Raw genomic sequence first — 57,259 nt, 5'->3', positions numbered from 1 at the left:
GGGGGTCGCCGTCGTGCGCTGCCCGCCCGGGGCGATGCCCGGAGCAGCGGCCGGCCCGGTGGCCCGGATCAGTCCGCCAGGTCGATCTCGCGCACGATCGTAGCGCCGATCTCGCCCTTGACCGTCTCGAGGACGGTGGTCGGGATCGCGGAGTCCACGGTGAGCAGCGCCATGGCGGTGCCGTTCGTGTCCGCCCGGGCCACCTGCATGCCGGCGATGTTGATCTCGTTCATGCCCAGGATGTGGCCGATAGTGCCGATGACGCCGGGGCGGTCCGAGTAGAACATGACCACGAGGTGCTCGGTGATGGGCATCTCGATGTCGTAGCCGTTGATCCCGACGATCTTCTGGATCTGCTTCGGGCCCGTGAGGGTACCGGCCACGGAGAGCTGCGACCCGTCGGAGAGCAGGCCGCGGATGGTCAGGACGTTGCGGTAGTCCTCGGCCTCCGTGGTCGTGAGGAGGCGCACCGCGACGCCGCGCTGCTCGGCGAGCACCGGGGCGTTGACGTAGGAGACGTTCTCGGACACGACGTCGGTGAAGACGCCCTTGAGCGCGGCGAGCTCGAGTGCCTTGACGTCCAGGGCGGCGATCTCGCCGGCCACCTCGATGTCCACCTGGGTCACGGAGTCGTGGGCGAGGGCCGTGAAGATCCGGCCCAGCTTCTCGATGAGCGGGATGCCGGGGCGCACGTCGGGGGCGATCACGCCGCCGGCCACGTTGACGGCGTCCGGGACGAGCTCGCCGGCAAGCGCGAGGCGCACCGACTTGGCGACCGAGATGCCGGCCTTCTCCTGCGCCTCGTCCGTGGACGCGCCCAGGTGGGGCGTCACGACGACGTTCTCATTGCCGAAGAACGCCAGGTCCGTGCTCGGCTCCTTCGAGAAGACGTCGATGCCCGCGCCCGCGATCTCACCGGCCTCGAGGGCCGCGTGGAGGGCATCCTCGTCGACGAGGCCGCCACGCGCGACGTTCACGACGTAGGCCGTGCTCTTCATCTTCGCGAACGCGTCCTTGCCGAGCATCCCGAGGGTCTCGGGGGTCTTCGGCATGTGGATCGTGATGAAGTCGCTTTCGGCGAGCAGCTCGTCGAGCGTGACGAGGCGGACCCCGAGCTGGGCGGCGCGCGCTGCCGTGACGTACGGGTCGTAGGCCAGGACCTCCATCTCGAAGGCCTGCATGCGGGCAGCGACGAGCGCGCCGATGCGGCCCAGGCCGATCACGCCGAGCTTCTTGTCCAGGAGCTCGGTGCCGGAGTACTTGGAGCGCTTCCACTCGCCGCCCTTGAGCGCAGCGTTGGCCGCGGGGATGTTGCGGGCGAGGGAGAGGATGTGGCCGCACGTGAGCTCTGCCGCGGAGACGACGTTCGACGTCGGCGCGTTGACCACCATCACGCCCGCCTGGGTGGCGGCCTTGATGTCGACGTTGTCGAGGCCGACGCCGGCGCGGGCGATGACCTTGAGCCGGCCGGCCGCGGCGATCGCCTCGGCGTCGACCTGGGTGGCGGAGCGGACGAGGATCGCGTCGACGTCGGCGATCGCCGACAGGAGCTGCGCGCGGTCCGCACCGTCGGCGTGGCGGATCTCGAAGTCGGGACCGAGCGCTTCGACGGTGGCGGGGGAGAGTTCTTCGGCGAGGAGGACGACAGGCTTGGTCACGGGCAGGGGCCTCTCGGGTCTGGGGCGGGGCGTAGGGGCGGGGTGGTGCGGGGCGCGCGGTGCTGGCGGGGTGCGGGCGCCGGACGCGCCAGCAGCGGTGGGCGCGCGTGGCGCCCACCGCTGCGGGGGTGGCTAGCGGGCTGCGGAGCCCTCGGTGTAGTCAGCGTCCTGCTGCTTCCACGAGAAGTGGGAGCGCAGCGCGCGGCCGGTGGCCTCGATCGGGTGCTGGGCCTCCTTCTCGCGCAGCTCGAGGAACTCCTTGGCGCCGTTGTCCTGGTCGTCGATGAAGCGCTTGGCGAACGCACCGGACTGGATGTCCGCGAGGATCTCCTTCATCGATTCCTTGACGGCCGGGGTCACGACGCGCGGGCCGGAGACGTAGTCGCCGTACTCGGCGGTGTCGGAGACGCTCCAGCGCTGCTTGGCGATGCCGCCCTCCCACATGAGGTCGACGATGAGCTTGAGCTCGTGGAGGACCTCGAAGTAGGCGATCTCCGGCTGGTAGCCGGCCTCGGTCAGGGTCTCGAAGCCCGCCTGGACGAGGTGCGAGACCCCGCCGCAGAGCACGGCCTGCTCGCCGAAGAGGTCCGTCTCGGTCTCCTCGGTGAACGTGGTCTTGATGACGCCGGCGCGCGTGCCGCCGATGGCCTTGGCGTAGGACTTGGCGATGTCCCACGCGGCGCCCGAGGCATCCTGCTCGACCGCGATGATGTCCGGGATGCCGCGGCCCGCGACGTACTCGCGGCGAACCGTGTGGCCCGGCGCCTTCGGGGCCACGAGGATGACGTCGACACCGGCCGGCGGCTGGATGTAGCCGAAGCGGATGTTGAAGCCGTGGCCGAAGACGAGGACCTTGCCCTCGCTGAGCGCGGGCTCGATGTCGTCCTTGTACAGGTGGCGCTGCACCTGGTCCGGGGCGAGGATGACGATGACGTCGGCCTCCCCCGCCGCCTCGCGGGCGGTCAGGACGCGCAGGCCCTCCTCCTCGGCCTTCGGGCGGCTCTTGCTGCCCTCCTTGAGGCCCACGCGGACGTCGACGCCCGAGTCGCGGAGGTTGAGGGCGTGGGCGTGGCCCTGGCTGCCGTAGCCGATGACGGCCACCTTCTTGCCCTGGATGATCGAGAGGTCGGCGTCGTCGTCGTAGTACAGCTCAGTCACTTGGATGTCTCCTTGGCTTGCGTTGGAAGGATGGGAAGTTTCAGCCCGCGCGGAGGGCGCGGTCGCTCATGGACCGCGAGCCGCGGCCGATGGCGAGGGTTCCGGACTGCACGATCTCGCGGACGCCGAACGGCTCGAGCACGCCCAGGAGCGCGCTGAGCTTCTCGGTCGTGCCGGTCGCCTCGACGACAACCGAGTCGGTCGAGACGTCCACGATCGACGCGCGGAACAGGTCCACGGCCTGCGTGACCTGCAGGCGCGTGACGGCGTCGGCGCGGACCTTGATCAGCAGGTGGTCGCGCTGCACCGAGCTCTCCGGGAGGAGTTCGACGATCTTGATGACGTTGATGAGCTTGTTCAGCTGCTTGGTGACCTGCTCGAGCAGGTCGCCCTCGGCGTCCACGACGACGGTGATCCGCGAGACGCCGTCCACCTCGGTGGGGCCCACCGCGAGCGAGTGGATGTTGAAGGCCCGGCGGGCGAAGAGGCCGGCGACGCGCGTCAGGACGCCCGGCTTGTCCTCTACCAGAACGGACAGGGTATGGCGGGACACGCTCAGTCCTCCTCTTCCCAGTCGGGGGTCGAATTGCGGGCGACCTGGATGAGGTCGTTGCTCACTCCGGCGGGCACCATGGGCCACACCATCGCGTTGGGGCTCACGACGAAGTCGATCACGACCGGCCGGTCGTTGATCTCGAGCGCCGCCTGGATGACGTCATCGATCTGGTCCTCCCGCTCGACCCGGAACGACGCGCAGCCGTAGGCCTCGCCGAGCTTGACGAAGTCGGGGATGCGCACGGTCTCGTGCCCTGTGTGCAGGTCCGTGTTCGAGTAGCGGCCGTCGTAGAAGAGGGTCTGCCACTGGCGCACCATGCCGAGGGAGGAGTTGTTGATGACCGCGACCTTGATCGGGATGTTGTTGAGCGCGCACGTCGCGAGCTCCTGGTTGGTCATCTGGAAGCAGCCGTCGCCGTCGATCGCCCAGACCACGCGGTCCGGATTGCCGACCTTGGCGCCCATCGCCGCCGGCACCGAGTAGCCCATGGTGCCGAGGCCGGCCGAGTTGAGCCACGCGTGGGCGCGCTCGTACTTGATGAACTGGGCGGCCCACATCTGGTGCTGCCCCACCCCGGCCACATAGACGCCCTCGGGGCCCGTGAGCTGGCCGATCCGCTGGATGATCCGCTGCGGCGCGAGGAGCCCGTCCTCGGGCTCGGTCCAGCCGAGCGGGTAGTCGTCGCGGAGCCTGTCCAGGAACGTCCACCACGCACTCAGGTCCGGCGCACCGTCCTTCGCCGCGCCGGCGCGCACGGCCTCCGTGAGCTCGGGGATGATCTCCTTGACCGAGCCGACGATCGGGACGTCCGCCACGCGGTTCTTCGAGATCTCGGCGGGGTCGATGTCAGCGTGGATGACCTTGGCGTTCGGGGCGAACGAGCTCAGCACCCCCGTGACGCGGTCGTCGAAGCGCGCACCGAGGGTGATCAGGAGGTCCGCCTGCTGGAGGGCGGTGACCGCGGCCACGCCGCCGTGCATGCCGGGCATCCCGACGTGCTGGCGGTGCGAGTCCGGGAACGCCCCGCGCGCGGTGAGGGTCGTGACCACCGGGGCGCCGGTGGCCTCGGCGAGCTCGAGGAGCTCGGCGGACGCGTGGGCCTTGACGACGCCGCCGCCCACGTAGAGCACGGGCTTCGAGGAGGCCGCGATCAGCCGGGCGGCCTCCCGCACCTGCTTGCTGTGGCCGCGGGTCACGGGGCGGTAGCCGGGCAGGTCGATCCTGGGGGGCCAGCTGAACGTCGTCCTGGCCTGCTGGGCGTCCTTCGTGATGTCCACGAGGACGGGGCCCGGCCGCCCGGTCGAGGCGAGGTGGAAGGCCTCTGCCAGGACGCGGGGGATGTCCTCGGCGCGGGTCACGAGGAAGGAGTGCTTCGTGATCGGCATGGTGATGCCCACGATGTCCGCTTCCTGGAACGCGTCCGAGCCGATGACGGCGCTCGAGACCTGGCCGGTGATTGCAACGAGGGGAACGGAGTCCATGTGCGCGTCGGCGATCGCGGTCACCAGGTTGGTGGCGCCGGGGCCCGACGTCGCAATGCAGACTCCCACACGTCCCGTGACCATCGCATAGCCTTGGGCTGCGTGGCCGGCGCCCTGCTCGTGGCGCACCAGGACGTGGTTGATCTTCGAAGCCATCAGAGGGTCGTAGGTCGGCAGGATCGCGCCGCCCGGAAGACCAAAGACATCGTCCACGCCCAGTTCCTCGAGCGAGCGGACAATTGCTTCAGATCCAGTCATCTCTGTGGGCCCGACCGTACGGTTGGGCCCCAGGACGGCAGAGGCAGAGTCGACGGTGTCGACAGGATCCGCGGCCTTGGCCGCGGACGGCTTCGAAGCCATCAGCGATGGGCTGATCGGCGTCCCTTTGCTCATCAGTCTCTTCCTTAGGATCTTCGTGGCGAAGTGGCGTGCTCAAACGAAAACAACCCCTCAGCCTGACGGCGTTGCGAGGGGTTGCGCGTGACAGATCGTGCCAGGACGGGCTCAGTGAGCCACGCGCTTGGCAAGGACGACGACATCGAGCACCATGCCGGTCGGAACGGTCTGCATGCCCACAGTCTTCAGTGCGGCCGCTCAGGGTGTCAATTTGGATGACGGCCGTCTCATCATGCGGACCCTCTTCCAGAAAGTGAGACGGGCCACGTGTCCGGCCCCACGCTGGGCGGCCACGACGTCCGCGGCAGCCGTGCGGCTCAGCCCACCACGGCCCCCTCGCTCGCGGAGTGCACGAGCTTGGCGTACTTGGCCAGGACGCCCTTCGTGTACCGGGCCGGGAGCGGGGCCCACCCCTGCCGGCGCCGGTCGAGCTCGTCGGGGTCCACCAGGAGGTCGAGGCTGCGCGCCGCGATGTCGACGCGGATGCGGTCGCCGTCGTGCACGAGGGCGATGGGCCCGCCGTCGACCGCCTCGGGCGCCACGTGGCCGATGCAGAGGCCCGTGGTGCCGCCCGAGAAGCGCCCGTCGGTGAGGAGCAGGACGTCCCGGCCCAGCCCTGCACCCTTGATGGCGCCGGTGATGGCGAGCATCTCGCGCATCCCCGGCCCGCCCTTGGGGCCCTCGTAGCGGATCACGACGACGTCCCCCGCCACGATCTGCCCGGCGTCGAGCGCGTCGAGGGCGCCCTGCTCTCGCTCGAAGACCCGCGCAGTGCCCTCGAACACCTCGGCATCGAAGCCAGCGGTCTTGACGACCGCCCCCTCGGGGGCCAGCGTTCCGTGCAGGATCGAGATGCCGCCGGTGCGGTGGATGGGGTCGTCCAGGGCGCGGAGGATCTTGCCGTCGAGGTCGGGCGGGTCGATCGCCGAGAGGTTCTCGGCCACCGTCCTGCCGGTGACGGTGAGGGCATCGCCGTGGAGCAGCCCGGCGTCGAGCAGGGCCCGCATGACCACCGGCACCCCGCCCACGCGGTCGACGTCGGTCATCACGTACCGCCCGAAGGGCTTGAGGTCGCCGAGGTGCGGGATGCGGTCGCCGATCGTGTTGAAGTCGCGCAGCGTCAGCTCGACCTCGGCCTCGCGGGCGATCGCGAGCAGGTGCAGGACCGCGTTGGTCGAGCCGCCGAACGCCATGACCACTGCGATCGCGTTCTCGAACGCGGCCCGCGTGAGGATGTCCCTGGCCGTGATGCCCTGGCGCAGGAGCTCGACCACCGCCTCTCCGGAGCGCCGGGCGAACGCGTCCCGGCGCCGGTCTGCCGAGGGCGGCGCGGCCGAGCCCGGCAGTGACATCCCGAGCGCCTCGGCAGCGCTCGCCATCGTGTTCGCGGTGTACATCCCCCCGCACGCGCCCTCGCCGGGGCAGATCGCCCGCTCGATCCGGTCGAGGTCAGCGCGCGACATCCGCCCCGCAGCGCACGCACCGACCGCCTCGAACGCGTCGATGAGCGTGACGTCCTTCTCCGTGCCGTCCTCGAGCTTGACCCAGCCGGGCATGATCGATCCCGCGTAGAGGAAGACGCTCGAGACGTCGAGGCGCGCGGCGGCCATGAGCATCCCCGGGAGGGACTTGTCGCAGCCGGCGAGGAGCACCTGCCCGTCCATCCGCTCTGCCTGCATGACGGTCTCGACCGAGTCCGCGATGATCTCGCGCGAGACGAGGGAGAAGTGCATGCCCTCGTGGCCCATCGAGATCCCGTCGGATACGGAGATCGTGCCGAACTGCATGGGGAAGCCGCCTGCGGCGTGCACGCCCTCCTTGGCCGACTTCGCGAGGCGGTCGAGCGAGAGGTTGCAGGGGGTGATCTCGTTCCACGAGCTCGCGATGCCGACCTGCGGCTTCTCGAAGTCGTCGTCCCCGAACCCGACCGCGCGGAGCATGCCGCGCGAAGGGGCGGCATGGATGCCGTCCGTGACGGCCCTGCTGCGCGGCTTGACGTCTGCGCCCTGGGCCGCCCGGGCCCCGGGAGCCGCCCGCCCGTCCGGATCCTGGGCTCCGGGCCTGCTCGCGCCGGGCCGGCTCGCCTCGGGACTGCCGGCATTGGGCCTGCTCGCATCGCTCATGGGTGCAGTCTAGGACCGCCAACCGGGTCCTCGTCGAGGATCCGCGCAGCCTCGGCGTGCACCATGTCCATGACTTCACGGACCGTCGGCCGGGCCGCAAGGTCGGCGCGCGCGATCAGGACGATGCTCCGCCGGGCGTGGACGCCGACGAGGGGCCTCAGCACGAGACCGTCGCGCATGGCCCGGTGCGCGGTGAAGCGCGGGAGGAGGCTCAGTCCGTGGCCGCCCCGCACGAGTGCCTCCATGACGCGCAGGTCCGGCAGGAGCTGCGTGCGCTCGATCCCCCGGCCCGCCTGCAGCTCTATCTGCCTCAGGACGGTCTCGAAGGGGAAGCCGGCGGGCACGCCGACCCACGGATAGGCGGCGACGTCCGCCGCGGCGAGCTCGGCCCGGGATGCTAGCGGATGGCCCTCGGGAAGGGCGACGTCCAGCGGCTCGTCGAGGAGGTGCTCGACCACGATCCCGGGACGGGCGAACTCGGCCGGCCCGTTGACGGAGTGCCCGAGGACCATGTCCACGTCCGCGGCGAGGTCCACGAAGCCGGGCACTGCGGGGTCCGCGAGCCTCGCGACGAGGCGGAGGCGCGGCACTGCGGCGACGCGGTCGAGGAGGCCCGGCAGGAGCATCTCCCCCGCGCTCGGGAAGAAGACGGCGGTGACCGTGGCCTGGTTGCCCTTGCGGTAGCCGTCCGCGGTGGCCTCGGCGCGCGCCATCGCGACCGCCACGTCCGCCCCTGCCGCCGCGAGCGCCTCCCCCGCCTCGGTGAGCCTGACGCCACGGCCCTCGCGGGCGAGGAGGACGACGCCGAGCTCCTCCTGGAGCGCCTTGAGCTGCTGTGAGACGGCCGACGGCGTGATCCCCAGCGCCTCCGCCGTCGCGCCGATGGTCCGGCGGTCGGCGAGTTCGCGCAGGAGGAGGAGTCGGCGGAAATCCATGCGCTCAGCGTAGTGGCCCCCGCCGTGGCGCGTCTTTCGTAGACTGGGGGGCGGCGAAAGGAGCCCGACGGCGTGAGCAGCGACGTGAGCACGACACCGACCGGCGGCACGGCCGCGGACCCCGACAGCAGGCTCAAGGCGGCCCTGCACCGGGTGTTCGACAGCCAGATCCCGAACTACGGCGACTACAACCTCGTGTGCTCCACCGAGTGCGGGGGCACGGTCGCGGGCCCGGTGCCCGGCCCGCCGCCGGCACTGGGCTTCGTGATCGGCTACCGTCGCCGTCCGGTCGAGCTCGTGATCGCCCCCTTCGAACGCGCGACCCTTGCCCCCGCTGGCCAGCCGACGACCGTGGACCTGACGAACCTGGCCTATGCGGCCGAGCCGCTCGAGGGGTCGTTCGACGTTGCCACGAGCACGGGCAGGGTGCTCACCTTCACCGTGCACGGCGAGTGCATGCTCCCCCTCGAGGGCGAGGACCAGCACCTCGCGCAGGAGGACGACGCTGCAGACCTGCGCGCTTTCCTCGACGAACTCGGCGCACTCGGTTCGTCTGTCTGACTCCAGACCGTCTGGCTCGCGCTGCTCCGCCCGACTCCCGGCCGCACGCCTGGCCCCGGCCGCACGCCTGATTCCCGCCCCGTCCGGCTCTCCCCGTCTGTGGGGCGGGCGTCGCCAACCCTCGACACGATTAAAAAACGGGCGTTCAATAAACCCATCGCCCCGGAGCGCCGGGGCACGCCTGGGAGGTGATGGCCATGGAATGGCTCGTGATCGCAGTCTCCGTCTGCATTGCGGTCGGACTCGGCACCTGGATGGCACTCCACGAGGACGTCTCCACGGCCGGACACGGCCGCCACCGCGTGAGCCCCGCCTATGTCCGCGTCCGCCGGTGAAGGCGGAGGCAGCCGATACTTCGGCGCCGTGCGAGTGCGGCGCTTCGGCGGCCGCGCACAGCCGAGCCCGCGAGCAGGGCAGACAGGAGACGCACGAAGGGCTCCGGCATCAGCCGGAGCCCTTCGTCTCTCCCTCGGTGCGCCCCCCGGGACTCGAACCCGGAACCCATTGATTAAGAGTCAATTGCTCTGCCAATTGAGCTAGAGGCGCATTCCGTGCGTGATCCGTCGGCGTCCCTTCCGGTCCGTCTCCGTGCCCCGCAACGACATGTAACTCTACACGAGAACCTGCGAGGAGTGAAATCGGCATCGGCCCCGCTCTGGGTGACCTCAGTCACGGACCAGCGGACGCCATCGGGCCCCTCTGCGAGCGGCGCTAGTGTGGCCGGATGACCTCCTCTACTGCCCCCCTCCGCCTCGCGAACGGCGATCCCGCACCGGACTTCACCCTCCCCGATTCGGCCGGGGGCACGACCTCCCTGGCAGACTTCGCGGGCCAGCGCGTGGTCCTCTACTTCTTCCCCCAGGTGGACACCCCCGCATGCACGCAGCAGGCGTGCGACTTCCGGGACAGCCTCGACGCGCTCACCGGGGCCGGCTACACGGTCGTGGGCGTCTCCCCCGACCCCGCCGAGGCCGTGCGGAAGTTCGCCGCAGAGCAGGCCCTCGGCTTCACGCTCCTCGCGGACGAGGACCACGCTGTCGCCGAGCGGTACGGCGCGTGGGGCGAGAAGGTCAACTACGGGCGCACGTACCAAGGGCTCATCCGGAGCACCTTCACGGTCGAGCCCGACGGAAGGATCGGGCTGGCCCAGTACAACGTGAGGGCGAAGGGCCACGTGGCCAGACTGCACCGCGACCTCAGGGTCGCGGCGTCCTGAGCCGCCGGCCTCGTCCGGCCGGGCGCAGTCCCTTCCAGCTAGACTGGTCGGGCTGCCCGCCGCGGCGGGCCACGCGCGAGTGGTGGAATTGGCAGACACGCAGGATTTAGGTTCCTGTGTCTTCGGACGTGAGGGTTCAAGTCCCTCCTCGCGCACTCCATCGAACCCGCCCCGGCCCGGCAGTGCCGCCCGGGGCCCGCACGGAAGGCCCGCAGTGCCCCAGCACGCAGATCCGGAGTCGGCGGCACCGACGTGTGGAGCCCTCGCACGCAGGAACCTGCTCCAGGCGGCAGCGGCGGCACTCGTCCTCTCCGGGTGCACCCCGGAACCGCAGCCCGCCCCCACGCCCAGCGCGACGGCGTCGTCCGGGAAGCCCACGGCCGCCTTCACGTTCGCGACAGCGGCAGCGCCCTCCACCCTCGACCCCGCCGCGACGAGCGACCTCGAGTCGTGGCGTGTCACGCGCCAGGTCCTCGAGGGCCTCGTGGAGGCCGACCCCACGACGTCGGAGCCGGCTCCCGCGCTCGCGGTGTCCTGGAAAGCGGACGACGAGCGCCGGGTCTTCACGTTCACGCTGCGCAAGGGCGTGGCCTTCCACGACGGCACACCCTTCAACGCAGCGGCCGTCAAGGCGAACTTCGACCGCTGGTTCGCCTTCACTCCGGCCTTCCGCTCCGCCAACCCGACCACGGCGTTCACCTCGGTGTTCCGCGCGCATGCCGACCAGGACGAGCTGTCCCTGTTCAAGTCGTGCACGGTCCTGGCGGAGGACGAGGTCCGGATCGAGCTCACCCAGCCCTTCACCGCATTCCTCAAGGCCCTCACGATGCCGGCCTTCGCGATCTCGTCCCCGCGCGCCCTCGCGCGGGGCCGGGCCGACGTGCTCGACCAGCGGCTGCGCAGCGGCAGGGTCTCGAGGTACGGGCTCCATCCCGTGGGCACCGGGCCGTTCTCGTTCGTCTCCCGCTCCGAGGAGAAGGTGGAGCTCACGGCGAACCCGCGGTACTGGGGCGAACGCGGGCAGATCGCGAAGCTCTCCTTCGTGGTCTACGACACTGCGCGGAGCCGGCTCCAGGCCCTCGCCGACGGGCGGATCGACGGATTCGACTCGGTCACCGTGGACATCATCGACGGCCTCGTGCGGCGCGGGCTCCCCATTGCCCGCCGCGACCCGTTCTCCGTCTTCTACCTCGGCATGAACCAGGCCGCCGCTCCCCTGCAGAACGAGCGGATCCGCCGCGCCATCGCGGCCGCCATCAACAAGGACGCCATCATCCGGCGCTTCTACCTCGACGACACGTCCTCGGCCGGGCAGTTCGTGCCCCCGCGCCTGAGCGGCTTCAACTCCTCGGCCGACTTCCCGGGCTTCGACCCCGAGCGCTCCAAACGGCTCCTCGCAGAGGCGGGGTACAAGGGCGAGGAGCTCCCCTTCTGCTACCCCCTCAACGTGAGCAGGTCCTACCTCCCCACCCCGGAGAAGGTGTACGCCGAGATCAGCGCGCAGCTCACCCGCGTGGGGCTGAACATCAAGCCCGTCCCGATCGAGTGGTCGGACGGCTACCTCCAGCGCGTCACGTCCCCCGGCGACCATGCGCTCCACCTGCTGGGCATCAACGGCTCCGCCCCGGACCCGGACAACTTCCTCACCACCATGTTCGGGGCGAAGAACGGCGAGTTCGGCTACTTCGACGCACAGGTGTTCAGCAAGATCGACCGCGCGCGGCAGCTGCCGGACGGCCCCGAGCGGCAGGAGGCGTACCTGGACATCAACCGCCAGCTCGCCACGACCGTGCCCGCCGTGCCGATCGCCTACCCCATCTCCGCGGTGGCGACCTCCGCCCGGGTGGCGAGCTACCCGACGTCGCCCGTCCTGCACGAGACGTTCAACCGGGTGCGCCTTAATACATAGCGTCAAGGTCTTGACTCAGGCATGGTCTGGGATTTAGCGAACGGCCCACGCAGCGATATTCTGCCTCTGGTCCATTTGCGCAGGGAGACTTCAGTGACCTTCATTTCCACCACCCGGTCCGCCGACGTCGTCTTGATCGGAGGCGGCGTCATGAGCGCCACGCTGGGGGCGTTCCTCAAGAAGCTGGAACCGAGCTGGAGCATCGTGCTCTTCGAGCGCCTCGACGACGTGGGGCTCGAGAGCTCGGGCCCCTGGAACAACGCCGGAACGGGCCACGCGGCCTACTGCGAGCTCAACTACACACCCCAGGCCAAGGACGGCTCGGTGAACCCCGCGAAGGCGCTGGGCATCAACGAGGGGTACCAGCTCTCACGCCAGTTCTGGTCCCACCTCGTCACGGACGGGAGCATCGGGGATCCCTCCGGCTTCATCCACACTGTCCCGCACATGAGCTTCGTCATCGGCGACGCCCATGCCGACTACCTCAAGGCACGCTACGAGGCGCTCAAGCCGCACACGCTGTTCGCCTCGATGGAGCACAGCGAGGACCCCGCGACGATCGCCGAGTGGGCGCCGCTCGTCATGCGCGGGCGCGGCGAGGGCCGCGTGGCCGCGACCCGCGTCGGCGAGGGCACCGACGTCGACTTCGGCCGGCTCACCCGCGAGCTCGTGGCCTTCCTCGACCGCAGCGGCGTCGAGATCAACTACGGGACCGACGTCACGGGCCTCGACCGGGCCCGCGGCGGGTGGGACGTCTCGACCAAGCACCTCGGCTCGGGCGAGCGCGGCAGCATCCACGCGAAGTTCGTGTTCGTGGGCGCGGGCGGCGGGGCGCTCCACCTCCTCCAGGACTCGGGCATCCCCGAGAGCAAGGGCTACGGCGGCTTCCCCGTCTCGGGCCAGTTCCTGCGCGCGACCGACGACTCGGTGGCCGAGCAGCACAACGCCAAGGTGTACGGGCAGGCCTCGGTGGGAGCGCCGCCCATGTCCGTCCCGCACCTTGACACGCGCTACGTCGACGGGAAGCGGTCGCTCCTCTTCGGCCCCTACGCGGGCTTCTCGACCAACTTCCTCAAGAACGGGTCCCTCCTGGACCTGCCGCTGTCCATCCGGCTCGGCAACATCGTTCCCATGCTCGCCGTCGCCAAGGACAACATGGACCTCACGGCGTACCTCGTCAAGGAGGTGCTCCAGAGCCGGGACAAGAAGATCGGCACACTGCGCGAGTACTTCCCGCAGGCCGAGAGCGACGGCTGGGAGCTCATCACCGCCGGGCAGCGCGTGCAGATCATCAAGAAGGACCAGTCCAAGGGCGGCATCCTCCAGTTCGGCACCGAGGTCATCACCTCCCGTGACGGCTCGGTCGGCGCCCTTCTGGGCGCGTCCCCGGGCGCCTCGACGGCCGTGCCCATCATGCTCGAGCTCATGCGCCGCTGCTTCCCGAAGAACTTCAAGGGCTGGGCGCCGAAGCTGACCGAGATGATGCCCGGCTACGGCGTCAAGCTGGACGAGCATCCCTCCCTCGCAGCAGAGATCGCCGCGAGCACGGCGGCGGCGCTCCAGCTCACGGCCCCGGCCCAGTAGCACCGCCCAGCAGCACCAGCCCACCACCAGCAGCTCGAAACACCCGGGGGCCCGATGTTCCGCCTCGCCCACCTGTCCATGGCGAACAGGGCGCTCATCGCGCTCATCACGGTGTGCGCCGCGGCCTTCGGCATCATCACGGCGGGGAGCCTGCGGCAGGAGCTCATCCCGTCGGTCGAGTTCCCGCAGCTCACGGTCGTCTCCACGATGCAGGGAGCCTCCCCCGAGGTGGTCGACCGGCAGGTGGGCGAGCCCGTTGAGAAAGCGCTCCAGGGCGTCGAGGGCCTCGAGAGCACCTCCTCGACCTCCCGCACGGGCGTCTCGACCGTCCGGCTCTCCTTCGCCTACGGCACGAATCTCGACCGCGCGCGCAACCAGGTGGACCGTGCGATCTCGACCGTCGCGCCCCGGCTCCCGGACGGCGTCGAGCCCCAGACCGTCGCGGGCAGCATCAGCGACTTCCCCATCGTCTTCCTCGCCGTCTCCTCGGACCGGCCGCTGAGCGAGCTCAACACGCACCTGGCCGAGCTGGCCGTCCCCCGTATCCAGCGCATCGAGGGCGTCCGCGGCGCCGACGTGACCGGCGGCGCGACCCGGCACCTGCAGATCACGCCCAACCCGGCCGCGCTCGCCGCCCGGGGCGTCGACGTCGCTGACATCCGCCGCGCGCTCGAGGACAACGGCGCGCTCATCCCGGTGGGAACGGTGGCCGAGGAGGGCCGGACCCTCTCGCTGCAGGCGGGCAGCCCGCTCGAGTCCCCCGACGCCGTCGCCGCCCTCCCGCTCACCGGCGGCCGCCAGCCGACCGCCATCCGGGACGTCGCCGCCGTCGCGCTCGAGGACGACGCGCCGACCTCGATCACACGGACGGACGGCGTCCCGACGCTCGCCATCTCGGTCACGAAGAAGCCCGAGGGCGATGCCGTGGCGATCTCGCATGCGGTGCGGGACCTCGTCCCGCAGCTCGAGGAGGAGCTCGGCAGCGGCGCCCGCCTCACGACAGTCTTCGACCAGGCTCCGTTCATCGAGACCTCCATCAAGGACCTCACGACCGAGGGGCTCCTGGGGCTCGGGTTCGCAGTCCTGACGATCCTCGTCTTCCTGCTCTCCGTGCGGGCGACCCTCGTCACTGCGGTGTCGATCCCGCTCTCGCTGCTCGCGACCTTCATCGGCCTCTACGCCGCGGGGTACTCGCTGAACCTCCTGACCCTCGGCGCCCTCACCATCGCGATCGGGCGGGTCGTGGACGACTCGATCGTGGTCATCGAGAACATCAAGCGGCACCTCGGCTACGGCGAGGAGAAGACGACGGCGATCCTCGCCGGGGTGCGCGAGGTGGCCGGGGCCGTGACGGCCTCGACGCTCACGACCGTCGCGGTGTTCCTGCCCATCGCGTTCGTCGGGAGCCTCGCCGGGGAGCTCTTCCGGCCGTTCGCGCTCACGGTGACGCTCGCGCTCCTCGCGTCCCTGCTCGTCTCGCTCACGATCGTGCCCGTGCTCGCCTACTGGTTCCTCGGGCACTATGCGGCCCGCGCCGGCGCGGACGCCGCGACAGATGCCGGCGCCGAGGGCGCCCCGGACCGGGAGAGCATCCAGGAGAGGGAGAAGGCGGGCCGCCTCCAGCGCGGCTACCTCCCCATCCTGCGCGCGACGCAGCGGCATCCGGTGTGGACGGTCGTTGCCGGGGTGCTCGTGCTCGCGGCGACGCTCGGCGCGACGCCGCTGCTCGCGACCAACCTCCTAGGCAGCTCCGGCGAGAACAGCTTCACCGTGCGGCAGTCGCTCGCCCCGGGGACGAGCCTCGAGGCGGCGTCCCGCGCAGCGGAGAAGATCGAGGGCGTCCTGACGGCGACCGAGGGCGTGAGGACGGTGCAGGCGACCGTGGGCACTTCGTCGTCGGGCTTCAGCGCGTTCCTCAATCCCGGCGCGTCGAGCGCGACGTTCACCGTCATCACCGACGAGCGCAGCGACCAGGAGGCGCTCCAGGCCCAGGTGCGCGACGCCGTCGGCCGCCTCGAAGGGGTGGGCACCGTGACAGTAGGCCGCCCGCAGGGGAGCTTCGGGAGCTCCTCGACCGTGGACGTCACCGTCACTGCGCCCGACGCCGAGTCCCTCGCCGCCGCGGACGCGGCCGTTCTCGCCGCGCTGCGCGACGTGCCCGGCGCGAGCGGGGCGGAGAGCAACCTCGCGGGCGGCCAGCCGGTCGTCGAGGTGAAGGTGGACCGGGCCAAGGCCGCAGCCGCGGGGCTCAACGAGCAGCAGATCGGCGCCGCGCTCGCCGCCACCGCGAGCCCCGTTCCCGCGGGAACGGTGCGCTTCGGCACCACGGACTACCCCGTGAGGATCGGGCGCGGCACGGCGTTCGAGGGGATCGAGGAGCTGCGGTCCCTGCGGATCCCCGGCGCCCCCGGCGGCCTGCGGCTCGGAGCGATCGCCTCGGTAGAGGCCGTGGACGTTCCCGTGAGCGTCACGAGCACCTCCGGCCAGCGGACCGCGACCGTCTCCGTCACGCCAGGCCCAACGAACCTCGGCGCGGTGAGCGCGGAGGTCCAGCGGCGTGTGGACGGCCTCGACCTGGCCCGGGGCGCGACCGCGAGCGTCGGCGGCGCGAGCCAGCAGCAGGCCGAGTCCTTCGAGCAGCTGGGGCTGGCGCTCCTGGCGGCGATCGTGATCGTCTACGTCATCATGGTGGCGGCGTTCAAGAGCCTCGTGCAGCCGCTCATCCTCCTCGTCTCGATCCCCTTCGCCGCGACGGGCGCACTCATCGCGCTGCTGGTGACGGGGATCCCGCTCGGGCTGCCGGGGCTCATCGGCCTGCTCATGCTCGTGGGCATCGTCGTGACGAACGCCATCGTGCTCATCGACCTCATCAACCAGTACCGCCTCCCCGGCCCGGGCCGGCCCGCCTTCCCGCTGGACGAGGCGATCGAGCGGGGCGCCCGCCAGCGCCTGCGGCCCATCCTCATGACGGCGCTCGCCACCGTGTTCGCCCTCGTCCCCATGGCGCTGGGGCTCACGGGCGGAGGCGGGTTCATCGCCCAGCCGCTCGCCGTCGTCGTGATCGGAGGCCTCGTCTCCTCGACGGCACTCACCCTCGTCCTCGTCCCGGTCCTGTACCGGCTCGTCGAGGGCAGGATCGAGCGGCGCCGGCTCCTGCGGGACCTCAAGCGCACTCCCGCGGGCCCCGAGGACAGGGCACGCCCGGAGGATGGGGCACGCGCGGAGGATGGGGAGAAGGACGGCGACTGGACGACCGGCGCCGTTCCGAAGGTCACTGGGCGCCGCGCAGCGAAGGCCTGACCGGCTCGGGCGGACGGGCCGGGCCGGAAGAACGGGCCGGACCGGAGGAACGGGCCCGGCCGGAAGAACGGGCCCGGCCGGAAGAACGGGCCCGGCCGGAGGCACCGCCAGTCGTTGCGGGAATGATCCGGCCGCACCGCCCGTTGGGATAGATGCAAACGCATTTATCTCGAGGCCGGCGCGAGGCCGGCTGCACCTGCAAGGAAGGCCCCACGATGCAGTTCGGAATCTTCAGCGTCGGCGATGTCACGCTCGACCCCACCACCGGCCGCATGCCCACCGAGGGCGAGCGCATCCAGGCCATCGTGAAGATCGCCAAGCACGCCGAGGAAGTGGGCCTGGACGTCTTCGCCACCGGCGAGCACCACAACCCGCCCTTCTACCCCAGCTCCCCCACCACCCTCCTCGCGTACATCGGCGCCCAGACGGAGAAGCTCATCCTCTCCACCGCGACCACGCTCATCACCACGAACGACCCGGTCAAGATCGCCGAGGACTTCGGCATGCTCCAGCATCTCGTGGGCGGCCGCACCGACCTGGTCCTCGGCCGCGGCAACACGGCGCCCGTCTACCCGTGGTTCGGCAAGAACCCGCAGGACTCGCTCGAGCTCACGGTGGAGAACTACGCGCTCCTGCGCCGACTGTGGGACGAGGAGACTGTGACGTGGAACGGCAAGTTCCGCACCCCGCTGCACAACTTCACCGTGACGCCGCGCCCGCTCGACGACGTGGCCCCGTTCGTGTGGCACGGTTCGATCCGCACGCCGCAGATCGCCGAGCTCGCCGCGTACTACGGCGACGGCTTCTTCGCCAACAACATCTTCTGGCCCAAGGAGCACTACATCCGGCTCATCAACCTCTACCGCGAGCGGTTCGAGCACTACGGGCACGGCAGGGCGCACCAGGCGATCGTCGGACTCGGCGGCCAGTTCTTCATGCGCAAGAACTCGCAGGATGCCGTCAACGAATTCAGGCCGTACTTCGACAACGCCCCGGTCTATGGGCATGGCCCGTCCATGGAGGACTTCACGGCGCAGACGCCCCTGACCGTGGGCAGCCCCGCGGAGTTCCTCGAGAAGACCCTCGCCTTCCGCGACTACTTCGGCGACTACCAGCGCCAGCTGTTCCTCGTCGACCATGCCGGACTGCCGCTCAAGACCGTCCTCGAACAGCTGGACCTGCTCGGCGAGGTGCTCCCGCAGCTCAAGGCAGGCTTCGCCGAGGGCCGTCCGGCAGACGTCCCCGAGGCGCCCACCCACGCCGCCCGGGTCGCGGAGAAGGCGGGCGAGCAGGCAGGCGAGCGCGCGCAGGAGCAGACCGAGGTGGCCCCGTGACCTCCCCGGGGCCCGCACCCACGGAAGCCGGTCGGACGCCCTCGGTGCGCGAGACCGCAGAGGCCTGGGAGTCCCTCTTCCGGGCCCAGGTCGCGGTGATGCGCCGCATCTCCCGAGACCCCGCGTTCCGCACCCTCGGAATCACCGAGTACGACGTGCTCTTCACCCTCAGCACGTGCCCGGACGGCCTGCGGCTGAACGAGCTCAACGACCACGTCCTGCTCGCCCAGTCGAGCCTCTCGCGGCTCGTCGAGCGGCTCGTCCGCCAGGGCCTCGTCAGCCGGACCAGCGCGCCGGGCGACGGGCGCGGCGTCGTCGTCCGCCTCACCGAGGCGGGCCGCGGGCTCCAGCGCGAGGTCGGGCGCGCGCACGTGCGCGAGATCGCGAGGGTGATGGGGGACGCGCTCGACGCCGACGAGCTCGCCGAGCTCACCGCTCTCACCGGGCGGCTGCGCGAGCACGTCGTCACCCACCACCCCCTCTGACCCCGCTTCGGGTACAGCTAAAAGCGCCCTGACCCGTTTCGGGTACGGATAAAAGCGCCCTGACCCGTCCCGGGTACACCAGATGGGCGCGCGGGGCCCTCCGGGCAGCGCGGCCTTCCGGGCGCGACAGCTCCGCGTGAAGCACGACGGCGCGCGGCGAGAGACAGCCGCGGACGCACCGTACGCCGTCGTGCTTCTGGGAAGGCCCCCACGAGGGACGTTCCCGCTGGGTGCGTGGGCGTACCCGAAACTGCCGAAACGGCGTCCTATGTGTACCCGAAACGACGTGGGGTGACGTCACGTGCACCCGGAACGGGCCTGGTCACCCGAGGCGGACGAGGGCGTGGGGGTCCTCGGCGGGGAGGCCGCCCTCGGCCTCCGCGGTGACGGTGAGCCGGCGCAGCGTGAGGCGGCCGCCCACCGTCGAGAGGAACGCTGTGTCCGAGGAGTCCCGCCCGGCGGTGATGCGGAGCATCGCTGCCCGGGGGGCGAGGCCTGTGGGGTCGATGACATGCCAGGCCCCGTCCACGTAGGCCTCGGCCACCGCGTGGAAGTCCATGGGCTTGAGGCCGGGCGCGTACACGGCGGCGAGGCGCGCGGGGACATCCTTGGCGCGAAGCAGCGCGATGGCCAGATGGGCGAAGTCCCGGCACACTCCCCGACGGTGCAGGAGGGTCTCGACCGCGCCGTCGGTCCCGCGGGAGGAGCCGCTCACGTAGGCGAGCTGCCCGTGCACCCAGTCGCGGACGGCCTGGACCAGCTCGGGCCCGCCGAGCGAGCCGAACTGGGCGTAGGAGGTTGGGAGGATCCGGTCGCTCTCCGCGTAACGGCTGGGCCGGACGTACCGGATGAGCTCCATCTCGTCCATGGGCGCGGGCTCGGCCGTCCCGTCCACAGTGGCGCGGTAGGTCACCTCCACCTCGGCAGGCTCGGGGAACTCGAGGACGTGGAACCGCCCGCCGTGGCCGTCGAGGAGCTCGCGCGGCTCGAGGCGCTCCCCCTGCGCCGTGACCACGAGTTCCTCCTCGAACGAGGTGTATCCGGGCAGCCGTGCCGCCGCGACGGCCATGGCGAGCTTGGTCCGCGCCGTGGTCGTGAAGGCGAGGTGGGCGCCGACAGAACGCTGCAAGGGGTCTCCAGACTAGGGTCGGGCGGTGAACTCCAGCGACATGATCATGCGCTGGACGTCGGCGAACTCCGTGGACTCCTCCACGTAGGTCGACGCCTGAGCAAGGGTATCGAACATCGTCCGGGTGCTGCCGTACTGCTCGCTGCCGGGGATGACCTTGGGCTGGTCGCCGAACCAGAAGCCCCCGGTGGCCTCGGGCCCCGAGACCTCGTTCTGCAGCTCGCAGACCTTCCCGTCCACCGCCGTGGGCATGGTGGTGATCCCGTATGAGCCGACGAACTGCCGGCCCTGGACCACGCGGAACACGAAGCGCGGCTCGATCGCGCCGGGGATGTCCGCGAACGGCACGTCGACCGGTTCGCTCACGAGCACGGTGTAGGGCTTGCGGTCCTTCGCGGCGCACGGCTTCGAGAACGCAACCGGGACGCCTGTGTGCAGGGTGGCGACGTGCTCGCCGTCCGCCGTCTTGACGTCGAAGCGCTGCGCGTCCTGCTTCGAGCCCTCGTCCGGTGCGGCGGTCTGCACGATCCATGCCTCGGGGAGCTCGAAGCTCAGGGTCTTCCGAGCGTCCGTGAAGGTCTTCCAGCTCGCCGAGGTGGGCCGCGGCGATGCCGTGCCGCCGGCGGTCCCGGAGGGCGACGCCGATGCCGGCCCCGCGCTCTTCCCTCCAGACGGCGTGGCCCCGGCAGTGCCCGACGCGACCCCTGTCCAGACAGGGCTGGCGGGCGCGCCGCCGCATCCCGAGAGGAGGACGACGCCGACGAGGGCCGCCGCCGTCAGCGGCCACCGGCGAGGCCTCGCGGAGCGTCTGGGCCTCGAGGGGCGCGCGGGGCTCGTGGAGCGGCAGGCGGATCCGGATGCGCGCGAGCGGAGAGCGTCCATGCGGCCCACCCTAGCGAATCGCCCCGGCACCAGGGCGGCCTGGTGCGAGCACGCGCAGGGCCGAGGGTGGCCGACTGCGATCCGGCCTTCCGCTCTGTCCGGAGAGCCGCCGTGCCGGCCGAGGTCCCGGGGGGCGGACCGGCTTGACACCCTGCTGTGACCGGTGCCATAGTCGGTGGCGTGAACCTGTCAGACAGCTTGACACCTCGACAGCCTGAAGGGCTCCTTGGAACCTCCGGACGGCGCCCCCTCGCCCGGCTGAGCGCTGCGGAGGCGGTCCTCGCGGACATCCGCGCCGACATCGAGTCCGGGGCCTCCCCGGTTGGGTCACGGCTCCCCTCCGAGGCGGCCCTCGCCGCGCGCTACGGCGTCAGCCGCTCAGTGGTCCGCGAGGCTCTCCGTTCCTGCGCCGCCCTCGGCCTCACGGAAACGCACACCGGCAAGGGCACCTTCGTCGTCTCGGGCCGGGTCTCCGGCGACCTCGTCCTCGGCCGGTACTCGGCGCGGGACCTCACGGAGGCCCGCCCCCACATCGAGGTCCCCGCTGCAGGGCTCGCGGCCATGCGCCGTACCGAGGAGGACCTCGCAACCCTCAAGGGGATCATCGCGGACATGGCCCTCGAAGACGATCCGGCCGCGTGGGTCGCACTCGACGCGACCTTCCACGGCCACATCGCCCGCACGAGCGGGAACAGGGTGTTCGAGTCCGTCGTCGCCGACCTCCGCGATGCCCTCGCCCACCAGTCGGAGACGCTCAACCTCGTCGCCGACCGGCAGCGCGCCTCCGACCTCGAGCACCAGAAGATCGTGACCGCCATCGAGGCCGGCTCGCCCGAGCTCGCGAGCGCGGCGATGGCAGAGCACCTCGAGGCCGTGGGCCACGCCCTCGGGTCGCTCGCGCCGAAGGCCTGAACAGGCCGGCAGGCGGCCGGCACCCGACGCCCCACCGACCCTCGACGCCCAACGCGCGACGCCCAACGTCCCCACCAGCCACCATCGACACGCCAGGAACCATGACGCCCTCCCCCGTTCCCGCCCACGCCACCCGTTCCGACGGCGCCGTGCCCGCCGCACCCTCCAACGGCGTCGTGCCCGCCGCACCCTCTGCCGCTCGCGGCCACGACGCCGCAGCGCCCGCGGCCCTCCCCGCGCACGTCCCCCTCGCCGTCCAGTCGCGCGGGGGCCTCGTGGAGAGCGTGCACTACGGAAGCATCGCGGCCACCGGCTCGCCGGATGCAGGCGGCAGCATCCTGTGGCAGGCCGGCGACCCCGGGCCGTTCTACCCCCGCTCAGCACTCAAGCCCCTCCAGGCCGTCGCGCTCGTCCGCGCAGGCCTCCGCCTCGAGGACCGCCTGCTCGCCCTCGCAGCGGCGAGCCACAGCGGCGGTCCCGAGCACCGCGACGGCGCCCTCGAGATCCTCCGGCTCCACGGGCTCGGCCCCTCCGCCCTCGCCAACACGACGGACCTGCCCTACGGCGCGGCAGAGCGCGAGGCATGGCTCCGCGCCTCGGGCGGTCCCGACCAGCTCTGCCAGAACTGCTCCGGCAAGCACGCCGCCATGGCCGCGGTCTGCACGCTCAACGACTGGCCGATCGCCGGCTACCTCGATCCGGCCCACCCGCTCCAGCGGCTCGTCGCCGCGACCGTCGCGGAGCTGACCGGGGAGACGCCCGAGGCCTGGAGCACGGACGGGTGCGGCACGCCGGTGCCCGCCGTGACGCTCGCCGGCATGGCCCGCGCCTACGGCCTCATCGCCCGCGCCGCAGCGGGCACTGGTGCACGTGCCCACGACGGCGACGCCGTGCACCCGGGCGCGGAGGCCGCCGTCGGCCGCCTGAGCCCTGAGGCCGCCGTGGGCCGCGCAATGCGCACGCACCCCGAGATGGTCGCCGGCGAGGACCGCGACGTCACGGCCCTCATGCGCGTCCTCCCCGGCGCAGTGGCGAAGGACGGCTTCGAGGGCGTCCAGCTCGTCGGCCTCCCCGACGGCCGGGCCCTCGCCCTCAAGGTCGCCGACGGCGGCGACCGCGCCCGCATGCCGATCACCGTGCGCGCGCTCGCCGCGCTCGGCGTCCCCGAGGCACTCGACGGCGGGGCCCTGGTCCCGCTCGCCCGTCCCGTGGTGCTCGGCGGCGGCCGGCCGACGGGGAGCCTCGTGGCGCTCGACGACGCGTTCCCGGCCCAGTGACAGGCAGCCCGCGCCCGCTCTCCGCACCCGGCGATCCCGCTCCCCCAGCCCCAGGCCCGAGGGCCGCCCCAGACCCGAAAGGCGACGCCGCCATGACCCAGTCCACCATCCCGCTCGAGCACAGCCGGGCGGACCGCGCGTGCCGGACCGACCACGACCTCCTCGGCGACCGGGACGTCCCCGCCGAGGCCTACTGGGGCGTCCACACCCTGCGGGCCGTCGAGAACTTCCCGATCACGGGGCAGCCGCTCTCGACCAACGGCCACCTCGTGCGCGGCCTCGCGGCCGTCAAGCTCGCCGCGGCGCGGACCAACCGCGAGCTCGGCCTGCTCGACGACGCACGGGGCGAGGCGATCGAGGCCGCGTGCCGCGAGATCCTCGCCGGGCACCTCGTGGACCAGTTCGTCGTCGACGTCATCCAGGGCGGTGCGGGGACGTCGTCGAACATGAACGCCAACGAGGTCATCGCCAACCGCGCGCTCGAGCTGCTCGGGCACGCGAAGGGCGAGTACACGCACCTGCACCCGAACGACCACGTGAACCTGAGCCAGTCCACGAACGACGTCTACCCCACGGCAGTCCGGGTCGCGACGGTCGCGGGCATCGAGGACCTGCTGGGCGCGCTCGCCCGGCTCGAGGACGCGTTCGCCGAGAAGGCGGCCGAGTTCCGCACGGTCGTGAAGATGGGGCGCACGCAGCTCCAGGACGCGGTGCCCATGACCCTGGGCCAGGAGTTCGGCACCTACGCCATCACGATCGGCGAGGACCGCGAGCGCCTGCGCGAGGCCTCGCAGCTGATCCACGAGATCAACCTCGGCGCGACCGCGATCGGCACGGGGCTCAACGCCCCTCCCGGCTACGCCGAGGCCGCCTGCCGGCACCTCGGCGAGACCACGGGCCTGCCCCTCGTGACCGCCGTCGACCTCATCGAGGCGACCCAGGACATGGGTGCGTTCGTGCACCTCTCGGGCGTGCTCAAGCGCGTGGCGGTCAAGCTCTCGAAGATCTGCAACGACCTGCGGCTGCTGGCCTCGGGGCCGCGCGCGGGGCTCGCGGAGATCAGCCTGCCCGCAGTGCAGTCCGGATCCTCGATCATGCCAGGGAAGATCAACCCCGTCATCCCCGAGGTGGTCAACCAGGTCGCCTTCGAGGTCATCGGCAACGACGTGACGATCACGCTCGCGGCCGAGGGCGGCCAGCTCCAGCTCAACGCCTTCGAGCCGGTGATCGTGCACAGCCTCCACAAGAGCATCACGCACCTCACCGCGGCCTGCGAGACCCTCACGGAGCGCTGCGTCCGCGGCATCACCGCGAACGAGGAACGACTGCGCGAATCGGTCGAGCAGTCGATCGGCCTCGTCACGGCCCTCAACCCCTACCTCGGCTACGCGGCCGCGACGTCCATCGCGCAGGAAGCGCTCGCGAGCGGCCGCGGCGTCGCCGAGCTCGTGCTCGAACGCGGCCTCCTGACCGCCGAGCGGCTCGAGGATCTCCTGCGCCCCGAGCGCCTCGCGAACCTGAGCCGGTAGCGCAAGCCGCGCGAGGCGTCGTCGTGCGCCTCATCCTGCCGCCCTTCCACCTGCCGCCACGTCCCCTGCCAGCCCGCACCACCCCCTGCGGGCCGGCGCCCACCCCCCAGTCCGCGGGCGACCACCCCTGCCCGCCGACGCCCGAACCTGCCCCCTCACCCTGAGCCTCCACCCACCTCGAAAGGGACACCGATGTCCGCATCCCAGCCTGCCCGGCCCCAGGGCGACGCCATCCCGGACCACCTCGAAGACCACGGCCACGCGCATGCGGCCGACCACGTCCTCCACGCCGAGGACGCCGGCTACCACAAGGGCCTCAAGGGCCGTCAGATCCAGATGATCGCGATCGGCGGGGCGATCGGCACCGGGCTGTTCCTCGGCGCCGGCGGCCGCCTCGCGGTGGCGGGCCCCTCGCTCGTGTTCGCGTACGCGATCTGCGGCGTGTTCGTCTTCTTCATCCTCCGTGCCCTGGGCGAGCTTGTGCTGCACCGGCCGTCGTCGGGCTCGTTCGTCTCCTACGCGCGGGAGTTCTTCGGCGAGAAGGCCGCGTTCGCCTCCGGCTGGTTCTACTGGGTGAACTGGGCCATGACCACGATCGTGGACATCACCGCCGCAGCCCTCTACATGGACTTCTTCGGACGCTATGTGCCGTGGATCGGGGCCGTGCCGCAGTGGGCCTGGGCGCTCATCGCCCTCGTGGTCGTCCTGGCGCTGAACCTGGTCTCGGTCAAGGTCTTCGGCGAGATGGAGTTCTGGTTCGCGCTGGTCAAGGTGGCCGCCCTCGTGACGTTCCTCATCGTGGGGATCTACTTCGTCGCGTTCGGCACCCCGACGGGCGACCCGACCGGATTCTCCCTCATCGCCGACAACGGGGGCATCTTCCCGAACGGCCTGCTGCCCATGATCCTGCTCATGCAGGGCGTCGTGTTCGCCTACGCCTCGGTCGAGCTCGTCGGCACCGCCGCCGGCGAGACCGAGAACCCGGCCAAGGTCATGCCCAAGGCCATCAACTCGGTCGTGTTCCGCATCGCCGTCTTCTACGTCGGCTCGGTCGTCCTGCTCTCCCTCCTGCTGCCCTTCACCGCGTACGAGAAGGGCGTGTCCCCCTTCGTGACCTTCTTCGGGTCGATCGGGGTCCAGGGCGTGGACGTCATCATGAACCTCGTCGTCCTCACCGCGGCCCTGTCCTCCCTCAACGCCGGCCTCTACTCCACGGGCCGCATCCTGCGTTCCATGGCCGCCGCCGGCTCCGCTCCCCAGTACGCCCTCCGCATGAACAAGGCCGGCGTCCCGTACGGCGGCATCGCCATCACCGCGGCCGTGTCCCTCCTCGGAGTGCCGCTGAACTACCTCGTGCCCGGCGAGGCCTTCGAGATCGTGCTCAATGTGGCCTCGGTCGGCATCATCACGACATGGGCCACCATCGTGCTGTGCCAGATGCAGCTCGCACGCTGGGCCAAGCGCGGCTGGACCGAGCGCCCTGCCTTCCGCATGCCCGGCGCCCCCTACACCGGCTGGGCCACCCTCGTGTTCCTCGCCGTCGTCCTGACCATGGTCTTCGTCGACTCGCCCTGGACCCTCGCGGCGACCGCGGTGGCGTGCGTCCTCATGGTTGCCGGCTGGTACGCCTGCCGCGACCGCATCCGCGCCATCGCCGAGGAACGCGACGGGTACACCGGACAGGCTCCCGTCGTGGCGGAGCGCACCACCTCGGTCAGCTGAGGCGGGGCGCCGACTCGGCCCGCCTGCCCGCCTGCCGGCCTGCCCGCCGCCTGCCCGCCTGCCCGCCTGCCCGCCTGCCCGCCTGCCGGCCACGAGCGGGCCGGCGGAGCATGAAAGGCTGGACCCATGGACCAGCACAGCACGTCCCGAGAGGCCCCGACGAGGCCGGAGCTCCAGGCTCCGGAACGTCGGGGCCTCCGGCCGCGCAGGGGGTGGCCGAGGGCCCTTGCGGCCCCGGGGGTCCTGTGGCGTTTCCCGCTCATCCGGCAGCTGACCAGGTTCACGGGCGTCGGCGTGGTCTGCACGCTCAGCTCTCTTGCCCTCTACGCCCTGTGCAGGCCCTGGATCGGGGCACAGGCTGCCAACGCGGTGGCGCTCATCGTCACCTCCGTCATGAACACCGCGCTCAACCGGCGGTTCACCTTCAAGGTGCGGGGATCGACACGGCTCCTGGAAGACCATCTCAACGGCCTCGTGGCGCTTGGGGTGGCCCTCGCCCTCACGGCGGGAAGCCTCGGCGTGCTGCACTGGATCTCGCCGGACGCCACGGTGGTGCAGGAGCTGTGGACGACGACGATCGCCGGTTGGGCCGCCACCGCCGTGCGCTTCACCCTCTTGCGCCATTGGATCTTCCGCCGCGCACGCAACGCCTGAGGCGTTCGTGAGGCGCGACGAGAAATGTCGGAGGTGCGTTCTAGTCTTGGTACATGTCATGGGAACGCGGATTCGAGGACTGGCCTGAGGCTGATCCCGCGTGGTCCGCCGCCCTGACGGGCTCCCGTGACGCCTGTCCCCCAGAGCCTCCGGGCTGGCTCGTCGCCGAGTGGGCCGCAGCCGACGCCTGTGAGCCAGAACCGCTTCCTCCCGGCCCTGCCCCTCCCGACAACCGCGGCGCACATGAGCCTCACGCGTCAGCGCCGCCCCGTCCGCAGCAGGACGCAGGTCTGCCCTCCCCCGAAGCGCTCGCGGCGGACCTGCAGACCGAGACCGCGGACCGGCTGGTGGAAGAGCTCACGCTGCTCGAGTCGGAGGAGGCAGCGCTCGCTGCACGGCGCGCGCTCACGCTGCAGGCTCTGGCCGGCGCGCTGGGCGGGTGGAGTGAGGATCGGTTCGAGCGGGCGGAAGCACCTGCCGTAGCGGCGTCGGAGGTAGCGGCCGCGCTGCGCATCCCCCAGCGCCGCGCGACGGCGATGGTCGCCGAGGCGCTCACCCTCACGGACCCCGTGTGGTTCGGCGTGCTGGGGGCGCTCGCTGCGGGTCGCCTCACGCGCCAGCGTGCCCTCTCGATCGTCGACGCCGGCATCCCGGTCCCGGGTCCCGGCACCGGGAGTTCGCAGAGGCCGCCCTGGCGATGGCCGTGCCGGACGACCCCGACTGCGTGCCGAGCCAGGGCGCCCTGACCCGGCGTCTGCGGCGGCTCGCCGAGAAGTATGCGGCGGAACCTCTCGAGGCCAGGCACGCCAAGGCGGTCACGGAACGCCGAGTGGACCTCGAGCCTGCCGGGGATGGGATGTGCTGGCTCACGGCCTACCTCCCCCTCGAGGTGGGCGCCCGCGTGGACACCCAGCTCGAGTCCCTCGCACGTTCGCTCCAAGCCCCTGACGAGGACCGCACCATCAATCAGCTCCGCGCAGACGTCCTCGCCGACCTGCTGGCGGGCCCAGAAGGCCCTGAGGCGTGGGGCCGCCGCCCGTCCGGCGGGGTACGGACAGAGCTGGTCGTCACGGTCCCGGTCGCGACACTCGCGGATGACGGCCACGCACCCGGCGAAGTGATCGGCTACGGGCCGATCGGACCGGACGTGGCCCGGCGTCTGGCGGGCGAGGCCACGAGCTGGTCGAACCTCTGGGTCGACTCCGGATCCGGCGCGCCGCTCGCGGTCGGCCGTCGCCGCTACGCGCCGACGCTCGCCCAGCGCAGGTTCCTCGGCGCCCGGGACGCCACCTGCCGCTTCCCAGGCTGCGACAAGGCCGCCGCCGCCGCGGAGGCCGACCACACCCGGGAGTGGTCCCAGGGCGGCAGCACCGACGTCGGCAACCTTGCGCTCCTCTGCCGCCAGCACCACCGGCTCAAGACCCTCGGCCATTGGAAGGTGCGGCAGGCATCAGCGGCACACGCGCCAGCAAGCCAGACGCCGACCAGCCAGATTCCGGCGGCACCGGACCCTGACCCGCCTCCGGGGACGCTCGAATGGACGTCACCCGCAGGACGTCGCTACGTGACGTATCCGGAAGGAGAATCACCGCCGCCCTTCTAGGGAGGACAGCTCGCGGGCCCAGCGAGCGAGAGCACGGCGCCATACGAGTCGGCGAGGGCGGCAGCGGCTGCGTCGAGCTCCTCGGATGTGACGGTCGCGGGCAGGGTGAAGCGCACGGCAGTCTGGGCCACCTCGGGAGCCAGGCCGAGCGCGGTGAGGACGTGGGAGGGCTCGCTCGAGCCGGCCGCGCAGGCCGAGCCGGACGAGCAGACGACCCCCCTGCGTTCGAGCTCGAGGAGCACTGATTCGCCGCTCACCCGCGGGAAGCAGAAGGAAGCGCTGCCGGGGAGCCGTTGCGTTGGGTGCCCCGTGAGGAGCGCGTCAGGGACGAGGGCGAGCACCCGGAAGACGAACCTGTCGCGGAGCTCCCCGACGCGTGCGGCGGCGGCGGCACGCTCGGCCTCGGCAAGCCGCAAGGCGGTCGCGAAGGCCACAGCCCCGGCCACGTTCTCGGTGCCGGAACGGAGGCCGCGCTCCTGGCCGCCGCCGTCGACGACGGGCTCCACCGTGACGCGTCCGGCCACGTAGAGCGCGCCGACGCCCTTCGGCGCGCCGAGCTTGTGGCCGGACAGCGAGAGCGCGTCGGCCCCGAGGGCGCGGACGTCGAGGGGCAGCCACCCGGCCGCCTGGACGGCGTCGGTGTGGAAGAGGACTCCGGCCGCCCGGGCCGCCCCGGCGAGCTCCGCGACCGGCTGCACGGTCCCGACCTCGTTGTTCGCGTACATGACGGAGGCCACCGCGGTGTCCGGACCGAGTACCCCGGCGAGCGCAGCCGGTTCCACGGCGCCGTGGCCGTCCACGGGCACGACGTCGACGGCGAACCCGTGCAGGCGCGCAAGGCTCCGCGCGGACTCCAGGACCGCAGGATGCTCGACGGCGCTCACCGCCACGCGCGTGCGGCCCGGGTCCGCCGCACGACGGGCGAGGGCGATGCCCTTCACCGCAAGGTTGTCGGCCTCGGTCCCGCCGGAGGTGAACACCACCTCGGAGGGCCGGCACCCGAGGATCCCGGCCACCTCGGCCCGAGCGCCCTCGAGGCCGTCCCGGGCCCGCGCGCCCAGCTCGTGGTGGCTCGAGGCGTTCCCGAACTCGCCCGTGAGCCAGGGCCACATCGCCTCGAGGACTTCGCGGCGCACGGGGGTCGTGGCGGCGGCGTCGAGGTAGATCACGGTGTCACCTGGGTGGGACGAGGACGAGGCTGCGCGCCCGCCCCGGCGTCCAGCGTCACGTCCAGCCCGAGGTCGAGGTTGACCACGGAATGGGTCAGCGCGCCGACCGAGATGACGTCCACGCCGGTCGCGGCGATCTCCGCCACGGTCGCGAGGATCACACCGCCACTGGCCTCGACCGTCGCGCGGCCCGCCACGAGCGCGACCCCCTCGCGCAGCTGGGCGGGGGTGAAGTTGTCGAGCATGATTGTGTCCACGCCGGCGGCGAGCACGGGCTCGATCTGCGCGATCCGGTCCACCTCCACTTCGAAGCAGGTCGTGTGCCCGAGTCGCTCCTTCGCCGCACGCAGGACGCCAGTGAGCTTCGAATCGTCCCCGCCCGTGAGGACAGCGAGGTGGTTGTCCTTGGCCATGACGGCGTCGGACAGGCTGAAGCGGTGGTTGCGGCCCCCGCCGCAGCGAACGGCGTAGCGCTCGAGCTCGCGCAGGCCGGGGGTGGTCTTCCGCGTGTCCACGATGCGGGCGCGCGTCCCGGCCGTGAGCGCCACGTACTGCGCCGTGAGGGCGGCGATGGCGCTCATCCGCTGGACGAGGTTGAGCACCACGCGCTCGGCCGTGAGGAGGGCGCGCGCGCCGCACGTGATCCGCGCGAGGACGGCGCCGGCGTCGAACGCCTCCCCCTCGGCGACGAGCAGGTCCACGGAGGCATCGGCGTCGTGCATCAGGAATCCGGCCTCCACGACGGGGCCGCCCGCGAACACGCCGGGGACGCGGGCGCGCAGCTCGGCCGTGGCGCGCGCCCCCGCGGGGATGAGGAGTAGCGAGGTCAGGTCGCCGCTCGGCGCGTCCTCCGCGTAGGCCGTCTCGAGCACCCGGCGCACCGCGGCCGGCGGGAGCGGGATGGGCGCAGTCGCAAGCGGGATGGGCGCAGGCTGAACTGGGGCGGGTGCGGGTGCAGGGGTGGGTGCCGAGGCGGGCCCGGTGTGGGCGGGCCCGGTCTGGGCGGGCCCGGTGTGGGCGGGCCCGGTGTGGGCTGGCCCGGTCTGGGCGGGCCCGGTGTGGGCGGGCCCGGTGTGGGCGGGCCCGGTGTGGGCGGGGGTCGCTGTGGTCATGTCAGGCGGTCCTTGCTGCCAGGGCGGGTTGGCGGACGACGTCGATCCGGGCTTCCCCGCCCGGCCCGCCGAAGCGGCGCTCGGGGAAGTCGAGGCGGCAGTGGGCCCCGAGGGACTCCTCGCGGGCGGCGGCCGCAGCGGCGACGAGGCGTCCGACGGTCAGGAGGCTGCGGGTCTCGGGGTCGTCGGAGTGCCAGCCGCGCAGGGTCCCTGCGAGCCTGGCGAGGCCGGCCGCGTCCCGGAGCACGCCGGCGTCCGATTCCATGGCCGCGGCCAGGAGCGCGTGCCCTTCGCGCCCCGACAGGGACGCGGGCGCGGGGCCGGGCTCGGCCGCGACGGCGAGGACGTCGGCCGCGAGGGCGTCGGCCGCGGGGGCGTCGGCCGCGGCGAGCCCGACGCTGAAGGCCTCAGGGGCGTGGACTCCCGGGGCCGGCCGGAGGGGACCGCGACCCCCAGCGGTGCCCCACTCGCCAGCACCCCACGCCTCATCGCGGCGGCTATGGCCGAGGAAGCGGTCCACCGCGCGGGCGGCGAAGACGGCAGCCTCGAGGAGGGAATTGGACGCGAGCCGGTTGGCGCCGTGGACGCCCGTGCAGGCGGCCTCTCCCGCGGCGTACAGGCCGGGGATGCTTGTCGCGCCGTCGAGGTCGGTCGCCACGCCGCCCATCCAGTAGTGGGCCGCGGGGGCGATCGGCAGGAGGTCCCGGCGCCAGTCGAAGCCCGCGGCGCGGGTCATCGCGTCAAGGCCCGGGAAGCGGCGGGACAGGTAGCCGGCCCCGTGCTCGAGCTCGAGGGCCGTCGCGTCGAGGAAGGCCGGCCCGTGCCCGGAGCGCGCGTGCAGGGCGAGGGCGCGGGAGACCGCATCCCGGGGGGCGAGCTCCCCGAGCGGGTGGTAGTCGGAGACGAACCTGCGCCCGCTTCCGTCCCGGATCACCGCACCGGCGCCCCGCACCGCCTCGGAGACGAGCAGGGAACGGGGCCGTCCGTCGGCGTCCGTGGTCTCGAGGGCTGTGGGGTGGAACTGGTAGAACTCGAGGTCGCGCAGCAAGGCCCCTGCCCGGAAGGCGAGCGCGACGCCGTCGCCCGTCGCGACCGCCGGGTTCGTGGTGCGGGCGTAGAGCCGGCCGGCGCCGCCCGTGGCGAGGAGGACGGCGTCGGCGTCGAGGCGGGCTGGCGCCGGCCGCGCAGGGACGGCGTGCGGGGAGGCCGGGGCGCCCCCGGCGCCGTGGTCGGCCTGCACGTACTCGAGCCCGGCCACGCGGCCGGCGTCCAGGATGAGCTCCGTGGCGAGTGCGCCCTCGACGACGCGCACGCGCCCGGCGGCCTCGAGCGCACGCACGGCGGCGACGAGGGCGCGGGTGATCCCCGCCCCGGAGGCGTCCCCGCCCACGTGGAGGATGCGCGGGAAGCTGTGCGCGGCCTCGAGGCCGAGGGCGAGGCGGCCGTCCACGCCCCGGTCGAACACCACGCCATGGCCGGTGAGGGCGTCCACGGTGCGCGCTGCCTGCCCGCACATGGCCTCGGCGGCCGCGCGCGATCCGTGCCCCGCGCCCGCGGCGAGCGTGTCCGCGATGTGGTGTGCCACGGCGTCGCCCGGCGCCCGGCGGCCCTCCGGCAGCACCGCCGCGATGCCGCCCTGGGCGAGCATGCTGTTGCTCTCCTCGAGGCGGCCCTTGGTGAGGAGGACGACGTCTGCCGGCGCGCCCCCGGATGCCGCGGCCGGTGACGCAGCCCGGATCGCCGCGACGAGGCCGGCGACGCCGCTGCCGACGACGACAAGGCGCCGGGCGGAGGCTCGGCCCAGGGCGCCCGTCACGGCCGCGCCGCCAGCATCCGCTCGAGGGCCACGCGGGCCGTGCCGGCAACCTCGGCGGGAACCTCGATGCGGTTGCGCACCTCGCCCTCGACGAGGCCCTCGAGGACCCACGCGAGGTAGCCGGGGTGGATCCGGTACATGGTCGAGCACGGGCAGATCACCGGATCGAGGCAGAAGATCGTGTGCTGCGGGTACTCGGCCGCGAGGCGGTTGACGAGGTTGATCTCGGTGCCGATCGCGAAGGCCGTGGGCTCGGCCGCTGCGGCGATGGCCTTGCGGATGTAGTCGGTCGAGCCGTACTCGTCCGCAGCGTCCACGACCTCCATGGGGCACTCGGGGTGCACGATGACGCGCACGCCCGGGTACTCGGCGCGGGCCTTCTCGACCTGGGCGACGGTGAAGCGCTTGTGCACCGAGCAGAAGCCGTGCCAGAGGATGACGCGCGCGTCCGTCAGGGTCTGCGGGTCCGTCCCTCCCCACGGCTTGCGGGGGCTCCACATCGGCATCTGCGTCAGCGGCACGCCCATGGCCTTGGCCGTGTTGCGGCCGAGGTGCTGGTCGGGGAAGAACAGGACGCGCTGCGCGCGCTCGAAGGCCCACTCGAGAACGGTCGCGGCGTTCGAGGACGTGCACACGATCCCGCCACGCTCGCCGCAGAAGCCCTTGAGCGCGGCCGAGGAGTTCATGTACGTCACGGGGATGACCGGGACGCGGCCATCCTCGTCCGGCTCGGTGCCGAAGAGCTCCTCGAGCTGGGCCCAGCAGGCCTCGACGGAATCGATGTCCGCCATGTCCGCCATCGAGCAGCCGGCCGCGAGGTTGGGCAGGATCACGGCCTGGTCGTCGCGGGAGAGGATGTCCGCGGTCTCGGCCATGAAGTGCACGCCGCAGAACACGATGGCTTCGGCATCCGGGCGGGTGAGGGCCGCGTTGGCGAGCTGGAAGGAGTCGCCCACGAAGTCGGCGTGCTCGACGACCTCGTCGCGCTGGTAGAAGTGCCCGAGGACGACGACGCGGTCCCCCAGCGTGGACTTGGCCGCGCGGATCCGCTCGTGCAGCTCCGCCTCGGGCGCATCGCGGTACTCCTTCGGGAGCTGGCCCTGGCGCGGAGTCGAGGCCGGGGCGATGTCGGCGACTGAGGCCCCGGGGCCGTAGGCGGGCATTCCGCGGAGCGCCTCGGCGGCGTCGAACTCCCAAGGGCCCTTCGCGAGGTCCGTGCCGCAGGTGCTGCCGGTGGACGCGCCGGAGGTCCCTGCGGGGCGGCGCTCCGCCTCGGCCCGGGTGATGAGGCTGATGCTGGTGGCGACCGAGGTCATGCTGTGCTCCTGGGGTGGGTGCTGACGGGGGGAAGGCGGGAACGGAGAGGAACGGCTGGGAACGGAGAGGGACGGGGAGGAACGACTGGGAATCAGAGGCTGCGGGGGCCCGTGTACCGGTAGAGGCGCGGGGGCCGGTGGCGGCCGCCCTCGAGGTAGTGGTCCGTGGCCTCGAGGTGGGGGGTGCCCTTGAGCTGGCGGCGGAAGTTGGCCGGGTCCAGGCTGCGGCCCAGGACGGCCTCGTGGACCTCGCGCAGCTGGGCCAGTGTGAACATCTCCCCGAGGAGGTGGTAGGCGACCTGGGCGTACTCGATCTTGCTGCGCAGGCGCCAGAGCGCGTAGTCCACGATCTCGCGGTGGTCGAAGGCGAGCGTTCCGGGACCGCCGTGGGCAGGGTCGGCCGGGTGCCACGCCACGTTCTCCTGCTCGCCGGCGAGCCCGGTCTGGCCAGCGAGCGCGGTCTCATCGGCACGGACGAGTGCCCAGTACACGATGGACACGACCCGCTGCGCGCCCACCTCGTCCCGGTGGGCGCGGCGCAGGCCGCCGAACGCGTAGAGCTGCTCGATGTAGGCGGGGGCGAGGCCGGTGGTCTCGGCGAGGTTGCGGCGGGCCGCGTCCTCGAGCGACTCGGCCGCGGTGAGTGGTCCGCCGGGGAGCGCCCATTGGCCCCGGAAAGGCTCGCGGACACGGCGCACAAGCGGCATCCAGAGCGTGGGGCAGCCCTCATGGCCGGGCCTGAGCGCGAAGATGACGGTGGAGATGGCGAGCGAGGGCGGCAGCTGGGCCCGCTCGGCCACGTTCGCCACGCCGCGGGAGAGTGCGGACGGCACGCCGCGCGCCCCGGGGACAGCGCGTGCCCCGGGCACAGCGGGAAGACCGGGGAGCACCACGGGGCCTCACCTCCTCGCCGACGGCATTGGGCCAGTTGATGTCAGGTCGGGACAGTTAATGTCACATTGACAAGAACTCATGATACGCGCTGTCGCGAATCTGCGGCAATGTGACCTCAGCGCCGGCTTCGGGGGTCAGTCCCCGGCGGCGGCCTCGAGCAGAGGAAGCGTGCGGCCCTCGAAGTGGGTGTTGAGGACGATCACCGAAGACGAGCGGACCACGGCCTTGGTGGCCGTGACGGCGTCGAGCACCCTCTGCAGGTCCGCATTGGACCGAGCCGCGACACGGGCCATGAGGTCGCTGTCCCCCGAGACGGTGTGGACCTCGAGCACCTCGGGGATGCGCGCAAGGGCCTCTGCGACAACGTCGTGGCCGAAGTCCTGGTGGATGGTGAGCGAGCAGTAGGCGACGACGGGAAAGCCGAAGGCCCGCGGCTCCGGCTGCGGCGCCCAGCGCCCGATGACGCCGCTCGAGAGCATGCGGTCGAGTCGCGCCTGCACGGTGGCGCGTGCCACCTTGAGCAGGCGCGAGGCCTCGAGGACGGACATGCGCTGCTCCTCCGTGAACAGCCTGACAATCCTCGCGTCCAGCCGATCGACCTTCATCCGCGCACCCCTTTCCCCGGCGACCCCGAGAGCCGCCCGCAGCCGTGGCGCACGTCACCTGCACCCGTGATGGAGATGCTACAGATTGGCGAGCGCCTCCGCCTAAACTGCGCACAATGCCCAGCCACTCCAGCTGGACACCGCCCTGACTGCTCACAATGCCTAGCCTCGTGATGCCCACCACACATGACTTGACGAAAGGCTGTATCGTCGGGGAGTCCTCGGGCTCGAGGCGCACACACCGCGCCCGGCCCCACGCATATCCGAAAGACGGAAATGACAGCTATGCACACTGACGGGCCCACGACAGCGACGTCGCCGGCACGGACGTCCGCCACGCAGCCGAAGGCGACCGCGGGGCTCGGGCACTCGATGTCACCACGCCAGCTCACCATGATGGGCCTCGGCAGCGCGATCGGCGCAGGGCTCTTCCTCGGCTCCGGAGCGGGGATCCAGGCCGCTGGCCCCGCCATCCTCGCCTCCTACCTCGTCGCGGGCACGCTCATCATCATCGTGATGTGGGCCCTCGGCGAGATGGCCGCTGCGAACCCGAACAGCGGCGCGTTCTCCGTGTACACCGGCAAGGCCCTCGGCGGCGTGGCAGGCGCCACCGTCGGGTGGCTCTGGTGGCTCCAGCTCGTCGTGGTGATCGCAGCCGAGGCCCTCGGAGCCGCCGGACTCCTCGCCACCCTCGTCCCTGACCTGCCGGTCTGGCTCGCAGCGCTCGTCTTCATGGGCGTCTTCACCGCCATCAACCTGACCGGCGTGAAGAACTTCGGAGAGTTCGAGTTCTGGTTCGCGCTCCTCAAGGTCGCCGCGATCATCGCGTTCCTCATCATCGGCGCCGCGCTGCTGTTCGGCTGGCTCCCGGGCGTGGCATCGCCCGGCCTCGCAACGTTCGGCGACTTCGCCCCTCAGGGCATGGCTGGCGTGGCCACGGGCCTCTTCGTGGTCGTCTTCGCCTTCGGCGGCACCGAGATCGTCTCCGTCGCGGCCGCCGAGACCCGCGACCCGGAGCGCAGCGTCGCGCGGGCCGTGCGCACCGTGGTGTGGCGCATCCTCGTGTTCTACATCGGTTCGATCTTCGTCATCGCAGCAGTCCTCCCGCACACGTCCGAGGGCCTCAAGAGCCCGTTCGCCGCGGTCCTCGAAGCCGCCGGGATGCCCGGGGCCGGCGCCGCGATCACGCTTGTCGCCGTCATCGCCCTGCTCTCAGCGCTCAACGCGAACCTGTACGGCGCCTCGCGCATGATCTTCTCGCTCGCCGAGCGCAACGAGGCGCCCCGCGCCCTCAAGACGCTCACGGGGTCCAAGGTCCCCTCGATCGCCGTCATCGCCTCGGTGGCCTTCGGGTTCGCAGCCACGGTGCTGGAGCTCCTCTTCCCGGAGAAGATCCTCCCGATGCTCCTGAACTTCGTGGGCTCGACCTGCCTGGTGGTGTGGGGATCCGCGCTCGTGTCCCAGCTCGTGCTGCGCCGCCGCGCCGACGCCGAGGGGACCGAGCTCCCGCTTCGGATGGCCGGCTTCCCGTGGATCACCTCCTTCGGGATCGTGCTCCTCGGCGCGATCTTCGCCGTCGGGCTCTCCGGCGCGGAGAGCCGCGCCCAGATCCTGAGCACCTTCGGGCTCGTCGCCGCCATCGCGGCCGGCGCGTGGATGCGACGCCGGGCGGTTGCCGCAAAGGCCTGACCGGCGCCCCAGGACACGACAGGCAGCGCCCCGGCCCCGCTCCCCCCGCCTGGGGGGACCGGCGCCGGGGCGCTCTGCATCCCCGCGCCATGCCTCGCGCGGGGAGGTCCCGGCTGGGGCTGCTCGGAACGCGGGTCTCGGGCGCACTGGACAGGATGTACCGTGACTCAGCCCACAATCTGCCTCGGTGTGACAAATTGTCCACTCGAAACTGAGTACCTTGAACAGCCTGTCACCCGGTCCTACGGTCGAGGGATGCAGACTCTGACATCACTCGGGCGTGCGGGCACCGCTGGGTCCCCTGCTCGGCCCGTTCCCGAACTGCCGGCAGCGCAGCCGGTCGCGGACGCCGAACTGCGCGAGATGTACCGGCTCATGGTTGCCGTCCGCACGCTCGACGAGGCCGCGATCGCGTGGCAGCGCCAGGGCATCCTGCCGGCCTACGCGCCGCAGCTCGGACAGGAGGCCGCGCAGGTGGGCTCGGCGTTCGGCGTGGACCGCGAGCGCGACTTCCTCTTCCCCACCTACCGGGAGCTGGGCGTGGCCCAGACCATCGGCGTGGACATGGTCGAGTACATGTCGACCCACCTGGCCACCTGGCACGGCGGGCTGTGGGATGCGGCCAAGCACCGGTTCGCTCCCATCCAGGCCGTGGTGGCAGGCTCAGTGCTGCACGCTGTCGGCTGGGCCCACGGCCAGCGGCTCCGGGCAGGCCAGACGGGTGCAGTCCCCGGACAGGCCCCCGAGGGCGGCCTCGGGGTTGCCATCGCGTACCTCGGCGATGGCGCCTCGAGCCAGGGCGATGTCCACGAGGCCATGAACTTCGCGGCCGTCTACGCCGCGCCGGTCGTCTTCTTCGTGCAGAACAACGGCTGGGCCATCTCGGTCCCCACCGAGCGCCAGGTGGCCGGCGGCAGCGTGGCCGCCCGCGGTGCCGGGTACGGCATGCCCGCGATGCGCGTCGACGGGAACGACGCCGTCGCCGTCGTGCGTGCCATGCGCCAGGCGCTCGAGCACGCGCGCGCCGGCCGCGGCCCCGTGATCGTCGAGGCCATGACCTACCGCCGCGGGCCGCACTCCACTGCGGACGATCCGGGCCGCTACCGCACGCTCGACGACGAGCGCGAGGATGCGGGCGCCGACCCGATCGAGCGCCTCCGCGAGGCGCTCGTGGGGACCGGCGCCGCGGACGATGCCTTCTTCGCGGCCTGCCGCACCGAGGCCGCCGACGCCGCTGAGACCGTCCGGGCCGGGCTTCTGGCCCTGGGACCCCGCCCCGGCGCGGAGATGTTCGACCTCACCTTCGCCGAGCCCACCGACGAGCTCGCGCGACAGAAGACCACCTGGCGAGAGGAGTCCGAGCATGCCTGAGGTGCTCTCCACCACTGGGCAGACCGGCGCCACTGGGCAGACCGGCCCCGCAACGGCTGCCGCGCGTGAGCTGTCGCTGCAGCAGGCGCTCAACCTGGCCCTGTCCGAGCTGCTCGCCGAGGACCCGGACGTGCTCGCGTTCGGCGAGGACGTGGGCACGCTCGGCGGCGTCTTCCGCGTCACGAACGGCCTCGCGGCGGCCCACGGCGACGACCGGGTGTTCGACACGCCACTGGCAGAGTCGGGGATCCTCGGCATGTCGATCGGCCTCGCGATGGCCGGCTTCCGCCCGGTCCCCGAGGTCCAGTTCGATGGGTTCGCCTACCCGGCCATGAACCAGATCGTCACGCAGCTCGGCCGGATGCACTACCGCTCGCGCGGCACCCTCAGGATGCCCGTGACGCTGCGCGTGCCGAGCTTCGGCGGCATCCGCGCCCCCGAGCACCACGGCGAGAGCCTCGAGTCCGTGTTCGCGCACGTGCCCGGCCTCAAGGTGGTGTGCCCGGCGGACCCGCAGCAGGGCTACACGCTGCTCAAGGCCGCCGTCCGCTCCGACGACCCGGTGATCTTCATGGAGCCCAAGTCCCGCTACTGGCAGAAGGGCACTGTGATCACGGAGGCGCACGGTGCAAGGGCGCAGGGGGCAGGGGCGCCCGCTCGCACCAGCGCGCACGACGGCGGGGCGTCGCCGGACGCGGGCAAGGCCAGCGGGGCGCGCGTCGCCCGCGAGGGCAGGCACCTCACTCTTGTCGCGTGGGGCGCCATGGTGGCCCGCTGCCTCCAGGTCGCAGAGCTGGCGGCCGAGGACGGGATCGACGTGGAGGTCGTGGACCTGCGCTGGCTCAAGCCGATCGACACCGAGACGCTCGCGGCGTCGGTCGCGAAGACGCGCCGCGCCGTCGTCGTCCACGAGGCGCCGCTCACGGCGGGCCTCGGCGCGGAGGTCGCACAGCGGATCACGCAGGCGTGCTTCGGAATGCTCCGGGCGCCCGTTGAGCGGGTCACCGGGTTCGACGTACCGTATCCCTCAGGCGACCTGGAAGACGAGTACATCCCGAACATCGACCGCATCCTCTTCGGCATCCAGCGAGTATTGGAGTACAAGCGTGGCTGAGATCCCCTTCCCCCTCCCCGATCTCGGCGAGGGCCTCATCGAGGCCACCGTCCTCGAGTGGCTCGTCTCCGAAGGCGACCACGTGGAGCGCAACCAGCCGCTCGTCGAGGTCGAGACGACGAAGTCCGCGCTCGAGCTGCCCTCGCCCCAGGCGGGAACGGTCAAGAAGGTCTACGGCGCCCCGGGCGAGGTCATCAAGGTCGGCGAGCCCCTCATCGTCTTCGAGGTCGCGGATGACACCGCCGGGATCGTCGGCACCGTCCCCGCAGAGTCGGCGCCCAAGCGCCGGGTCCGGCTGAGCGCGAACCTGGACGAGGACTGATGGCCGTGGCCGGGCGTCACGCGGGATCGAGCGCGCACACTGTCGAGGGCACGGACCCCGGGCTCAACGTGGTCATCGCGGAGCCCGAGGAGCCTGTGGCGCTCCCGCCGGTCCTGCTCGTGCACGGGTTCGCCTCCTCCGTGGAGCTCAACTGGCGCCAGAGCGGCTGGATCCAGGCCCTGACCGCGGCCGGCCGGCGCGTGGTCGCGGTGGACCTGCCCGGCCACGGGGGCAGCACAGCCCCGGAGGACGTGGACTCGTACACGCCGAGCAGGATCCGGGCTGACCTCCTGCAGATCGCGTCCGACGCCGGCGCCCGGCCGATCGCGGAGGGCCACCCCGAGAGCGGCCTGGACGTCATCGGCTACTCCCTCGGTTCCCGCCTCGCGTGGGAGTTCGCCGCCACGCAGCCAGCGCTCGTGCGGCGGCTCGTGCTCGGCGGCCCGAGCAGCAGCGACCCGCTCGCAGAGTTCGACCTCGCGGCCGCGCAGCGGTTCCTCGCGGACGGCAGCCCGATCGCGGACGAGTCAACGGCGCGGCTCGTCGCGATGGCGCAGGCCTCGCCGGGCTCGGACATGTACGCACTCCTGGCCCTCGTCGAGGCGGTCAAGGAGGAGCCGTTCGTCCCGGCCGAGGCCGTGCCGCACCAGCCGGTGCTCATCGTCACGGGCGAGAAGGACGAGCGCCTCCACACCCTCGAGGCGCTCGAGGAACTGCTCGGCAGTTCCGAGGTCGTGGTCCTCCCCGGCCGCAACCACGTCAACGCCGTCACGGCGAGGGCGTTCAAGCACGCGGCGATCGAGTTCCTGGCCGGCTGAAACGGAACACACCCGTTTCGTTTCGGGTACGGATGTCGTCGCCGAATGCGCGTTCCGGGTACACCGAGGTGCCGCAACTGTGCACCCGAAGCCCCTTTCCGCGTCGAGATCCGTACCCGAAATGCCTTCCCGTTAGCCGCGGCCGTTGCAGCGGATCTCGAGGCACCCCTCCTCGTCGAGCCAGTGTGCCTCCGTGCCCAGGGCGGCGGAGCGCTGCTGCATGCGCCGCGCGATCGCCGGGGCCTCCGCGCCCGCCCTGCGCGCCTGGAAGTCCACGATCTCCGTGGGGACCAGGCGCAGGAGGGCGGGCGCGCCGTCGTGCACGTCGAGCAGGAAGAGGAACGACTGGTCGTTGCGCTCCGTGGGGTCCACGGCGTAGTCGTCGATGAAGTCGCCGGCGCTGTAGACGATCGGCCTGCCCCGGTACACCTCCACGCCCCGGAAGATGTGGGCGGAGTGGCCGAACACGGCGTCTGCCCCGGCGTCGACGAGCGCATGGGCGAGGGCCACGTGGTCCGGCGGCACCGCCCTGCCCCAGTTGGGCCCCCAGTGCGCCGAGACCAGGAGGAAGCCGACGCCGGCCCGGACACGGCGCACGAGGTCGACGAGGCCGCGGGTGCGGGGGTCGGACGGATCGGTGGGCACGTGGAAGACCCCGGGCGATGCGGGGCCGGCCGCCCACCCGGGCTCGTTGTCGGTGAAGGCCAGCACGCCCACCTCGGTGCCCCCGGCATGCACGACGGCGGGCTCCCGGGCCGCCGCGGAATCCCTGCCGGCCCCGGCGTGCAGGATGCCGTGGGTGTCGAGGAGCGGGAGCATGCCGGCGAAGGCGTCGAGGCCGTAGTCGAGGGTGTGGTTGTTGGCGAGCGAGACGACCGTGACGCCCGCCGCCTCGAGGCACGCGACGTTCGCGCTGTCGGAGCGGAAATGGAAGGTCTTGCCCGGCCACGGGCTGCCCCCGTCCGCGAGGACGCACTCGAGGTTCGCAAAGCGCACGTCCGTCCCGGCGAGGACCGGAAGGAGATCGCCCCACACGTACGCCGGGCCCTCGCGGCGCAGCCGCTCGTTGACGAGGCGGCCGAGCATCACGTCCCCCATCAGGCCGATCCTCATGAGCGCCTCCTGGCTGAGCAGGTTCTGTCACCTCCCGTGCCACCTCCATGGTGCGCGCCACCCTGCCCCTTGAGCCACGGCCGGACGTCGTATACGATTTTCGTATACGATCCGCGACTCGAAGGAGAGGCCTCCGTGGAGCACCTCGCGCAGGAACACCTGGACGCCGCAGGCAAGGTCATCGCCGTCCACCTCAACTACCCCAGCCGCGCCGCCCAGCGGGGCCGCACCCCCGCTGTACCGTCCTACTTCCTCAAGCCCGCCACGTCGCTCGCGCTCCACGGCGCCGAGCTCGGACGCCCGAACGGCGTGGAGCTGGTCACCGTGGAGGGCGAGGTCGCCCTCGTGATCGGCGCCAGGACGCGCAACGTGTCCCCTGAGGACGCCTGGGCCCACGTGGGCGCGGTCACCGCGGCGAACGACGCCGGGCTCGCGGACCTCCGCTGGCCGGACAAGGGCTCCAACCTCCGCTCGAAGGGCGTGGACGGGATCGCCCCGATCGGGCCGGTGCTCCTGCCCGCGCAGGAGCTCGACCCGCACGCGCTGCGCGTGCGCATGTGGATCAACGGCGAGCCCGCCCAGGAGGACTCGACCTCCACCCTCCTCTTCCCCTTCGCCCAGCTCGTGGCGGACCTCTCCCGCCTCATGACGCTCGAACCCGGGGACATCATCCTCACGGGCACCCCGGCGGGCGCCACGGTGGCCCGCCCGGGCGACCTCGTCGAGGTGGAGGTCGACGGCGCCACGCTCGACGGCGGGCACCTCACCACCGGGCGCCTCAGCAACCGCGTGGTCGACTCCGGCCTCGAGCTCGCCCCCTACGGTGCCCTCCCCCGCCTCACCGACGCCGACCGGATCGACGCGTGGGGCTCTCCCGAGGCGGCGGGGATCCAGCCGGGAGCGGAGGCACGCGACGGCGCGAGACCCGGCGAAGGCGCGGCCACGCCGTCGTCCGAGGACACGCGGCCGGCGAGCGCTCTCACCCCGGAGCTCACGGAGAAGCTCCGGAGCGTGGGCACCGCTACCCTGAGCGTCCAGCTGCGCCGGCGCGGCATGCAGAACTGCCACATCGAGGGGCTCATCCCCACCAAGCCCGGCGTCAAGGCCGTCGGCACGGCCCGCACGCTGCGCTACATCCCGGCGCGCGAGGACCTCTTCAAGGAATTCGGGGGCGGCTACAACGCGCAGAAGCGCGCGGTCGACTCCCTGCGGCCGGGCGACATCCTCGTCATGGACGCGCGCGGCGAGAAGGGGTCCGGCACGCTCGGGGACGTCCTCGCCCTCCGCGCGCAGGTGCTCGGCGCGGCGGCGGTCATCACCGACGGCGGGATCCGCGACTTCGGACCGGTCTCGGGCATGGACATCCCCGCGTGGGGTGCCACGGCCCACCCGGCGGTCCTCGGGCGCAGGCACGTGCCGTGGGCGGTCGACGAGACGGTGGCGTGCGGCGGCGCCGCGGTGGTCCCGGGCGATGTGATCGTGGCAGACGAGGACGGGATCGTCGTCATCCCGGCGGCGCTCGCCGAGGAGGTCGCGGACGACGCCGTCGCCCAGGAGCGCGAGGAGGCCTGGGTCGCGGAGCGGGTCGCCGAGGGGCACGCCGTGGACGGCCTCTTCCCGATGAACCGGGAGTGGCGGGCCCGGTACGAGCGCGAGCAGGACAGGACCCGGCAATGACGGCCGCCCCGGCAGCCGGTGCTCCGGCCAGTCCGGGTTCCAGTACCGCGAGCAAGTCCGAGCAGGCCTACGAGTGGCTGCACGAGCAGATCGTCAGCGGGGACCTCGCACCGGGGGCGCGCCTCGTCCTGTCCCAGGTGGCCGAGAAGCTCGACGTCTCGGTGGTGCCGGTGCGCGAGGCCGTGCGGCGGCTCGAGGCCGAGGGGCTCGTGACGTTCGAGAAGAACGTGGGGGCCACCGTGGCTGGGATCGACCCGACCGAGTACCTGTTCACGATGCAGACGCTCAGCCTCGTCGAGGGCGCGGCCACCGCCCTCTCCGCGCCCTCCGTCACGGCCGAGGACATCGCCGCGGCCCGCGCCGTGAACGAGCGGATGCGGGCGTTCCTCGACCCTGACCCGCTGCACTTCGACCCCGTGGGGTTCACCGCGCTCAACCGCGAGTTCCACTCCGTGCTGTTCGAGCGCTGCCCGAACCCGCACATCCTGGAACTCGTCCACCGCGGCTGGAACCGCCTCAAGGCCCTGCGGGGCTCCACCTTCAGCTACGTCCCGGAGCGCGCCGCCCAGTCGATCGAGGAGCACGAGCAGCTCCTGGACCTGATCGAACGCGGCGCCCCCACCTCCGAGGTCGAGCTCGTCGCCCGGCGCCACCGGTCCGCCACGCTCGACGCCTACCTCGCCCACACCGGCGAGAATCCGGGCTTCCCGACCCTCTAGCCACCACCGTCGGCATCATCGCAGCCGACCGATGCCCTGACCACCATCCTGACCACCACCGCTGCGCAGAGGAGCGAACCCATGGCCAAGCACTTCGTCCCGGAGAACCTTCCGACCCATCTCCAGCACTACATCGGCGGGAAGTTCGTCGACTCGATCGGCGGCGAGACCTTCGAGGTCCTCGACCCGGTCACCAACACCCCGTACGCGACCGCCGCCTCGGGCCAGAAGGCCGACATCGACGCCGCGGTCGCCGCCGCCCGCGAGGCGTTCGTCAACGGACCATGGCCCCGCATGAAGGCCCGCGAGCGCGCGAAGGTCCTCTACGCGATCGCCGACGCCGTCGTCGCGCAGGAGGACCGCCTCGCCGAGATGGAGACCTTCGACACGGGCCTGCCCATCACCCAGGCCCGCGGCCAGGCCCAGCGCGCGGCTGAGAACTTCCGCTTCTTCGCGGACCTCATCGTCGCGCAGCACGACACGGCCCTCAAGGTGCCCGGCTCGCAGCTGAACTACGTCAACCGCAAGCCGATCGGCGTCGCGGGCCTCATCACGCCGTGGAACACGCCGTTCATGCTCGAGTCCTGGAAGCTCGCCCCCTCGATCGCCTCCGGCTGCACCGTGGTGCTCAAGCCGGCCGAGTTCACGCCCCTCTCGGCTTCCCTGTGGGCGCAGATCTTCAAGGACGCCGGCCTCCCGGACGGCGTGTTCAACCTCGTCAACGGCTTCGGCGAGTCCGCGGGCGACGCGCTCGTGAAGCACCCGGACGTCCCCCTCATCTCCTTCACGGGCGAGTCCTCGACGGGCCAGACGATCTTCCGCAACTGCGCCGAGCACCTCAAGGGCATGTCGATGGAGCTCGGCGGCAAGTCCCCCGCCGTCGTCTTCGCCGACGCCGACCTCGACGCCGCGATCGACTCGACCCTCTTCGGCGTCTTCTCCCTCAACGGCGAGCGCTGCACCGCCGGTTCGCGGATCCTCGTCGAGCGGAGCATCTACGACGAGTTCACCGAGCGCTACGCCGCGCGCGCCAAGAACATCGTGGTCGGGGACCCGCACGACCCGAAGACCCAGGTCGGCGCCCTCGTGCACCCCGAGCACTACGCGAAGGTCATGGGCTACGTCGAGATCGGCAAGGAGGAGGGCCGCCTCCTCGCGGGCGGCGGCCGCCCGGAGAACCTGCCCGAGGGCCAGGAGAACGGCTCCTATGTCGCCCCGACGGTGTTCGCTGGCGTCAAGCCGGACGCCCGGATCTTCCAGGAGGAGATCTTCGGCCCGGTCGTTGCCATCACCCCGTTCGACTCGGACGAGGAGGCGCTCTCCCTGGCCAACAATACGAAGTACGGCCTCGCCGCCTACATCTGGACCAACGACCTCAAGCGCGCCCACAACTTCGCACAGTCGGTCGAGGCCGGCATGGTCTGGCTCAACTCGCACAACGTCCGCGACCTGCGCTCGCCGTTCGGCGGAGTGAAGGCCTCGGGCCTCGGCCACGAGGGCGGCTACCGCTCGATCGACTTCTACACCGACCAGCAGGCCGTGCACATCACCCTCGGCGATGTCCACACCCCCAAGTTCGGCGCCGCCCCGGTGGCCGCCGACGTCGTCGCAGCCTCCTCCACCAACGACCAGTAGACCGTCCACCCATCTCCCATCTCGAGGAAGAGATCCCGATGAGCGCCAACGCCCAGCTCCCCCACCCGTCCGTCCCCACCCCGTCCGTCCCAGCCCCGGACATCGTCCGCTGCGCCTACCTCGACCTCGTCGTCACGGACTTGGAGAAGTCCCGCGACTTCTACGTGGGCCTGCTCGGCCTGCACGTGACCTATGAGGACGACGAGGCGATCTACCTGCGCTCCTTCGAGGAGTTCATCCACCACAACCTCGTGCTGCGCAAGGGCCCGGTCGCCGCGGCCGCCGCGTTCGCGTTCCGCGTGCGCACCCCCGAGGACGTCGACAGGGCGGAGGCCTACTTCCAGGAGCTCGGCTGCCGCACGGAGCGCCGCAGGGACGGCTTCGTCCGCGGCATCGGCGACTCGGTGCGCGTCGAGGACCCGCTGGGCTTCCCGTACGAGTTCTTCTACGACGTCGAGCACGTCGAGCGCCTGCACATGCGCTACGACCTCTACTCCGCCGGCGAGCTCGTGCGCCTCGACCACTTCAACCAGGTCACCCCGGACGTCCCGCGCGGCCGCGCCTACCTCGAGGGCCTCGGCTTCCGGGTCTCCGAGGACATCAAGGACTCCGAGGGCACCACCTACGCGGCGTGGCTGCACCGCAAGAGCACGGTCCACGACACGGCCCTGACCGGAGGCGACGGCCCCCGCCTGCACCACATCGCCTTCTCCACGCACGAGAAGCACAACATCATCCAGATCTGCGACAAGATGGGCGCCCTGCGCATGTCCGACCGGATCGAGCGCGGCCCCGGCCGCCATGGCGTCTCGAACGCCTTCTACCTCTACATCCTCGACCCGGACGGCCACCGCGTGGAGATCTACACGCAGGACTACTACACCGGCGACCCGGACAACCCCACGATCACGTGGGACGTCCACGACAACCAGCGGCGCGACTGGTGGGGCAACCCGGTCGTGCCGAGCTGGTACACCGAGGCCTCGCTCGTCCTCGACCTCGACGGCAACCCGCAGGAGGTCCTCAAGCGCGAGGACAAGTCCGAGATGGCCGTGACCATCGGCGCCGACGGCTTCTCCTACACCCGCGCCGGGGACGAGTCCGGCTCGTACCACGGCGAGGCGTCCAAGGGCTTCAAGCTCGGAAGCCAGGTCTAGCCCCATGCTCGACGAGCAGACCATCGCGGCCATCGCCGACGAGCTCGTGGAGGCGGGGCGGACGCGCACGCCCGTTCCGCTCCTCCACGACCGCTATGAGGGCATGGACATCGAGGACTCGTACGCCGTGCAGAAGCTCTGGGCCTCGCGGCTCGAGGCCCAGGGCCGGCGCGTGGTCGGGCGCAAGATCGGCCTGACGTCCAAGGCCATGCAGGCGGCGACGGGCATCACCGAGCCGGACTACGGCGTCATCTTCGACGACATGGTGCTCGAGAACGGCGCCACGGTCGAGTGGAAGCGCTACACGCACCCGCGCATCGAGGTGGAGCTCGCGTTCCGGCTGAACCGTGACCTCAAGGGGCAAGCTCTCCCCGGACGGGGGGTCACGCTCTTCGACGTCCTCGACGCCACCGAGTACGTGGTCCCGGCCCTCGAGATCCTCGACTCGCGGATCGAGATGGAGGGCCGCACGATCGTGGACACCATCTCGGACAACGCCGCGATGGGGGCCATGGTCGTCGGCGGGCGCCCGGTGCGTCCGCACGATGTCGACCTCCGCTGGGTCTCCTCCCTCCTGTACCGCAACCAGGAGATCATCGAGACCGGCGTGGCCGCGGGCGTCCTCAACCACCCGGCGTCCGGCGTCGCGTGGCTCGCCGACAAGCTCGCCCAGCACGGGCAGGAGCTGCGCGCAGGGGACCTCGTCCTCGCCGGGTCGTTCACGCGGCCCATGTGGGTCTACGAGGGGGACACGGTGTACGCGGACTACGGGCACCTGGGGACGGTGACATGCCGTTTCGTCTAGAGCCTGAGAAGACCTTCCGGCACTCCCTCGCCGAGGCCGCGGCCCGCGCTCCCGAGGAGGGCGGGGGCCCGCGGATCGGCCTGTGGGTGTGCTCCGGCAGCCCGCTCGTTGCCGAGATCATGGCTGGATCGGGGGCGCACTGGCTGCTCATCGACGCCGAGCACAGCCCGAACTCGCTCGAGTCGGTCCTCGCCCAGCTGCAGGCGGTCCACGGCTACGACGTCCTGCCTGTCGTGCGCCTGCCGTGGAACGACACCGTGCTCATCAAGCAGTACCTCGACCTCGGGGCGCAGAACCTGCTCATCCCCATGGTCAACGACGCCGACCAGGCCCGGGCGGCCGTCGCCGCCGTCCGGTACCCGCCGCACGGGGTGCGTGGCGTCGGCTCGGCCCTGGCCCGCGCCGCGCGGTGGAACCGGATCCCCGACTACCTCGCGCGGGCCGACGAGACGATCTCGCTCATGGTCCAGATCGAGACGGCCGAGGCCGTGGCGAACGTCGAGGACATCCTCGCGGTCGACGGCGTCGACGGGATCTTCGTCGGCCCCTCCGACCTCGCCGCGTCCATGGGCCTGCTGGGCCAGCAGGAGCACCCCCAGGTGCGCGCCGCCGTCGAACGCTGCCTCGAGGCCGCGCGCGCGGCAGGGAAGCCTGCCGGCGTCAACGCGTTCGTCGAGGCGACCGCACGGCACTATCTGGAGTGCGGTGCCCGCTTCGTGCTCGTGGGCGCGGACGTCGCGATCCTCGCCCGGTCCAGCGAGGAGCTCGCGTCGCGCTTCACGGCGCCTCCGCGCTCCGCAGACGACGGCGCGGACGACGGCGGGCGGCCGGCCAGCTACTGACGCCGGCGACGGCGTCTCCCACCCAGGCGCCACCACGGCCGCCGCCCCTCGCGGGCGGCGGCCTCGTCGTCGTCCTCCGCTGCGGCGGCGGCAGCCTCCCGCGCCGCTCGGCGCGCCCGCCAGGCGCGCACCTCCTCCTCGACGTCGCGCAGCCTCGTGACCACGGGCGGCCCGCCCAGGAGCTGGCGGCGGGCCTCGATGACCCGCCGGTTGAACGCCTCGAGCGCCTCGCGGACCTGCAGTTCGGTGTGGAGGGCGTCCAGCGTGGCCTCCATCCGGGCGTCCTCGGTCCGCAGCACGAGCGCCTCGGGACCGATCCCCGTGAGCTGCTCGCGCTCGATCAGCCCCTTGATCCACCAGTCCGGGTCGTTCACGTTCTCCAGGCCCGGAATGGGCTTGCCCGCGTAGGAGAGGTTGTCGAAGTCGCCGCGGGCCATCGCGTCCCGGATGAGGTAGTCGGCGCGGCGGACCGGGTCCACCTCCCGGCGCCTGGCGTTGAGCTCGTCCTCGCGTTCGAGCTCCGCGGCCTCCTCCGGGCGCAGCGGCGCCCCGGCGGCCCGCAGCGAGGCCGCGCGCTCGAGCCTGCGGCGCCGTTCGTCGTCGTCCTTCGCCATGGCACCTCCCCTACCCCAGTGTGCATCCCCGGAATCCGCCCGCGCGCGCCCTGGGGGACAGCGCAAGACGCCGGGCCCGCCTCGCTGCTCGAGGGGGCCCGGCGTCGTGTGCAGTGGCGCGCGCGGGAAGTGCCACGGAGGCCGGAAGCGCCCCGGGGGCCGGAAGCGCCCCGGGGGCCGGGAGTGCGCTGGGAGCCGGGAGTGCGCTGGGAGCCTGGGGCCTCAGGCCTCCTCGCCGAGCCGGTGGGCGGCGCCCTCCTGACCGTGGCCGATCCGGGCGTACACCTCGGGCGCGGTGCGGCGCAGGCGGAGTGCCCACAGGATGCCGAGGACTCCGGGGACCACGACGATCGCCGGGAGGACCCAGCTGAGCGGGCTCGGCTCGGTGAGGCCCAGGAGGAGGTCGAAGTTGGCGGCGATGAGGGCGAACACGACGGCGAGCGCGACGGCCCCGACCGCAGGGGCGACGCGCGCGGCCCACGGGCCGGGCGCGAGCTCGGGACGGCGGCGGAAGAAGCCGACCACGGCGAGGGAGACGACCGCCATGAGGAGCACGAGGCCCATGGCACCGGCGTTCGTGAGCCACGTGAACAACGTCAGGACCGGGTACAGCGGGCCGAGCTCGGAGCCGGTGCCCGCGATCGCGAAGCCGGCCGTCACGGCCACCGCGATCCCGGTCTGCACGAGCGAGCCCGCCTTGGGCGCCCCGTGCCGGGTCGTGGCCTCGAGCCAGGCCGGCAGGACGCGCTCGCGTCCGAGCGAGAAGCCGTAGCGGGCCACGGCGTTGTGGAAGCTCACGAGCGCCGCGAAGATGCTCGTGACGAACAGCAGCTGGGCGATGTCCGCGGCGATCACGCCGAAGTGGCCGCCCAGGAACGAGAACACGAGGCCCGGGCCCTGCTCGCCCGCCACGGCCGCGAGCTGGGACGTCCCCACCCCGGCGGACATGGCCCACGCGGACACCGCGTAGAAGACGGCGATGATGCCCACCGCACAGAAGGTGGCCCGCGGAATGGTGCGCGCCGGGTTCCGCGCCTCCTCGCCGTAGATCGCGGCGGACTCGAAGCCCATGAACGCCGCGACGCCGAAGGAGAGGACCGCGCCGACGCCGGGGACGAACAGGCTGGAGGGGGACAGCGGCTCGGCCGGGATGCCCTCGGGGGCGAGCGCGAACGCCGAGATGTCGTAGACGATCACCACGAGGAACTCGAGCGCGACGAGGATGCCGAGGACCCTCGCGGAGAGGTCCACCCGGTTCACCCCGAGCACGGCCACGACGGCGATGCATGCGAGCACCGCCGCCCACCACGGGACGTCCAGCCCGAACCGCTCGGCCAGGAGCGAGGACACCGTGAACCCGAAGACGCCGTAGATGCCCACCTGCATGAGGTTGTACGCCGTGAGCGCCACGAGGGCGACGCCGACGCCCACCGGGCGGGAGATGCCCTGGGCGGCGTACGCGTAGAACGCGCCGGCGTTGGTCACGTGCCGGCTCATCGCGGCATAGCCCACCGCGAACACGGCCAGGATGGCGCCGAGGACGAGGTACGAGAGCGGCACGCCGAGCAGGCCGGTGACGGCGTACGTCGTCGTGACGCCGCCGGCCAGCACGGTGAGGGGCGCCGAGGCGGCGATGATCATGAGGGTCACGGACGCCACTCCGAGACGGCGTGCTGGCGATGGTGCCACAGGTCGATCCTGCAGCGCCCGGGGGGAGCTCGTCGAGGTGCCCATGGGTCCTCCAGGGGGTTGGGAACGGGCGTTCGGGGTGGGGGAACGGGGTTGGGGAAGGGGAACGGTGCCTGCCGGCCTGCCGGGGTGCGGCGGCCGCAGCACCATCGTGCTCCGGCCGCCGGCGCTGTGGCTTGTCCCACAGTGAACGCTGCTTGTCCGGCAGGGAGCAGCGTTTCGCGCGGGTGCGCCCTCCGGGCACCGCCAGACGGGGCTACGTGTGGCAGTGCCCCCCGCCCGTGGCGGGCGCCGGGACGTCGAGGACGGGGCTGCGGTCGAAGAAGCCCTCGGGGCGGATCTTGAAGCCCACGTGGTCCACCGGCATGATCGGCCAGTCCTCGGGGCGTGGGAAGTGCGTGAGGCCGAACGTGTGCCACACGACGAGGTCTGTGCCGTCGAGGTCGCGGTCCTGGGCCTGGTAGGCGGGCAGGCCGGCCCCGCCGGCGTGCTGGTTGACGAAGTCGCCGGTCGGGTAGCGCTCGGCCGGGTCGTACTGGGTCACCCAGAGCGCCTTGGTCGCGAAGGCGGCGCGGGCCGCGACCGACGACGACGGGTCGGCCAAAAGGGTGGGGTGGCCCTGCGGGTGGATCTTGTACCCGACCGGCTCGCCGAGGCGGTTGAGCGAGGTCGGGTTGCTCACGATCCAGCTCCGGCCCGCGGCCATGTCGTTCTCGCGCGCCGCCTCGGACTCGCGGGCCACGAGGGTGCGCCGGCGGGTGAAGGCGTTGCCGCGCTCGTTGCCCGGGCCGATCGGCACGCGCACGGCGTCCTCCTCCTCGATCCGGTTCGGCCCGCCGTCGAGCGCGAAGTCCAGGCGCGCGCTGAAGAGGTGCTGGTGGAACGGCGCGCCGAGTCCCGGTGCCATCTCCGAGGAGTACTGGTAGTCGCCCTCGGGCTGGGCGCTCGTGAAGACGACGCCCGTGGCCTTGGCCTCGAACTCGATCGTGCCGTCGAGGTAGAGGTACCAGTAGAAGCCGTAGTCGTAGTTGCCGATCGTCGTGAAGAAGCTGATGACCAGGCGGCGGTTGCGCCGGACGTAGTTGACCCCGGTCCACAGGTCCGAGTGCTTCGCGAGGATCGAGGCGTCCTCCTCGTGCATGCAGATGCCGTTGCGGATCTCGCGCGGGTTGCCGAACGCGTCCGAGACGACGGGGCTCAGGTAGGTGATCTCGCCGAGGCAGTCGCAGCCGAGCTCGAGGGAGTTGGCGTACTGGCCCACGAGGTACTCGCCCGTGTCGAAGTAGTTCTGCCACGAGCGCACCGGAGAGGGGTCGCCGTACGGGACGACCATCTCGGCGATCGACGCGCGGTCGAGGATCCGGCGGCGGCGCGTCTCGGTGCGGCCGCCCGGATCCGCTGTGTTCCTGCTGCCTGCGGCAGCATCGTCGAAGGAGATGTTGTGCAGCACGAGCCCCTCGCGCACGTCGAAGCCGACGTCCAGGCTCCAGCGCTCCCACTCGACGTGGTTGCCGCCCGTGACGGTGAAGCTGGGCCCCTCGGGCTGGGTGATCTCGATGGGCCTCTGGGTCGTGCGGACGGGGCCCGTGAGCTCGGGGTCGGTGAAGTTGCCGTGCTCGGCGGGGACGGGGACCGGTCCGAAGTCCAGGACCTGGTCCACGGCGCGGTTGACGGTGTCGATGTAGGCCACGAGCCCGTCCACAGGGTGCGCCCAAGGGCTGTCCGTGGGGTGCTCCTGCACGAAGGCGAGCCCGCGCAGGATGCGCCTGCCCTTCTCCTCGGGGTACTCGAACACCCCGGCGGAGAGCGGCGCGACGCGGACGGTCGCGGGGTCGAGGCCCCGGTCCGCGAGCGCCTTGAGCCAGCGCGCGTCGGCGCCCAGGATCTCCTCGACCGCCTCGAACTCCTCCTCGAGGACGGGGAGCTCGCCGGTGACGGCCGTGTCCAGCTCGGTGTCGTCGTCGACCTGGCCGCGCGTCACCGAGACCGTCACGTCGTGCGGGGGGGCGCCGCCGACGTCGTGCAGGAAGGCGCGGAACCGGCGGTCGACGCCGGCCGCTCCCCCGGGCCCTCCCCCAGGCACAGAGCCGCGGGCGGGTTCGACGAGGCCGAGGTAGGCCACACGCGTGGTCTCGCGCCACAGCCCGGCAGCCTCGAGGATCCCCCGGACGGCGGCGATCTCCTCGGGCGTCGCGAGGGCGTACTGGCGCCTCGGCGTGGACAGCGCCTCGGGCGAGGCGTGGCAGGGGTGTGGGTGCGTCGCGGTGTCGGTGGTCATCGGGCCCTCCCGGGTCGGCGGTTTTTTTCTATGGACGTAGACAATAACGCTCTGTAAGCTGAATCACAACGGCTGTAGAAAAAAGATCGGAGGGTTGGCGATGCCGAAGATCGTGGACCATGACCAGCGGCGGCTCGAGCTCGTCGACGCGACGTGGCGGGTCATCGCCGAGCGGGGCCTGGACGCCGCGACGATGCGCGACATCGCTGCCGAGGCCGGCTTCGCCAACGGCGCCCTCAAGCCCTACTTCGCCTCGAAGGACAGGCTCCTCGACTTCGCCTTCGAGCACGTCTTCGCCCAGACGAACCGGCGGATGGAGTCCGCGACTGCGGGCCTGTCCGGCCGGGCCGCACTCCGCGCCTACTGCCACGAGATCCTCCCGCTCGACGAAGACAGGCTGGCCGAGGCCCGCGTCGCGATCGCGTTCTGGCAGAAGGCCCTGCGCGACCCGGCCAAGGCCGCGCTGCACGAGCGCTCGATGGAGCTCTGGCGCGCTTCCATGGCCGGATTCCTGCGCGACGAGGAGCACGAGCAGGCCTCTCCCGACGAGCACGCCGCCGAAGGCCCGGACGTACGGGTGGGGGCGATCATGGACCTCGTCCTCGGCGCGCAGATCACCGCCACGCTCTCCCCTGCGCACCACTCCCCCGGCCAGCTCGTCGAACAGCTCGACTGCCTCCTCGACGGCATCCTCGGAGACGCCCGCACGCAGGCCCGCACAGAGTCCGCGGCGGGCGCGGCGTGAGCGCCCCCGCAGTCGCCCCTGTCCCGCAGGGCGACGAAGGGCTCGAGGTGGCTCTCGCCCACGACTTCGATTCGTGGCGCCGCGCCGTCTCCGGGGCGTTCGTGCCCCTCGCCGTCGAGGCGGACCGCCGCGGCCCCTTCCGGGGGAGGATGCGCGGGAGGCACATCAGCCACGAGGACCTGAGCATGATCGAGGTCGCCGCGAGCAGCCACGCCGTCACGCGAACTCCCGAGCTCATCGCGGCAGCGGACCGCAGGTACTTCAAGCTCAGCATCCAGCTCGCGGGCACCGGGCTGCTGCTCCAGGACGGGCGGGAGGCCGTCCTGGAGCCCGGCACCCTCGCCGTGTACTCGACGGACCGGCCCTACACGCTCGCGTTCGACGGCGACTTCCGCTCGCTCGTGCTCATGTTCCCGCACGCGGCGCTCGACCTCCCGCCCGACGCGATGTCCCAGATCACGGCCACGGCGATGAGCGGGGAGCACGGCCTCGGCGCGCTCGTCGCGCCATTCCTCGTGCGACTGTCCGAGAACCTCGGAGCGGTCGCGGGACCGAACGGGACGAGGCTCGTCCACAATGCGCTCGACCTTGTCACGACGCTCTTCAACGGCGAGCTCGACGCGCACTCCGCCGTCTCCCGTGACCCACACCAAGTGCTCCTGGCCCGGATCCACGACTTCATCGAGGCGCATCTGGGCGACACCGGACTCTCGCCCGGGTCCATCGCCGCGGCGCACTACATCTCGACGCGGCACCTCCACGACCTCTTCCGCGATCACGGCACCACCGTCTCCGCATCGATCCGCGGGCGCCGGCTCGAGCGCTGCCGCCGGGACCTGCGCGATCCCGTGCTCGGAGACCGCCCGGTCACCGCGATCGCCTCGCGCTGGGGGTTCACCGACTCGGCGCACTTCAGCAGGATCTTCCGGGCTGCCTACGGCGAGCCGCCCACCGCATACCGGGCGGGCGGCTGAACGCCGGGGGCAGGTCGCTGCAGCCCGGGGCAGTTCCTCGCCCTGGCCCCTTCCGGCCCGCCGAGCAGTCGCCGGGCCGTCGCGGTGCATCAAGCCCTTCGCACTGACGGTCAAGCCTGGGGCTCGCACCGGACAGCAGACTGGAGGCACTCGGCCACGCGCCGCGGAGCTACCAGGAGCATTCCCATGTCCCAGCCCACCGCAACCCCCGCCCCTGCAGTCAGGCCCGACGCGGCCTCATCGCGCAGAGTCCCACCGGGCACAGTCAAACCCGGCACAGGCCGTCAGACCGTCTACTCGGACCCCTCGAGCTGGCTGCCCCTGGACGGGCTCGCGCCCGGATTCGACGGTGCCAAGGCCGATCCCTCTCCTGTCCTCGACGGCCGCGCGATCGCCCTCGAGGACGGATCCCGCTACCGGTTCGCCGCCGGCCGCGTGTCGTGGAGCAGTGCTGAGTGTGCAGGCGGGAGCGCGTACGAGGCGTTCGAGGTCGCCGAAGGCCTCGTGTACGCGCAGTACGCCGAGGAGACGTCTGGCCGCGCAGCAGCGGCGGTATCGCTCGTCCTCGACCTCGAGCGCGGATGGGCGCTGCGGGTCACCTCGACGGTCGTCGGGGCCGGACCGGGCAGGACCGCCGTCGCCCAGCGCTTCGAGGCGGCCGCCATCGCCGGCTGCCAGAGCCAGGGCAGGCCCCCGAGCCCCTCGGACGACCTCGTGGGCCGGCGCGTCATGTGGGTCTACAGCGGCGAGCACGCCTACGAGCACGTGTACCTCTCACCCGGCCTGTACACGTGGCAGTGCCTCGCGGGCCCCGAGCGCGGGCTGGCCGACACCGACGAGTGCACCGTGTACTGCGTCCGTCCCGGGATCTACGTCTTCGCGTGGCGCGAGAAGGTCATCCCGTGCGCATCGGTCACCGTGGCCGACCACAGGCGCCTCACGGCGCTGCGCTCTCACGGGGTCCTCTTCGGACTCGATGCCTCCGCGCGCGAGCAGGTGCACTTCACGTTCGGCGCGCACGGGCGCCTGCTGAGCCAGACGGTCCACCCTGCCGAGCACGACCCGGCACGGCCCGAGCACGCCTGAGGCCCGGAAAGGAGTGAAGCGGCCGCCCTGTCCATCGGGGCGGCCGCTTCTTCTTGGCCAGTGTGGCCCGCGCGCTGCGGAACCGGCTTCTCGGCGGCAGGCTAGGCGGCCGCCGTCGGGGCCGTGCCCTCGTCGGCGAGTGCGGCCATGCTCGCGACGAGAGCCTCGGTGAGCCGCCGCTCGAGGCCGGCATGCCCGGGATCGCCGGCGAGGTTGTGCAGCTCCCCCGGGTCCGCGGCATGGTCGTACAGTTCCGTCTCGCCGGCGCCGAAGTAGCGGGTGAGGCGGCCCTCCACGGTGACGACTGTGCGCATGCGGACCGGGCCCGGGAGGCCGGGCAGCCCGAAGGGCTGGTCCTCCTCGATGAGCAGGGCGTCCCGGTGGGCGGTCGCCGTACCGCGGAGGACCGGCACGAAGGACCTTCCCTGGATGCCGCGGAACGGGGCAGCACCGGTGAGCTCCATGAGGGTCGGCACGAGGTCGGGGCTCGAGACCAGCGCGGCGCTCCGGCCGGTCCGCTGCTGTGCCTCGGCCCCCGGGAGGGCGACGACGAGCGGCACGGTGGTCACGGCGCGGTAGTGGCTGAAGTGCTTGAGCATGAGGCCGTGGTCGCCGAACAGGTCGCCGTGGTCGGCGGTGAACACCACGATGGTGTCCTCGGCGAGGCCTTGGGCCTCGAGCTCGTCGAGGATCCGCCCGATCTGCTCGTCCATGAGCGTGATGAGCCCATACTGGGCGGCGGCGGCGTGCCGGTACTGCTCCTCGGTGGCCGCCCAGGTCATGGTCGGGTCGCTTCCAGGCTCGCCCCGGCGCTCCATGAGGTGCCGGATGTGCCCGGGCGAACGGGAGTGGTCCTGCTCGAACCCGAGCGGGAGCGGGATGTCCGCGGGATCGTACAGCGTGTCATAGCCCGCGGGCGGAGAGAACGGGTGGTGCGGGTCCGGGAAGGAGACGAAGAGGAAGAAGGGGGCATCGTGTCCCGCGGCGTCCTTGAGGTGCTCCACCGCCTTCTCCCCGATGTAGGCGCTCGGGTGCAGCTCCGCCGGGACGGCAGTCCGGTACACCTGGTCCCAGCCCTCGTAGACCACCTCGGAGCGCTCGGGGCCGCCCACGGCCTCGGGGTCGAGGCCCCGTTCGCGCGCCCAGTGCAGGTAGTGCCCGCCTGGGTGGTCGCCGTGGCCGACCACGAGGTCGACCTGCGAGTACCCGTAGTAGTCCGGTGGGAGCGGCACGAAGCGTCCTCCGTGCCGCTCCCGGTCCTCCCATCGGTCCCAGGCCCCGCTGCCCCGGGGCCG

48 protein-coding genes and 2 tRNA genes (1 of these 50 only partly in view) are annotated in these 57,259 nt (G+C 72.0%); 30 read left to right on the top strand and 20 right to left on the bottom strand.

Annotated features, from left to right (window positions below):
- Positions 1-68: 68 nt before the first annotated feature.
- From serA to ABCQ75_RS03965, 6 genes are all read right to left on the bottom strand, one after another.
- Positions 69-1,658, bottom strand: a complete 1,590-nt coding sequence (gene serA, locus ABCQ75_RS03990) for a phosphoglycerate dehydrogenase (protein ID WP_345883214.1) — start codon at positions 1,656-1,658, stop codon at positions 69-71.
- Positions 1,659-1,790: 132 nt separating this feature from the next.
- Positions 1,791-2,816, bottom strand: a complete 1,026-nt coding sequence (gene ilvC, locus ABCQ75_RS03985) for a ketol-acid reductoisomerase (protein WP_345883213.1) — start codon at positions 2,814-2,816, stop codon at positions 1,791-1,793.
- A 40-nt stretch (positions 2,817-2,856) separates the two neighbouring features.
- Entirely contained in the window at positions 2,857-3,369 is a 513-nt protein-coding gene (gene ilvN / locus ABCQ75_RS03980) for an acetolactate synthase small subunit (protein WP_345883212.1), read from the bottom strand.
- 2 nt (positions 3,370-3,371) lie between these two features.
- Positions 3,372-5,246: an acetolactate synthase large subunit gene (locus ABCQ75_RS03975; RefSeq protein WP_345883211.1), complete on the bottom strand. Its 1,875-nt coding sequence runs from the start codon at positions 5,244-5,246 to the stop codon at positions 3,372-3,374.
- Positions 5,247-5,566: 320 nt separating this feature from the next.
- A complete protein-coding gene (gene ilvD / locus ABCQ75_RS03970) occupies positions 5,567-7,372 on the bottom strand; it encodes a dihydroxy-acid dehydratase (RefSeq protein ID WP_345883210.1) in 1,806 nt (601 codons plus the stop codon).
- A complete protein-coding gene (locus tag ABCQ75_RS03965; RefSeq protein WP_345883209.1) occupies positions 7,369-8,307 on the bottom strand; it encodes a LysR family transcriptional regulator in 939 nt (312 codons plus the stop codon). The genes ilvD and ABCQ75_RS03965 overlap by 4 nt, the downstream gene beginning before the upstream one ends.
- Before the next feature lie 72 nt (positions 8,308-8,379).
- Between ABCQ75_RS03965 and ABCQ75_RS03960 the strand changes: the two genes are divergently transcribed.
- Positions 8,380-8,868 (top strand): cupredoxin domain-containing protein, encoded by a 489-nt coding sequence (locus tag ABCQ75_RS03960; RefSeq protein ID WP_345883208.1) that lies wholly within the window; start codon positions 8,380-8,382, stop codon positions 8,866-8,868.
- A 197-nt stretch (positions 8,869-9,065) separates the two neighbouring features.
- Positions 9,066-9,203, top strand: coding sequence for a hypothetical protein (locus ABCQ75_RS03955; protein ID WP_345883207.1), 138 nt, complete (start codon positions 9,066-9,068; stop codon positions 9,201-9,203).
- Positions 9,204-9,341: 138 nt separating this feature from the next.
- Here the strand turns inward: ABCQ75_RS03955 and ABCQ75_RS03950 are convergent.
- Positions 9,342-9,414 (bottom strand) — tRNA-Lys (locus tag ABCQ75_RS03950).
- A gap of 178 nt (positions 9,415-9,592) precedes the next feature.
- Here ABCQ75_RS03950 and bcp point away from each other — a divergent pair.
- From bcp to ABCQ75_RS03915, 7 genes are all read left to right on the top strand, one after another.
- Complete coding sequence (gene bcp / locus ABCQ75_RS03945; RefSeq protein WP_345883206.1) at positions 9,593-10,084, top strand: thioredoxin-dependent thiol peroxidase; 492 nt, start codon at positions 9,593-9,595, stop codon at positions 10,082-10,084.
- 73 nt (positions 10,085-10,157) lie between these two features.
- A tRNA-Leu gene (locus ABCQ75_RS03940) sits at positions 10,158-10,239 on the top strand.
- Positions 10,240-10,361: 122 nt separating this feature from the next.
- On the top strand, positions 10,362-11,993 hold the full coding sequence (locus ABCQ75_RS03935; protein ID WP_427916032.1) for an ABC transporter substrate-binding protein: 1,632 nt from the start codon (positions 10,362-10,364) through the stop codon (positions 11,991-11,993).
- 93 nt (positions 11,994-12,086) lie between these two features.
- Positions 12,087-13,577, top strand: a complete 1,491-nt coding sequence (locus tag ABCQ75_RS03930) for a malate:quinone oxidoreductase (protein ID WP_345883204.1) — start codon at positions 12,087-12,089, stop codon at positions 13,575-13,577.
- A gap of 54 nt (positions 13,578-13,631) precedes the next feature.
- Entirely contained in the window at positions 13,632-16,877 is a 3,246-nt protein-coding gene (locus tag ABCQ75_RS03925) for an efflux RND transporter permease subunit (protein ID WP_345883203.1), read from the top strand.
- Between the two features lie 215 nt (positions 16,878-17,092).
- Positions 17,093-18,211 (top strand): LLM class flavin-dependent oxidoreductase, encoded by a 1,119-nt coding sequence (locus ABCQ75_RS03920; protein ID WP_345883202.1) that lies wholly within the window; start codon positions 17,093-17,095, stop codon positions 18,209-18,211.
- Positions 18,208-18,696 (top strand): MarR family winged helix-turn-helix transcriptional regulator, encoded by a 489-nt coding sequence (locus ABCQ75_RS03915; RefSeq protein ID WP_345883201.1) that lies wholly within the window; start codon positions 18,208-18,210, stop codon positions 18,694-18,696. Before ABCQ75_RS03920 ends, ABCQ75_RS03915 begins: the two co-directional genes overlap by 4 nt.
- A gap of 322 nt (positions 18,697-19,018) precedes the next feature.
- On the opposite strand, the gene ABCQ75_RS03910 is transcribed toward ABCQ75_RS03915, so the two are convergent.
- Positions 19,019-19,825 carry a transglutaminase-like domain-containing protein gene (locus ABCQ75_RS03910; protein WP_345883200.1) on the bottom strand — a complete coding sequence of 269 codons (807 nt, stop codon included), beginning with the start codon at positions 19,823-19,825 and terminating at the stop codon, positions 19,019-19,021.
- 12 nt (positions 19,826-19,837) lie between these two features.
- On the bottom strand, positions 19,838-20,707 hold the full coding sequence (locus ABCQ75_RS03905; RefSeq protein WP_345883199.1) for a hypothetical protein: 870 nt from the start codon (positions 20,705-20,707) through the stop codon (positions 19,838-19,840).
- 180 nt (positions 20,708-20,887) lie between these two features.
- Here ABCQ75_RS03905 and ABCQ75_RS03900 point away from each other — a divergent pair, with 180 nt between their 5' ends.
- The 7 genes from ABCQ75_RS03900 (at position 20,888) to ABCQ75_RS03870 (ending at position 28,404) form a co-directional block, all read left to right on the top strand.
- On the top strand, positions 20,888-21,619 hold the full coding sequence (locus ABCQ75_RS03900; protein ID WP_427916028.1) for a FadR/GntR family transcriptional regulator: 732 nt from the start codon (positions 20,888-20,890) through the stop codon (positions 21,617-21,619).
- Positions 21,620-21,720: 101 nt separating this feature from the next.
- The gene (locus ABCQ75_RS03895; RefSeq protein ID WP_345883197.1) at positions 21,721-22,896 is read left to right on the top strand and encodes an asparaginase; all 1,176 of its coding nucleotides are present in this window, start codon (positions 21,721-21,723) and stop codon (positions 22,894-22,896) included.
- A gap of 92 nt (positions 22,897-22,988) precedes the next feature.
- Positions 22,989-24,425: an aspartate ammonia-lyase gene (gene aspA, locus ABCQ75_RS03890; RefSeq protein WP_345883196.1), complete on the top strand. Its 1,437-nt coding sequence runs from the start codon at positions 22,989-22,991 to the stop codon at positions 24,423-24,425.
- 192 nt (positions 24,426-24,617) lie between these two features.
- Positions 24,618-26,147, top strand: coding sequence for an amino acid permease (locus ABCQ75_RS03885; protein WP_345883195.1), 1,530 nt, complete (start codon positions 24,618-24,620; stop codon positions 26,145-26,147).
- A 126-nt stretch (positions 26,148-26,273) separates the two neighbouring features.
- Complete coding sequence (locus tag ABCQ75_RS03880; protein WP_345883194.1) at positions 26,274-26,801, top strand: GtrA family protein; 528 nt, start codon at positions 26,274-26,276, stop codon at positions 26,799-26,801.
- Between the two features lie 347 nt (positions 26,802-27,148).
- Positions 27,149-27,547, top strand: coding sequence for a hypothetical protein (locus ABCQ75_RS03875; RefSeq protein ID WP_345883193.1), 399 nt, complete (start codon positions 27,149-27,151; stop codon positions 27,545-27,547).
- Positions 27,505-28,404 (top strand): HNH endonuclease signature motif containing protein, encoded by a 900-nt coding sequence (locus ABCQ75_RS03870; protein ID WP_345883192.1) that lies wholly within the window; start codon positions 27,505-27,507, stop codon positions 28,402-28,404. The genes ABCQ75_RS03875 and ABCQ75_RS03870 overlap by 43 nt, the downstream gene beginning before the upstream one ends.
- Here ABCQ75_RS03870 and ABCQ75_RS03865 read toward each other — a convergent pair.
- The 6 genes from ABCQ75_RS03865 to ABCQ75_RS03840 all read right to left on the bottom strand — a co-directional run bounded on the left by ABCQ75_RS03865 (position 28,401) and on the right by ABCQ75_RS03840 (position 35,316).
- Entirely contained in the window at positions 28,401-29,573 is a 1,173-nt protein-coding gene (locus ABCQ75_RS03865) for a cysteine desulfurase family protein (RefSeq protein ID WP_345883191.1), read from the bottom strand. The genes ABCQ75_RS03870 and ABCQ75_RS03865 overlap by 4 nt on opposite strands.
- Complete coding sequence (gene nadC, locus ABCQ75_RS03860; RefSeq protein ID WP_345883190.1) at positions 29,570-30,685, bottom strand: carboxylating nicotinate-nucleotide diphosphorylase; 1,116 nt, start codon at positions 30,683-30,685, stop codon at positions 29,570-29,572. The genes ABCQ75_RS03865 and nadC overlap by 4 nt, the downstream gene beginning before the upstream one ends.
- 1 nt (position 30,686) lies before the next feature.
- Positions 30,687-32,501, bottom strand: a complete 1,815-nt coding sequence (locus ABCQ75_RS03855; protein ID WP_345883189.1) for an L-aspartate oxidase — start codon at positions 32,499-32,501, stop codon at positions 30,687-30,689.
- Positions 32,498-33,817, bottom strand: coding sequence for a quinolinate synthase NadA (gene nadA / locus ABCQ75_RS03850; RefSeq protein WP_345883188.1), 1,320 nt, complete (start codon positions 33,815-33,817; stop codon positions 32,498-32,500). The genes ABCQ75_RS03855 and nadA overlap by 4 nt, the downstream gene beginning before the upstream one ends.
- A gap of 92 nt (positions 33,818-33,909) precedes the next feature.
- On the bottom strand, positions 33,910-34,650 hold the full coding sequence (locus tag ABCQ75_RS03845; RefSeq protein WP_345883242.1) for an NUDIX hydrolase: 741 nt from the start codon (positions 34,648-34,650) through the stop codon (positions 33,910-33,912).
- A 195-nt stretch (positions 34,651-34,845) separates the two neighbouring features.
- Positions 34,846-35,316 carry an Lrp/AsnC family transcriptional regulator gene (locus ABCQ75_RS03840; RefSeq protein WP_345883187.1) on the bottom strand — a complete coding sequence of 157 codons (471 nt, stop codon included), beginning with the start codon at positions 35,314-35,316 and terminating at the stop codon, positions 34,846-34,848.
- A gap of 372 nt (positions 35,317-35,688) precedes the next feature.
- On the opposite strand from ABCQ75_RS03840, the gene ABCQ75_RS03835 reads away from it, so the two are divergent.
- The 5 genes from ABCQ75_RS03835 (at position 35,689) to ABCQ75_RS03815 (ending at position 40,630) form a co-directional block, all read left to right on the top strand.
- On the top strand, positions 35,689-37,005 hold the full coding sequence (locus tag ABCQ75_RS03835) for an amino acid permease (RefSeq protein WP_345883241.1): 1,317 nt from the start codon (positions 35,689-35,691) through the stop codon (positions 37,003-37,005).
- Positions 37,006-37,260: 255 nt separating this feature from the next.
- Positions 37,261-38,376 (top strand): thiamine pyrophosphate-dependent enzyme, encoded by a 1,116-nt coding sequence (locus ABCQ75_RS03830; RefSeq protein WP_427916027.1) that lies wholly within the window; start codon positions 37,261-37,263, stop codon positions 38,374-38,376.
- On the top strand, positions 38,369-39,490 hold the full coding sequence (locus ABCQ75_RS03825; protein WP_345883186.1) for an alpha-ketoacid dehydrogenase subunit beta: 1,122 nt from the start codon (positions 38,369-38,371) through the stop codon (positions 39,488-39,490). The genes ABCQ75_RS03830 and ABCQ75_RS03825 overlap by 8 nt, the downstream gene beginning before the upstream one ends.
- The gene (locus ABCQ75_RS03820) at positions 39,483-39,812 is read left to right on the top strand and encodes a biotin/lipoyl-containing protein (RefSeq protein WP_345883185.1); all 330 of its coding nucleotides are present in this window, start codon (positions 39,483-39,485) and stop codon (positions 39,810-39,812) included. The genes ABCQ75_RS03825 and ABCQ75_RS03820 overlap by 8 nt, the downstream gene beginning before the upstream one ends.
- A 5-nt stretch (positions 39,813-39,817) precedes the next feature.
- The gene (locus tag ABCQ75_RS03815; RefSeq protein WP_345883184.1) at positions 39,818-40,630 is read left to right on the top strand and encodes an alpha/beta fold hydrolase; all 813 of its coding nucleotides are present in this window, start codon (positions 39,818-39,820) and stop codon (positions 40,628-40,630) included.
- 132 nt (positions 40,631-40,762) lie between these two features.
- Here the strand turns inward: ABCQ75_RS03815 and ABCQ75_RS03810 are convergent, their stop codons facing one another.
- Positions 40,763-41,743: a CapA family protein gene (locus ABCQ75_RS03810; RefSeq protein WP_345883183.1), complete on the bottom strand. Its 981-nt coding sequence runs from the start codon at positions 41,741-41,743 to the stop codon at positions 40,763-40,765.
- A 135-nt stretch (positions 41,744-41,878) separates the two neighbouring features.
- Here ABCQ75_RS03810 and ABCQ75_RS03805 point away from each other — a divergent pair, with 135 nt between their 5' ends.
- The 6 genes from ABCQ75_RS03805 to ABCQ75_RS03780 all read left to right on the top strand — a co-directional run bounded on the left by ABCQ75_RS03805 (position 41,879) and on the right by ABCQ75_RS03780 (position 48,578).
- Positions 41,879-43,420, top strand: a complete 1,542-nt coding sequence (locus ABCQ75_RS03805) for a fumarylacetoacetate hydrolase family protein (protein WP_345883182.1) — start codon at positions 41,879-41,881, stop codon at positions 43,418-43,420.
- Positions 43,417-44,139, top strand: a complete 723-nt coding sequence (locus ABCQ75_RS03800; RefSeq protein WP_345883181.1) for a GntR family transcriptional regulator — start codon at positions 43,417-43,419, stop codon at positions 44,137-44,139. Before ABCQ75_RS03805 ends, ABCQ75_RS03800 begins: the two co-directional genes overlap by 4 nt.
- A gap of 81 nt (positions 44,140-44,220) precedes the next feature.
- Entirely contained in the window at positions 44,221-45,774 is a 1,554-nt protein-coding gene (gene hpaE / locus ABCQ75_RS03795; RefSeq protein ID WP_345883180.1) for a 5-carboxymethyl-2-hydroxymuconate semialdehyde dehydrogenase, read from the top strand.
- 38 nt (positions 45,775-45,812) lie between these two features.
- Entirely contained in the window at positions 45,813-46,931 is a 1,119-nt protein-coding gene (hpaD, locus tag ABCQ75_RS03790; RefSeq protein ID WP_345883179.1) for a 3,4-dihydroxyphenylacetate 2,3-dioxygenase, read from the top strand.
- Positions 46,932-46,935: 4 nt separating this feature from the next.
- A complete protein-coding gene (gene hpaH / locus ABCQ75_RS03785; protein ID WP_345883178.1) occupies positions 46,936-47,736 on the top strand; it encodes a 2-oxo-hept-4-ene-1,7-dioate hydratase in 801 nt (266 codons plus the stop codon).
- A complete protein-coding gene (locus tag ABCQ75_RS03780) occupies positions 47,721-48,578 on the top strand; it encodes an HpcH/HpaI aldolase family protein (RefSeq protein ID WP_345883177.1) in 858 nt (285 codons plus the stop codon). Before hpaH ends, ABCQ75_RS03780 begins: the two co-directional genes overlap by 16 nt.
- Here ABCQ75_RS03780 and ABCQ75_RS03775 read toward each other — a convergent pair.
- The 3 genes from ABCQ75_RS03775 to ABCQ75_RS03765 form a co-directional block, all read right to left on the bottom strand.
- Positions 48,572-49,192 (bottom strand): DnaJ family domain-containing protein, encoded by a 621-nt coding sequence (locus tag ABCQ75_RS03775; RefSeq protein WP_345883176.1) that lies wholly within the window; start codon positions 49,190-49,192, stop codon positions 48,572-48,574. The genes ABCQ75_RS03780 and ABCQ75_RS03775 overlap by 7 nt on opposite strands.
- 222 nt (positions 49,193-49,414) lie before the next feature.
- On the bottom strand, positions 49,415-50,881 hold the full coding sequence (locus tag ABCQ75_RS03770; protein WP_345883175.1) for an APC family permease: 1,467 nt from the start codon (positions 50,879-50,881) through the stop codon (positions 49,415-49,417).
- Between the two features lie 256 nt (positions 50,882-51,137).
- Positions 51,138-53,159 (bottom strand): primary-amine oxidase, encoded by a 2,022-nt coding sequence (locus tag ABCQ75_RS03765; RefSeq protein ID WP_345883174.1) that lies wholly within the window; start codon positions 53,157-53,159, stop codon positions 51,138-51,140.
- Between the two features lie 100 nt (positions 53,160-53,259).
- Between ABCQ75_RS03765 and ABCQ75_RS03760 the strand changes: the two genes are divergently transcribed.
- The 3 genes from ABCQ75_RS03760 to ABCQ75_RS03750 all read left to right on the top strand — a co-directional run bounded on the left by ABCQ75_RS03760 (position 53,260) and on the right by ABCQ75_RS03750 (position 55,964).
- Complete coding sequence (locus ABCQ75_RS03760; RefSeq protein WP_345883173.1) at positions 53,260-53,904, top strand: TetR/AcrR family transcriptional regulator; 645 nt, start codon at positions 53,260-53,262, stop codon at positions 53,902-53,904.
- Positions 53,901-54,878 (top strand): AraC-like ligand-binding domain-containing protein, encoded by a 978-nt coding sequence (locus tag ABCQ75_RS03755; RefSeq protein ID WP_345883172.1) that lies wholly within the window; start codon positions 53,901-53,903, stop codon positions 54,876-54,878. Before ABCQ75_RS03760 ends, ABCQ75_RS03755 begins: the two co-directional genes overlap by 4 nt.
- 186 nt (positions 54,879-55,064) lie before the next feature.
- Positions 55,065-55,964 carry a MoaF C-terminal domain-containing protein gene (locus tag ABCQ75_RS03750; protein WP_345883171.1) on the top strand — a complete coding sequence of 300 codons (900 nt, stop codon included), beginning with the start codon at positions 55,065-55,067 and terminating at the stop codon, positions 55,962-55,964.
- A 101-nt stretch (positions 55,965-56,065) separates the two neighbouring features.
- Here the strand turns inward: ABCQ75_RS03750 and ABCQ75_RS03745 are convergent, their stop codons facing one another.
- A protein-coding gene (locus ABCQ75_RS03745) for a sulfatase family protein (RefSeq protein WP_345883170.1) crosses the window boundary here: on the bottom strand, positions 56,066-57,259 show its 3' portion. It continues 414 nt past the right edge of the window; 1,194 of the gene's 1,608 nt are visible here — the last part of the coding sequence; its start codon lies beyond the right edge, outside the window — the gene reads right to left on this strand; the stop codon is at positions 56,066-56,068.

Source organism: Sinomonas halotolerans (assembly GCF_039615075.1).
GTDB lineage: Bacteria > Actinomycetota > Actinomycetes > Actinomycetales > Micrococcaceae > Sinomonas > Sinomonas halotolerans.
The sequence above is the reverse complement of the archived record's forward strand: the minus strand, read 5'-3'. Positions and strand labels throughout refer to the sequence as shown.

Excerpts from the sequence above, each read along its gene's own strand:
- ABCQ75_RS03975 (WP_345883211.1), bottom strand. The coding sequence starts at position 5,246 with ATGAGCAAAGGGACGCCGATCAGCCCATCGCTGATGGCTTCGAAGCCG.
- ilvD (WP_345883210.1), bottom strand. The coding sequence starts at position 7,372 with ATGAGCGATGCGAGCAGGCCCAATGCCGGCAGTCCCGAGGCGAGCCGG.
- ABCQ75_RS03965 (WP_345883209.1), bottom strand. The coding sequence starts at position 8,307 with ATGGATTTCCGCCGACTCCTCCTCCTGCGCGAACTCGCCGACCGCCGG.
- ABCQ75_RS03955 (WP_345883207.1), top strand. The coding sequence starts at position 9,066 with ATGGAATGGCTCGTGATCGCAGTCTCCGTCTGCATTGCGGTCGGACTC.
- bcp (WP_345883206.1), top strand. The coding sequence starts at position 9,593 with ATGACCTCCTCTACTGCCCCCCTCCGCCTCGCGAACGGCGATCCCGCA.
- ABCQ75_RS03925 (WP_345883203.1), top strand. The coding sequence starts at position 13,632 with ATGTTCCGCCTCGCCCACCTGTCCATGGCGAACAGGGCGCTCATCGCG.
- ABCQ75_RS03920 (WP_345883202.1), top strand. The coding sequence starts at position 17,093 with ATGCAGTTCGGAATCTTCAGCGTCGGCGATGTCACGCTCGACCCCACC.
- ABCQ75_RS03905 (WP_345883199.1), bottom strand. The coding sequence starts at position 20,707 with ATGGACGCTCTCCGCTCGCGCGCATCCGGATCCGCCTGCCGCTCCACG.
- ABCQ75_RS03895 (WP_345883197.1), top strand. The coding sequence starts at position 21,721 with ATGACGCCCTCCCCCGTTCCCGCCCACGCCACCCGTTCCGACGGCGCC.
- aspA (WP_345883196.1), top strand. The coding sequence starts at position 22,989 with ATGACCCAGTCCACCATCCCGCTCGAGCACAGCCGGGCGGACCGCGCG.
- ABCQ75_RS03885 (WP_345883195.1), top strand. The coding sequence starts at position 24,618 with ATGTCCGCATCCCAGCCTGCCCGGCCCCAGGGCGACGCCATCCCGGAC.
- ABCQ75_RS03880 (WP_345883194.1), top strand. The coding sequence starts at position 26,274 with ATGGACCAGCACAGCACGTCCCGAGAGGCCCCGACGAGGCCGGAGCTC.
- nadC (WP_345883190.1), bottom strand. The coding sequence starts at position 30,685 with ATGACCACAGCGACCCCCGCCCACACCGGGCCCGCCCACACCGGGCCC.
- nadA (WP_345883188.1), bottom strand. The coding sequence starts at position 33,817 with ATGACCTCGGTCGCCACCAGCATCAGCCTCATCACCCGGGCCGAGGCG.
- ABCQ75_RS03840 (WP_345883187.1), bottom strand. The coding sequence starts at position 35,316 with ATGAAGGTCGATCGGCTGGACGCGAGGATTGTCAGGCTGTTCACGGAG.
- ABCQ75_RS03835 (WP_345883241.1), top strand. The coding sequence starts at position 35,689 with ATGTCACCACGCCAGCTCACCATGATGGGCCTCGGCAGCGCGATCGGC.
- ABCQ75_RS03830 (WP_427916027.1), top strand. The coding sequence starts at position 37,261 with ATGCAGACTCTGACATCACTCGGGCGTGCGGGCACCGCTGGGTCCCCT.
- ABCQ75_RS03825 (WP_345883186.1), top strand. The coding sequence starts at position 38,369 with ATGCCTGAGGTGCTCTCCACCACTGGGCAGACCGGCGCCACTGGGCAG.
- ABCQ75_RS03810 (WP_345883183.1), bottom strand. The coding sequence starts at position 41,743 with ATGAGGATCGGCCTGATGGGGGACGTGATGCTCGGCCGCCTCGTCAAC.
- ABCQ75_RS03800 (WP_345883181.1), top strand. The coding sequence starts at position 43,417 with ATGACGGCCGCCCCGGCAGCCGGTGCTCCGGCCAGTCCGGGTTCCAGT.
- hpaE (WP_345883180.1), top strand. The coding sequence starts at position 44,221 with ATGGCCAAGCACTTCGTCCCGGAGAACCTTCCGACCCATCTCCAGCAC.
- hpaD (WP_345883179.1), top strand. The coding sequence starts at position 45,813 with ATGAGCGCCAACGCCCAGCTCCCCCACCCGTCCGTCCCCACCCCGTCC.
- hpaH (WP_345883178.1), top strand. The coding sequence starts at position 46,936 with ATGCTCGACGAGCAGACCATCGCGGCCATCGCCGACGAGCTCGTGGAG.
- ABCQ75_RS03780 (WP_345883177.1), top strand. The coding sequence starts at position 47,721 with ATGCCGTTTCGTCTAGAGCCTGAGAAGACCTTCCGGCACTCCCTCGCC.
- ABCQ75_RS03775 (WP_345883176.1), bottom strand. The coding sequence starts at position 49,192 with ATGGCGAAGGACGACGACGAACGGCGCCGCAGGCTCGAGCGCGCGGCC.
- ABCQ75_RS03765 (WP_345883174.1), bottom strand. The coding sequence starts at position 53,159 with ATGACCACCGACACCGCGACGCACCCACACCCCTGCCACGCCTCGCCC.
- ABCQ75_RS03760 (WP_345883173.1), top strand. The coding sequence starts at position 53,260 with ATGCCGAAGATCGTGGACCATGACCAGCGGCGGCTCGAGCTCGTCGAC.
- ABCQ75_RS03750 (WP_345883171.1), top strand. The coding sequence starts at position 55,065 with ATGTCCCAGCCCACCGCAACCCCCGCCCCTGCAGTCAGGCCCGACGCG.